This window comes from Campylobacter taeniopygiae, from assembly GCF_005406225.1.
Taxonomy (GTDB): domain Bacteria; phylum Campylobacterota; class Campylobacteria; order Campylobacterales; family Campylobacteraceae; genus Campylobacter_D; species Campylobacter_D taeniopygiae.
This window is the reverse complement of sequence record NZ_NXLY01000012.1, coordinates 1-51,521: the sequence shown is the minus strand read 5'-3', so window position 1 is coordinate 51,521 and position 51,521 is coordinate 1. Positions and strand designations below refer to the sequence as shown.

Sequence of the window (51,521 nt, the reverse complement as noted above, 5' to 3'; positions counted from 1 at the left end):
GCTTTAGCACAATCAAAACTAGGTTTAGCTTCACTTGGAGATTGGGCATTAGCACCAATACCTAACATTAAACACAATCCTAAAATTATTAAAAACTTTCGCATAAAACTCCTTTTAAATAGAAATTAGTTTTATTTGTAGGTTTTAAACCCCTCATAGCTTAAATTTGTTGTCTTAATTGGCATTTAGCTTCCTATTAATTTATCGAGTTTTTTATCTTTTGTAAAGGCTTGATAGAGTTTCTCATAGTATATTTTATATTTTTCTACCGCTTCATCAAATAAATCTGCATTTGCTTCATTAATCCGAACATCTACAAGAAAGTAATTCCATTGCATAATATCATAAGTCATAAAATCTATAATAATGCTTTTAGTAGTATTTTCAAAAAATTTATTAAATAGATTATAATCGGGTAAAAACTCTATATCCATATCGTAGGCTCCATTAGGGTTTTCAATGGGGACAATAAAATCTTCCATTCTTTTATTAAAGCCCCATTTTTCCCTATTAGCTTCACTATCTATCATTTTAAATGCTAAAGTAGCAATCGCTTCTAAATAAATTTGCTTTATACAATAATTAGAATATAGCTGAAAGTCTTCTTGTTTTCTTGTCTCAAATGGTGCAACAAAATAGCATTGAAATGCATTTCTATAGCCCATAACAGAGTAATTAAATTCTTTTAGGCTTTCTCTTACATTTTGCCCTTCTTTTGTATCTTTTGGGATATTCTTTAATATTGAAAAATAGAGTTTAGAATATAGTCTATCAAGTTTTTGCAACTCCCCGCTTTTATCATTGCATATCATCTTTTCAACATTGCTTTTTGCTTTAGCACAATCAAAACTAGGTTTAGCTTCACTTAGAGATTGGGCATTAGCACTAATGCCTAAAACCAAACACAATCCTAAAACTATTAAAAACTTTTGCATGGATACTCCTTTAAATGTTATTAAAGATATTTAAATACTGCAATTAATTTGCATATTATATAAAACAATAAGAAAAATAATAAATTTAAACCAAGTAAATAATACTTCTCTTTTTTCACTAAAGGAATTTTATGCTTTTTTAAAATAAAAATTTTAAATATTAAAAGATAAATAAGAGAGCAGATATTAAAAATTAAGGTTGCAAAAAATATAAAATCAAGTTCAGCTTTTAAATGAATATTATCATAAGATATTGCAATTGAAAAAATGATTCCGGTGCTAACACAGCAAATAATTCCATAAAAAAACCAATAGATAATACTTTTTTCTTTGGATAAAATTTGCCTGATCTTAGGAAAAAATAAAGCAATGATAAAAGGTGCTAAGCCTTTTAAAATTTCTTGAGGAAATGAGACACAAACGATGAATGCAGTCCATAGGCAACTAAAAATATAATCTCCTAGAGTTGTCATAATTGAACCTTAATTTTAAATTTATATATTTTATAAAAAATACATAAACTAAAATGATTTTAAAAGATGAAAAGCTTAATTTTTTATGATAAATCTAAATGAATGTTTTTGAAGTTTAATGGTGCGCTCAAGAGGATTCGAACCTCTGGCCTTTTGAACCGCAATCAAATGCTCTATCCAGCTGAGCTATGAGCGCATTTTTAAAGACGCTATTATATAATATTTTTCTTAAAAATAGGTTATTTGTTTGATTTTTTAGTAATTTTATCATCAAATTCCAATTCTTTTTTTCTTTTTTTATAATAAACAATAAGTCCAAGAACTAAAATCAAGCATATAAGTGTAAAAATATACCAAGTAGCATTTTTATTGCCGTTTAAAAATAACCCATTCGTATTCATTCCAAAAAAACCTACGATTAAATTTAGAGGTAAAAATATCGCAGAAAGGACGCTTAAAAAATATAAACTTTGATTAATCCTTTCATTTTTGATCGCATTTATAAATAAATGTAATTCGTTAAGTCTTGTTAGAATTTCTTTGCTATTTTTCAAAGCTATATTAGCGCCAAAAATCAATGGTCTTAAGGCTTTTTTGTGCGGACTTGATTCAGCAAGTAAATTTAAAGCTTCATTAAATAGAGAAAGGTTTTTTAAATTTTTATTTATTTTTTGCTTTAAAATGAAACTTTTTTTAAAAAAATTTTTAATCAAATTGCCCTTTAAAAGGATATTTTCTTTATGCTCTATAATATTTTCAAAATGCGTATTCATCGCTTTATATTCATCCAAGTTAGCACGGATAATGTTTAGAAAATCATTAAGGTTGAAAATTTTAAATTCTGTATTTTCTAACTTGAAAATATATTCTTCCTCAAATCCAAAAACATGAATCTTTTCTTTATCTGTTTTGGAGTTTAATGAGGATAAAATTAAAATTTTTTGCCCTAGAAAATCCATATATAAAGTGTTGGAATTTTTACTTAAAAATTTAGCTAAATTATCATCATACTGCATTGTTTAACCTTTTAGAATAAAAATCTTTTCTAAATTTATTAAATTCGTTTTTTTGAATCGCCTCTCTCATTTGTTTTACCAAATCAAGATAATAATGCAAATTATGCAAACTCGCTAAGCGAAAAAAAGTTAGCTCCTTAGCTTTAAAAAGATGATTTAAATAAGCACGTGAGAAGGTGCGGCAAGTGTAGCATTGACAAGTTTTATCTATAGGATCGTGATCGTTGATAAATTCTGCTTTTTTGATATTAAATTTGCCAAAGCTAGTGAAAAAAGTTCCATTTCTAGCATTTCTTGTTGGCATAACACAATCAAACATATCCACCCCACGTGCAACATTTTCTACTAGATCTTCAGGGGTGCCAACGCCCATTAAATATCTAGGACGATTTTCATCTAAAAAAGGATTTAAATTCTCTACAGTTTCATACATGAGAGCATTTTCCTCTCCGACGCTAAGCCCTCCTATAGCTAGTCCATCAAATTCCATTTCATTTAAAGCTAAGGCGCAACGTTTTCTTTCTTCATAATCAGTTCCGCCTTGGATGATTCCAAAAATATTTTGATCTAAACCTATGTTTTGTTTTTGCATTTTTTTATGATATTCTATGGCTTCTTTTGCCCATAAAATAGTCCTATCAACAGAAATTTTAACCCTTTCTTTGGTTGCAGGTAGGGCAACTAGATCATCTAAGATCATCATAATATCTGATTTAAAAGTATATTGGATATCCAAAACACTTTTAGGGGTAAAAAGATGCTTGCTTCCATCAATATGACTTTTAAATTCTATACCTTCATTAAAATGTTTTGAATTTTTACTTAAAGAAAAAGCTTGAAAACCACCACTATCGGTTAAAAAACTTCTATCAAATTGGGTAAAACCATGCAAGCCTTTAAAATTTCTAATCACCTCCAAACCAGGACGCAAATACATATGATAAGTATTAGCAAGAATGATTTTTGCATCGAGTTCTTTTTTAAGATCGTTAGCATCAAGGCTTTTAACCGCACCCACTGTTCCAACAGGCATAAAAATAGGAGTTTCAAAGGTGCTATGTGCTGTAGTGATTTCACATACTCTAGCCGCGCCATCTTTATACTTTAATTTAAATTCCATTTGATATAATTCCTTTTTTTGGAGATAAACACAATGAATCATATTTTAATTATAATTGATGGAATTTTAGCAAAGCATTTCTTAGAAAGGCTTTGTTTTGAAAAAGGTTTAGGGTATTTTTTCACTATCGTTTGCCAAGAAGAACTTAATATAAAGAGTGATTCTTTAGAATTATATCGTTTTGATCCTACCAGTACAGCACGTCTTGAAACGATCATGGGTAAAAACTTTAAACAAGCTTTTATTTACATGCAAGATGAATTTGAGGCGAAAAAAACTTATGAGGCTTTGCGTTTATTAGATATAAATTTAGAAATTGAAATTATGGATTTTTGGGGATTAAGCATCAGCGATTCTCATGTAAATTTAATCGATGCGAGAATGACTTTGAGTCGTAGATTAATGAATTTTTTTCCAGATATCGCTCTTACTGCCCAATACGTAGGACTCGGAGAAGGGGAGATTATGGAGGTGAAAATTCCTTCAGGATCTATTTTTGCCTACAGACATATTAGATCTATTCAACAAAAAAGATGGCGTATAGTATTGATTTATAGAAATTCAAAAATTTATTTTGTGAAACCTAGCTTTGTTTTAGAACCTAATGATAGCATTTTAATCGTAGGAGATCCTGTTGTTCTTCAAACTATTTTTCACAATATCAGAGATAAAGCAGGGCAGTTTCCTATTCCTTTTGGAAGTAATATTTTTACCCTTATTGATATGAAAAATATGAGTGAAAAAACTCAAGAGAATTTGATCAATACAACCTTATATCTTGAAGAAAAAAGCAATGCAAAGAAAAGTTTTATAAGAGTGATAAATCCTAAAATGAGTCCTATATTTCATAAATTAAAAGAATTATTTTATGAAAAAGAAGGGGTGTTTTTTGATTATTTTAATACAGATTTTACCCATTTAGATGCTTTTTTGCAAAATAACGATATAGGGATGCTCATTACAGATTATAAACATTTTCAAAAAGAGAAAAAGAAATTTTTTGATTTAAAAATTCCTATACTAAAAATAGGAGAGTGTGAATTTAAAAACTTAAAAGAATCGGTGATTTTAAGTGCTAATGAAAGCGAACTTGAAAATAATGCCAATGTGATCACTGATTTTAGCAAACAGCTTGATTTTAATCTAACGCTTTATTATTACAATCCTAATTCTCAAAATATCAGCGATATGAAAGAGTATTTTAGCAGTTTATCTAAACTTTATGATAAAAATATTCAAATCATTCACAAAAGAGACGATAATCCGCTTTTAAATTTACAATACCGCAATGATTTATTGCAATTTGTAAGTTTTGAAAAAGAGCTTTTGGGCGGAAATTTTAGTAAAAGTTTAAGTACAAATTTAAACAGACATTATGCTAAAATGAAGCAAAATTATCAGCTTTTTATACCGGTTGAATAAAGCAATTTTAAGCAATAATTAGTCCTAATTTGATAAAATAGATTTAAGATTAAAACAAAAGTGAAAAAATGCAAATAAAAGTCAATTTAAAAGAAAATGCGTATCAAGTTTATATCGATGAATTAGAGAATTTAGAATTTGACACTAAGGTTTTTATACTTTCAAATCCTAAAATTTCAGGACTTCATCTAAAAAAATTACTCGATAAAATTAAAGCTAAAGAGATTTTTATCGCTACGATAAAGGATGGAGAAGAATATAAAAACTTAAACACCATAGAAGAAATTTTAAATCAAATGTTTAATTCCAAGCTTGATAGAAAAAGTATCCTAATAAGCTTTGGCGGCGGAGTGATCAGCGATATGGGAGGATTTGCAGCAAGTATTTATAAAAGAGGCATTGATTTTATCAATATCCCTACGACGCTTTTAGCCTGTGTTGATGCTGCTGTTGGCGGAAAAACTGGAATCAATAACTCTTTTGGAAAAAATCTTATAGGAACTTTTTATCAGCCAAAAGCTGTGTATTGTGAGAGTGAATTTTTAAGAACTTTAGGCGAAAGAGAACTTGCTGCTGGCATGGCAGAATTTATAAAAATGGCAGTGATATTTGATGAAAATTTACTAGCTTTCATAGAAAGTATAGATGAAAAAGCTTTTTTAAGCGCAAAATGTGAAAATGAAATTTTTTCCAAAATTATCGCTAAAAGTATAGAGCTTAAGGCTAAAGTTGTAGAACAAGATGAAAAAGAAAGCCATCTTAGAATGCTTTTAAATTATGGTCATACCTTTGCTCATGTTATAGAAAATTTAACCAATTATAGCGTATATTTGCACGGTGAAGCTGTGGCTATAGGTATGAATATGGCAAATCGTTTAGCCTTAAATTTAAAGCTTTTAAGCGAAAAAGAATGTGATAGAATCGAAAGAATTTTAAGAAAATTTAAACTACCAACGCATTATAAAATCGATAATGTCGATGCTTTTTATGAAGCTTTCTTCATGGATAAGAAAAATTTTAATCAAAAATTAAATTTCATTCTTGCCAATTCTTTAGGCAAAGGCTTGATTAAAAGCGATATTGATCTAAAAGATATCATTAAAACCTTAAAAGAATTCTCATGAAAAAAATCATTTTTCTAGCTTTATTTTTTACCATAGCCTTTGCAGAAACCAATAGCACGATCGCTAAAGGCATCCAAGAAAAAATCAACACTTTAAATACTATCATTAATGCAAGTATTTGGAATGTAAGATATGAAAATTTTATGAAATATCAAAATATCAATGATGAAATTCTCATTCTAAATTTAGATCTTAAAAAAACCACAGACATACTCGCACAAGAAGAATTAAAACGTAAAATCAGCAATTTAAAAGAACAGCTTAATTTGTTAAAAGAATACAAAGATTTAAATTTTGCTCAAATTCTCAGCGCTCCAAATCATGTTGAAATTTTGCCAAAACTTACCAATCCTTTAGCCATAATCGGGGCTTTTTCTCATATTAAAAAAATAAAAGGAGAAAAAGAGGAATATTTGTCTAAATTTAACGAGTTTAAAAATTTAGTCGATAAGATCAAGGAGAAAAATTCAGAGCTTAAAGAATTGGTTGATTTTGATCCAAGTCCTAAAAATATACAAGCTTTAAAAGAATCCGATCAAAAATTAGAAGAATTTGATCAAATTTTAAATTTCATCAGTGCTTCTTATTCGGTGTATGAAAAAAAGATTGATGAGGAAATTTCAAGGGTTAGTTCTGAAATTAAAATCCAAACCTTAAGAGCGATTAACATTATCATTTCTATCGTTTTTGTTATTGCTATTTCATTTTTGCTTAAATATATCGCTAAAAAATACATCAAAGATAGCGAAAGATACTATACAGCAACTAAAATCATCAATTTTATTAATATCAATATCATCTTACTTATCTTGCTTTTTGCCTACATAGAAAATATAAGCTATCTTGTAACCATACTAGGATTTGCTTCTGCGGGTTTGGCAATTGCCATGAAAGATATGTTTATGTCTATGCTTGGATGGTGTGTGATCGTTTTTGGGGGTAGTTTTAGAGTAGGTGATCGTATTAAAGTTTTTCAAAATGACACAACTTATGTAGGTGATATCATAGATATTTCTTTTTTAAGAATCACTCTTTATGAAGAGCTTACCCTAGAAACTTATATGAAAAATCGCCGCAGTGGCCGTATTATCTTTATACCAAATAATTATGTTTTTACAAATTTATTGGCTAATTATACCCATCATGGTATGAAAACCATCCTTGATGGAATCGATATTAATATAAGTTTTGATAGCAACATCGAAAAAGCACAAGAAATAGTAGAAAAAATCGTGACTCATCATTCAAAAAAATACACAGAGCTTGCAAGAAAAAACATGCATCGCTTAAAAGATGAATACAGCATTAAAAATTCTAAAGTAGAACCTAGATTTTTTGTATTTTTTGAGCATTGGGGGATGAGAATTTCTGCTTGGTATATGACAAGCTCTTATGCAGCTTTAGTGCTTAGAAGCACAATCAGTAAAGAAATTATTAAAGAGTTTAAAAAACACAGCGATATTAAAATCGCTTATCCAGCACAAAATTTGTATGTGGATAAAATGGATTTAAACCACAAATTTAAAGATTTTCCCATAAAGGAATAAAGATTGAAAGAAAAAGTTTTTTTTAAAACCTTTGGATGTAGAACAAATATTTATGATACAGAGCTTTTAAAACGTTATGTAAAAGATTTTGAAATTACGAATGATGAAAAAGAAGCACAAATTGTAGTTGTCAATTCTTGCACGGTTACAAATGGAGCCGATAGCGGGATAAAATCGTATATCAATACCATGAAAAAACAAGGGATTAAAGTCATACTTACAGGTTGTGGGGCTGTGAGCAAAGGAAAAGAGCTTTTAGAACAAAAGCAAATTTTTGGAGTGCTAGGAGCGTCCAATAAAGATAAAATCAATGAATTTTTAAACGCAAAAACAAGTTTTTATGAGCTTGGAAATTTAAATTTTATTGATAAAGATATCGTTTGCGAGTATGAAAACCACACTAAAGCCTTTGTTAAAATTCAAGAAGGATGCGATTTTGCCTGTTCGTATTGTATCATTCCTAGTGTAAGGGGTAAATCAAGAAGTGTAGAAGAAAAAGATCTTTTAAGACAAGTGGAAATTCTTGCACAAAATGGTTATTCTGAAATCGTTTTAACAGGAACTAACATAGGATCTTATGGTATAAAAAATGGCACAACACTAGGAAAACTTTTGCAAAAAATGGGAAAAATTTCAGGGATAAAGCGTATAAGGCTTGGCAGTTTAGAACCAGCACAAATTGATGAAAGCTTTTTAGAAATTTTAGATGAAGCTTGGATTGAGAAGCATTTGCATATCGCTTTGCAACACACAAGTGAAAAAATGTTACGCATCATGAGAAGACGTTCACATACTGATAATGATCTAAAACTTTTTAATCATATAGCAAGTAAAGGTTTTGCGCTAGGGACTGATTTTATAGTGGGTCATCCTGGAGAAAATGAATCTATATGGAAAGAAGCTTTAGATCATTTTAAGAATTTTCCACTCACTCACATACATGCTTTTATTTTTAGTCCTAGAAACAATACTCACTCAGCTACCATGAAAGAAGATCTTGTTAGTGGTGATGTGGCTAAAGAAAGATTAAATCTTTTAAAAGACATCGTAGAAAAAAATAACTATGAATTTAGAAAGAAAAATAAAGTTCCACTTGAAATTTTAGTTGAAACTCAAAAAGATGGTGTTTTTGAAGGTTATGATCAATTTTTTAATAAAATAAAAATAAAAAGCGATCAAGATATAGCTAAAGAATGGTTGCTAATAAACCGATATGAAGTGCAAGAAAAATATAATTTTTCAAATTTGCAAGGCTGAAAAATGAAAAATAAAAAAATCATACTCATATCTTTTGTGATTTTGTGTGTTCTTTTTGGAATTTTATACATCAAAAACGAACCAAAATACATCGATGAAAGTCTTTATCAAAGTCTTTTGGAACAAAATTTAATCCAAAAAGCCATTATAGATAGTGAAGAAGTTTTGTTAAAAACTAAAGAAGGAAATTATGCCGTTATTAAAGATGGAATCGATTTAAAAACCCTTTTAGCTAAAGTTCCAGTAGAGATAAAAAAAGACAATACTTTATGGCTTATAAGTGTTTTTGTTCTTTTAATCATTTTATTTTTTTTAATTCTTTCTTTTTTAAGAAAAAAAGAAATGGCAAAATACCCAATTTCTACTAATAAAGAATCTAGTGCAAATCAAAATCCCCAACTAGAAAGTTCCAATATCAAGCCTGTGATTTCAAACATAACCTTTAAAGATGTTGCAGGTGTTGATGAGGTTAAAATGGAATTAAGCGAATTAGTAGATTTTTTGCAAAATTCTAAGAAATACAAAGAATTTGGCGTAAAAATGCCTAAAGGCGTTTTGATGGTTGGGCCTCCAGGGGTAGGAAAAACTCTCATAGCTAAAGCCGTTGCCGGAGAGGCGGGAGTTCCCTTTTTTTATCAAAGTGGCTCTAGTTTTGTAGAAATTTATGTTGGAATGGGTGCCAAAAGAGTTAGAGAGCTTTTTTCTAAGGCTAAGATGATGGCACCAAGCATTATTTTTATCGATGAAATTGATGCAGTAGGCAAAGCAAGAGGTGAGATGTCCAACGTTGAAAGAGATAGCACCTTAAATCAGCTTTTAACTCAAATGGATGGCTTTGAGGACAATAACGGCGTTATTGTTATAGCCGCTACCAATAAAATAGAACTCATGGATCCAGCTTTATTGCGTTCAGGGCGTTTTGATAGAAGAATTTTTTTATCTTTGCCCGATTTTAGGGATAGACTTAGAATTTTAAAAATTTACATGAAAGATAAAAATAACAATGTTGATTTAAGCAAAATCGCTAAAGCAAGCGTTGGTTTTAGTGGGGCAGGGCTTGAAACTTTAGTCAATGAAGCAGCGATCAATGCTTTAAGAAGAAATAGCACTTTAGTTGAAGAAAATGACTTTTATGAAGTGTTAAATAAAGTGCTTGTAGGCAAAAAGAAAATTTTAACTTTCAATGATGAAGAAAAGAAAATTCAAGCCACTTATCAAGCGGCTAAGGCATTAAGTGCGTATTATTTTGATATAGGGTTTGAAAAATTCACGCTTATTGAAGATCGCTTTAAAGAATATGAAAAAAATATCAGATCCAAATCCGAACTTATCAATCGCATTAAAGTTTATTTAGCCGGTTCTAGAGCTATGAATTTAATCTACAATGAAAGCTACACAAACTCACAAAATGACTTTTTAAAGATCAAAGAATTGCTAGAATATATGGTTAATTTTGATATGATAGAAGAGCCTAATTTGGAAGAATATAAAAAAGAAGTGGATGAATTCTTAAGCTCTATGAAAGAAAAAATTTTAAAACTATCAGAACTCCTACTCGATCAAGAAAAAATCGAATACAAAGATATCAAACTTTTTATGCAAATTTAATCTTCAAAATTAACAACACATTGAAATTTCTATATTTTCAATGTGTCTTTACATTAGTTAATAAAATATATTGTATAATACTAACTCATAAAACTTTAGTTATATAGACTAAATTAAATTAAGTAAATTTTTTTATATATATACTTGACAAAATAACACTCAAAGTTGTATAATACCTTTAGCAATTAAAAAAAGAGAGTGCTAATTTAAAGAAAGGAAGTCATGAGAAATCACGATAAAAAAGGTTTGATTTTAGATTCTATTATCGAAACCTATTTATTAGATAATGTTCCTATAGGTTCTAGTGAGCTTAATTTAAATTTATGCATTCCAGCATCGACTATACGTGTTTATTTGAAAAGATTGAGCGATGAAGGATTGATCACTCAACTTCATATAAGCAGCGGTAGAATTCCAACCGTTTTAACGATGCAAAATTATTGGCAAAATTTTTGGAAAGAAAAACAAAGTGAAATTAATATTACTAACGAGGTTTTTTTAAAAGAATTAAGCAAAGAATTTGAAATTTACTGCTTGGTTTATGGAGGTAGAAATTTAATCTTAAAAGAAATTTTTAATCTCAATACCAAATTTATAGTTTTGGATTTTGGAGAAGAAGAGCTTGTGATAAAATACACCAAAGAAGCTTGGGAATTTTTAAAAACCTTGATAGGTTTTGATCTTTTCAGTATAGAAAATATAGCTTTAAAAGTTTCTTTCATGGAGCTTGTAGAAAAGATCACTTGTTTAAGACAGAATTTGATTTATTATAGAAGTAACGAAGAAAGGGCTTACCAAATTTATCAAAACGATGAATTTGTTAAGCTCTTAGATTGCGGTGTGCATCATTATTTTAAAGACAGCTTAGAATTTGAACCTTTATTTAAAGAAGGTTTTATGGGGCTTAAAGTAGATGGGCAATTTTTGGGCGAAGATGTAAATATTATCTTAGCGGGTAGTGTTTATACGGACTATAAAAAAATACTAAAACAAATAAAGGAGGCAGCGTGAGCGAACAAAAGCAAGAAATCGAAAACGAAAATTCACAAGAATGCGAAAATTTGCAAGAAGAAAATACATGCAATGAAGAAAATGAACAAGATAAATTGCAAAAAGAATTCGATGAATTAAAAGATAAATATATGCGTGCAAACGCTGAATTTGAAAATATTAAAAAAAGAATGGAAAAAGAAAAAATCACCGCAATGCTTTATGCTAATGAAGGCTTTGCGAAAGATTTGCTTGATGTTTTAGACGCTTTAGAGGCGGCTTTAAACGTTGAAGCAAAAGATGAAATCAGTTTAAAAATCAAAGAAGGAGTGCAAAATACTTTAGATTTGTTTGTTAAAAAACTTGAAAAAAATGGTATTAAAACCATAGAGGAAGTAAAAGACTTTGATCCAAATTTACACGAAGCGATGTTTCATGTAGATAGCGCGGATCATGAAAGCGGAGGTATTGTGCAGGTTTTACAAAAAGGATATAAAATTAACGATCGCGTGATACGTCCAACAAAAGTAAGTGTAGCAAAATAAATTATAATTGAAAGGATAAAAAATGAGTAAAGTTATAGGTATAGATTTAGGAACAACCAATTCTTGTGTTTCTGTTTATGAACGCGGAGAAAATAAAGTAATCCCAAACAAAGAAGGTAAAAACACAACTCCTTCGGTGGTTGCTTTTACAGATAAGGGGGAAATTTTAGTTGGAGATAGTGCAAAGCGTCAAGCTGTGACCAATCCTGAAAAAACTATATATTCTATAAAAAGAATTATGGGTTTGATGATCAATGAAGAAGCGGCCAAAGAAGCTAAAAGCAGACTTCCTTACCACATCACTGAAAGAAATGGAGCTTGTGCGATCGAGATCGCAGGAAAAATTTATACTCCACAAGAAATTTCAGCGAAAGTTTTGATGAAATTAAAAGAAGATGCGGAAGCTTTCTTAGGCGAAACTGTAGTGGATGCAGTTATCACTGTTCCTGCTTATTTTAATGACGCGCAAAGAAAGGCAACTAAAGAAGCTGGAACTATCGCAGGGCTTAACGTTTTAAGGATTATCAATGAGCCAACAGCTGCAGCTTTAGCGTATGGACTTGATAAAAAAGATAGTGAAAAAATCGTTGTTTATGATCTAGGTGGTGGTACATTTGACGTTACTGTGCTTGAAACAGGCGATAATGTAGTGGAAGTTTTATCAACCGGTGGTAATGCTTTCTTGGGTGGAGATGATTTTGATAACAAATTAATCGATTTTCTTGCAAGTGAATTTAAAAATGAAACAGGAATCGATCTTAAAAATGATGTAATGGCTTTACAACGTTTAAAAGAAGCGGCTGAAAACGCTAAAAAAGAACTCAGCTCAGCTAATGAAACCAATATCAACTTGCCATTTATCACAGCGGATGCAAGTGGCCCAAAACACTTAACAAAAACCATCACTAGAGCTAAATTTGAAAGCATGATTGAAAGTTTAGTAGCTGAAACCATCACTAAAATCAATGAAGTGGTTGATGATGCGGGGCTTAAAAAAGATGAAATTAAAGAAATCGTTATGGTAGGGGGATCTACTCGTGTTCCTTTAGTGCAAGAAGAAGTTAAAAAAGCTTTTGGAAAAGATCTTAACAAATCTGTAAATCCTGATGAAGTTGTAGCTATCGGTGCAGCGATCCAAGGTGCGGTTATAAAAGGTGATGTTAAAGACGTACTTTTGCTTGATGTAACTCCACTTTCTTTAGGTATTGAAACTTTAGGCGGTGTGATGACTAAGATCATAGAAAAAGGCACAACCATCCCAACCAAAAAAGAACAAGTTTTCTCAACTGCAGAAGACAATCAAAGTGCCGTAACCATCAATGTTTTACAAGGTGAAAGAGAATTCAGCCGTGATAATAAATCTTTAGGAAATTTCAACCTTGAAGGAATTCCACCAGCACCACGCGGTATGCCACAAATTGAGGTGACTTTTGATATTGATGCAAATGGTATTTTAACCGTTTCTGCTAAAGATAAAGCAACAGGCAAAGCACAAGAAATCAAAATCACAGGTTCAAGCGGCTTGAGTGAAGAAGAAATCGATAAAATGGTAAAAGACGCAGAACTTCACAAAGAAGAAGACAAAAAACGCAAAGAAGCTGTAGATGCAAGAAATGCAGCTGATAGCTTAGCACATCAAGTTGAAAAATCTTTAAGCGAACTTGGAGAAAAAGTTCCAGAAGATGAAAAAGCAAATATTCAAAAAGCTTTAGATGAGTTAAGAGAGACTTTGAAAAATGAAAATTCAAGTAAAGAAGAAATTGAAAGTAAAATGAAAGCTTTAAGCGAAGTTTCTCACAAATTAGCTGAAAATATGTATAAAAAAGACGACGCACAAGCTAACGATAAAAAGAAAAAAGACGACGATGTTATCGACGCTGAAGTAGAATAATTCCTCCTTTTATCTTCATGCCAAGCTATTTTTAGCTTGGCCTTTAAAATTCAAATATTTTTTAAATGACTTTTAGCAAAATTTTTCTATAATTCTTTTTATTTTTAAGGAAAAATTTTATGGATACGGCTCGTTTTCAACCAATCATAAATTTTATATGGGGAGTAGCAGACGATCTGCTTCGTGATGTTTATGTTAAATAAATTTGATCTTTGCGATGGCAAAGAAAGACTCAAAGCTAAAAGAGCACAAGGCAAGAAATACGAAATATTTCTCAATGAAAATGAAGAAAGCTATAAGAATTTCAAAGTTCCTTTTAAAGAGGTTTTAAAGTATTACTACCTTTACCCTAAAAATGCCATTGCCCCTTTTAAACTTCCTTTTTATAAACCTAACTTAAGCGATTTTGATGCCCCGCATATTGCTTGGCTGGGGCATTCTTCGCTTTTTGTGAGTTTTAAAAAATATAAAATCTTAATCGATCCGATTTTCAACACTCACGCTTCGCCTTTTTCTTTTATCAACCGTGCTTTTAAAAATGCTCCTGTTTATAGTGCGGATGATTTTGGCGAAATTTTTGCAGTGATCATCACGCATTCTCATTTTGATCATTTGGACGCAAAAAGCGTAAAAGCTTTAAAGCATAGAGCGAAATTTTTCATCACGCCTTTAAAAGTGGGAAATTATCTTAAAAGTTATGGAGTGAGTGAAAAAAAGATCATAGAGCTTGATTGGTGGGATGGGATAGAATTTGATGATTTAAATATCATTGCAACACCTTCACAGCATAGCTCTAGCCGTGGAGATGGTAAAAATAAAACCCTTTGGGCGTCTTTTGTGATGGAATTTAAAAGCGTGGGTAAAAAAATGTTTTTTAGCGGCGATGGTGGATATTTTACGCATTTTAAAAAAATCGGAGAATATTTTAAAGAATTTGATCTTGTTTGCCTTGAAAGCGGTCAATTTAACAAAGCTTGGCCTTTTTCGCATTCTTTTCCGGATCAAATTTTGCAAGAAGCAAAAGATCTCAATGCAAAGGCTTTGATGCCTATACATTGGGGAAGATTTTTAGCGGGAACTCACGCTTGGAATGAGGTTGTAGAATTTTTGTATAAAAATCTCGATATCGCCTTCATAACGCCTAAAATGGGCGAGGGCTATAAAATAGGCGATGAATTTAAGCAGGATTTTTGGTGGAGATAAAGGAGAAATGATGAAAATAACTCAATGGAATACGACAAATTTTCTTTCAAAGGAAGTTAAAATCAATGTTTTAATCGATGATGAAAGAAGTAAAGAAATACAAATTTTACTCGCTAAAGATAGCATTATGAAAGAACATAAAGCTCCATTTGCAATACACGTTCAAGTTTTAAGCGGCAAAATTTGGTTTGAAGTTCAGGGGCAAAAGTTGGAATTAAATACCTTAGATATGATCAGTTTAGAGGCTAATATCCCTCATTCTTTAGGCGGATTGGAAGATTCTATAATAAGACTTAGTTTGAGTAAATCAGATAATATCCAAAGGATAAATGCTATTCTTAAAAAACCTAAAGTGCAAATTTAACAAAATAAATTTTTATTAAATTTGCAATGAATTTAATCAATTGTAATTTTTTATAAATTTAGCGATTCTTTCTAGGCCTTTTTTGATCAAATCTTCACTCGTAGCATAAGAAATTCTAAAATATCCATCCATACCAAAACCAACCCCTGGAACGACGGCTACTTTTTCTTCTTCGAGTAATTTTTTGCAAAATTTCATAGAATCTTTTTCGATTTTTTGGATATTGATAAAAAGATAAAAAGCACCTTCAGGCTTATAAAAACTGATATTTGGAATTTTTTCTAAGATCTCTAAGGCTACGTTGCGACGTTTTTCAAAGGCTTGACGCATGGTTTCTATATCTTGATCGCATTCTCCAGTAAGTGCAGGAATGGCGGCGTATTGTATAACCGAGCAAATATTTGAAGTACTTTGCCCTTGCAATCTTTTAACAGCAGAAATTAATTCTTTATTTTTGCTAGCCATGTAACCAAATCTCCAGCCAGGCATAGCACCGCATTTACTAAGCCCATTAATCGTTACAGTGCGTTTTAAGGTGTCTTCATTTAAACTTGCAAATGCTGTAATTTCGGTATTATCATAAGAAAGTTTTTCATAAATTTCATCGCTTAAAACCACGATATTTGTATTTTTTAGAATTTCAGCGATCTCTAAAAGTTCTTTTTTTCTATAAATTGAACCTATGGGATTTGATGGAGAATTTAGCATTAAAACTTTTGTTTTTGGAGTGATGGCTTTTTGAAGTTGTTCAGCGGTGATTTTAAAGCCATTTTTTTCCAAACCCTCGATAAATACGGGTTTTCCTTCTGCAAATTTAACCATCTCCGGATAACTAACCCAATAAGGCGTAGGAATAATAACTTCATCATCTTTTTCAACTAAACATTCTATGCATTGAAAAAGGGAATGTTTAGCACCGACATTAACAACAACTTCACTTGTTTCATAGTCTAAAGCATTGTCTTTTTTTAATTTAGTTTGAACAGCTTTTAAAACTTCTTTAATGCCAGGAACTGCCGTATATTTTCCACAACCTTTTTCAATAGCAGCAATAGCAGCATTCTTTATAGCTTTTGGGGTATCAAAATCAGGCTCTCCGGCTGAAAAACTGATGATATCTTCGCCTTTAGCTTTTAGTTCGTTTGCAAGAGAAGCTATGGCTAGAGTGATTGACTCTTCTAAAACTTGTGATCTTTTAGTTAGCATATATTTTTCCTTTTTTGTTTTTTATTTTATTCTATCTAAAAAATGTATGGTTTAAGACAAGAAGATAAAAAAAATAAACAAAAAAAATAAAAAGCGTGAAAAATGGTAATACTTAGAAAAGAAAATTAAAATTTAATCTTCTTTTCCATCGATGCTTTTTAAATAGCCATTATCATTTAAAAATAAGTAAAGTTCTCCTAGGATATGCTTTTTTTGCTTTTCATTGACTAATTTTGAATTACTAATTCTTTCGTTGAGTATATCCATAATTTCATGGATGTCATAATCAAGATCTTCAAGTGTATCGAGTATGGATTGAGCTTCTATAATCCCTTCGATTTCATAGCCTTTTTCATTAATGCTAATAATTGCTTCAGTAGGATGGGTAAAAAGATTGTGTTTCATTCCAAGCACTTCTTGATAAGCTCCTACAAGAAAAAAGCCCAAGAAATAATTTTCCTTTTCTACATCAATATCATGTAAAAATAAAGGTTTGTCTTTAGAGTATGAAATTTCACCATCGCTATCGCAAGTGATATCCCATATACTCGCACTTCTTGTTGGCTCTTTATCCAAATGATCAAGAGGCATGATAGGAAAATTTTGTTCTAATCCCCAAAAATCAGGCAAACTTTGAAAAAGTGAAAAATTCACCAAATATCTTTCTTGTACTTCATCTTGTATGGCAAGCAAATCAGCAGGATTTTGCTTATCTCCTAAAAGCAAAATAGCTTTTTTAATGATTAGATGTGTTAAAATTTCAGCATTGGATCTATCTTGCAAATCCACATATCCTAAGTCAAAAAGCGTTAAAATACTTTCTAAATGATCAATACTATCGTGCAAATATTCCAAAGCATTTGAAGGCTTAATGCTTTTGAAAAGATCATATAATTCATCAATAAGCTTTGGATTTTTTTCTTTGAGTAAAAGTTTATCTTCAGAATACTCTTGAGAGAAAAGTTCTAAAACAGGAGCGATTAAAACAGCGTGATTTGCTGCGATAAAACGACCACTTTCTATAAAGATATCAGGTTCTAAATCGCTTTTTTGTTCTGCGATATTTTTAAGGATAAATACAACATCATTTGCATATTCTCTAAGTGTATAGTTTCTGCTATTTTCATTTTTAAATTGAGAATACTCAACAGCCAAACCACCGCCAAGATTGATTGACTTTAAGTTTTTTGCCCCCATTTTTCTAAGCTCAGTATAGATATTTCCAACTTCATTTAAGGCTTTTTTTAAAGGATGAATTTCAGTAATTTGAGAACCTAAGTGAAAATGTATCATGGTAAATTGATCTAGCAATTTATTTTTCTTAAGTAAATTAACAGCTTCTATAAGTTCAGTTGAAGTGAGTCCAAATTTAGAATTTATACCTCCGCTTTTCGCCCAAATTCCAACACCAGCAGAATGCAAACGCACTCTTAAGCCTATATTTGGCTTAGGCTTAAAGCGTTCTTTAGCTATATCAATGATCGCTTCAAGTTCGTTAAGTCCTTCTATGGTTAAAGTGATATTATGCCCCATTTCTGCTGCGATAAAACCTATATTGATAAGTTCTCTATCTTTAAAGCCATTTACGGTTATTGGAGCATCTTCATTGTTAAAGGCCATAGCTAAAAGAAGTTCAGCTTTGCTACCAGCTTCGAGTCCGTAATTGTACTTTTTTCCAAGTCTGACAAGATTTTTAACAAAACCAGGGTATTGATTGACTTTTAAAGGATAAACCGCGTTAAATTTACCCTTGTAATTAAATTCCTTACGAGCTTTATTGAAACTTCCATAAATACTTTCGATTTGTTTTTGGATTAAATGTGGAAATCTTAAAAGCAAAGGTCCTTTATAACCATCATTTCTTAAATCTTTTACGATATCAATAATAGCGGGCTTTTTTTCATGATTGATACAAACTTTACCATTTTTGATAATAAAATTTTCATTCCCCCAAATATTAATCCCATAATCCATCATAAAAACTGCTCCAAATCTGAAATTTTAATGGTTTTTTCATCTTTATTTTCTAAATTTTTATAAAATAAGCTTTCATTTTTAAATTCATTTTCACCCATGCAAAGAAAAATTTTAACTCCAGCTTTATCGGCATTTTCTAAGTGTTTTGCGAGTTTTTTTGCATCATAGCTTAAAAGAACTTTGTAGTTTTTTCTAAGTTTAGTTGCGATTTTAAAAATTTTTGAAATATAAATTTCATCCAAAGAACAAAGATAAATTCCTTCTCTTTGTAATTTTTCTTCCTTTTGTTCTAAAATAGCCATAATTCTTTCTATACCCATGGCAAAACCTATGCCAAAACCGCTTTTTCCCCCTAAATATTCTATAAGTCTATCGTATCTTCCTCCGCCAGCAATGGCTGATTGTGCGCCGATTTCATCGCTTATAAATTCAAAAGCTGTTTTAGAATAATAATCCAAGCCTCTAACAAGCTTAGAATCTAAAGTGAAATCAATTTCATTTTCTTTTAAAATGCTTTGCAAATGATTAAAATCATCTAAACAGCATTGACATAAATTCTTTTCTAAAAGTGGAGCTTGATGAAGCAAATTTTGACATTGTTCATTTTTGCAATCTAAAACGCGTATAGGATTTAAGTTTTTGCGTCTTTTGCAATCTTCACAAAATCCTTCTTGATTATCAAGATAATCAATGAGTTTTTCTCGGTAAGGTGGAAGGCATTTTGAGCAGCCCAAAGAATTAATAATGAGCTTAAATTTAATATCAAGGCGTGAAAAAATTTCAGCTAACATTAAAATAATGCTCGCATCTTCATAAACACTGCTTATGCCAAAACTTTCTACACCAAATTGATGAAATTCTCTTAAGCGTCCTTTTTGAGGCCTTTCATATCGAAACATAGAACCATGATAAAACCAACGTTTAATGCTTATGTTTTTATCAAATTTCTTCTCGATATACGCACGAACTGCTCCAGCAGTTCCTTCAGGACGCATGCAAACTTCATTACCTCCCTTGTCTATAAATTCATACATTTCTTTGCCCACTATATCAGAGCTTTCACCCACACTTCTTTTAAAAAGGATGCTTTGCTCTAAATGTGGCGTATTGATAAATTCAAAACCGTAATTATTGGCAACATCTTCGCAAACTTCAATAATTTTTTTATAGTATTTAGCACTTTGATCGGTTAGATCTTTCATTCCTTTAAGAGCATTAATCATTGCAAAAATTCCTTTATTTTGGTGTGTAATTCTTCTATACTTTTGTTTGCATCAAGCTTTAAAATTTCTATTTGAATTTTATTTTTTAAGAAGAATAAAATATTTTCTAGCTTATTTTGGACATTTAAAAAGTATTCTATCCCACGTTGTTCTATAGCATCTTGTTTTTTTTCTCCTAAGCGTTGCTTGATTAGTTTTTCATCCGCTTTTAAAAATATGATTTTTTGTGGAAAAAAATGATCAAGCGCAAAAGAATTAAGAGAAAAAAGCAATTCATTATCAAAATCAACCGCATAAGCCATACCCGATATAAAACTTCTATCACTGATGATAAGTTTATCTTTATTTGGATGGATAACTTCTTCGTAATGCTCTGCGCGATCAGCTAAAAAAAGTAAAACTTCAGCTCTTTTTTTAAGATTTAAATTTTGATAAAGCAAGATATCTCTTAAAGATTTTCCCAAATCAGTTCCACCTGGTTCTAAGGTAAAAATAGCTTCTTTATAAATTTCTTTTAAGAGTGAAATTTGCGTACTTTTGCCAACGCAATCAATCCCTTCAAATGCTACATACAAGTTTTATCCTTTAAAAATGGCAAAATTTCCTTTGGAACTAAAGAGCTTACATCGCCTCCATGCGTGACTATAGAACGCACTATAGAGCTTGAAATAAAAGCATGTTTTAAGCTTGGCATTAAATAAATCGTTTCTATCTCATCCCAAAGAGCATGATTTGCGTATCCAATTTGTAACTCATATTCAAAATCACTCACAGCCCTAAGTCCGCGTATGATGGTATTGATCTTAAATTCTTTAGCTAAATCTACAAGCAAATTATCAAAGGTGATGATCTCTACATTTGAAATATCTTTTATTGCAAGTTCTGCTAATTTTTTACGCTTTTCTAAACTATAATAAGGTTTTTTATGATCGCTCTTTGCAATAGCTATAATGATTTTATCAAAGATTTTAAGAGCGCGTCTTACTACATCTAAATGTCCATTTGTAATAGGATCAAAAGTTCCAGGATATAAACAGGTCATTACAACTCCAAAAATTCAAAATATAATGAATTTAGCCTTAAAAAATAGTAAAAATTCTTAGCTTATTTCCATCTTTGATATAGCTTGTGAGAAATTTCTAATAAATCAAGCCATTTGCCGATGATAAAATTTTCCATCTCTTTTAAGTTTTTAGCCTTTGAATAGCTTGCAATAACAGGCGGAGCTATAATAACACCCATTTGACTTAATTTTGCCATGTGTTCTAGATTGATGGTAGAAAAAGGCATCTCTCTAACGCCTAAAATGAGTTTTTTTCTTTCTTTAAGTGCTACAGCAGCACAGCGAGTTAAGAGAGTGTCTGCTAAACCTGCATGAATTTTTGCCAAAGTGGAAATAGAGCAGGGCGCAATGATCGTTTTTTCTATCCCAAAAGAACCACTAGCGACACCAGCACTTAGATCGCTATCTGATAAAAAATAGGTATTTTTAAATTTTTCATCGCATATTTTTTTTAAATCTTTTTTACTTTCAGCATGAAAGCTTAATTTTGCTCCTTCGCTAATAATACAATAAAGTTCGCATTTTTTTTCTAAATTTTCTAGCAAACTCAAGCCCAATGAAACACTGCTTGATCCTGAAATTCCTAATAAAATTTTCATTGGATAATCATCCTATTTTTTCCTATGACTATACCTTGCATCACTTTACCTTCTTTATTTTTTGCACGAATTCTTTCTCCCATGTTGGCACTTTGTAAGGCTGTAAGTTCTATGGAAACATCTATATTTCCATCTCTTAGTATTCCTATTATAGGATCATTTCTACGGATTAATGCGAGGGTTTTAAACATATTTTCTTTTAAAATAGTATTTTTATTGATATTGTTTTTAGCGATGAGATTATTTGTATCTTCAACATCTAAAGCATTAGGCGGTACTTTATCAAAATCAAGCAAAACACTTCTATAATCAAGCGGACTTAATTTTTGTCCCCTTTTTATAGCTCTTTCGCTTTTTAAAACTTGTAAATTTCCTTGGACAAAATAGCGAAAAAATAAATTTTTTTGCAAATTTTGCGGAGTATTAAATTCTGCTCTTAAAAAGCCTTGAGATTGTTCAAAACGTCCATTAGCTATTCTTAAAAATTGATATTGATTAAAATCTTTAGGCAAAGAAGTGCTTCTTAAGTCAATTTGAGTGATGATGATTTTTGGAAAATTATTGGTGATTTCTTTAGCAAGGGCGAGTTTGATTTCTTCCAAATTCGCTCCTTTGCTTAGACTAATAAAAACTATAAGTATAAAAAATAGATTTTTCATCATATATTTTTATTAAAAAGCAGGTAAAACAGATCCATTATATTTGTTTAAAATAAACTGTTTTACTTTATCGCTTTGCAAAGCTTTAATCAAAGCTTTTATTTTGGGATCGTTTTCATGTCCAGCTTTAACAACTAAAATATTTGCATAAGGGCTGTTTTTATCTTCCATAAATATACTATCCTTAATAGGATTTAAATTAGCTGATAAAGCGTAATTAGAATTAATAACAGCAAAATCTACATCCCCTAAAGATCTTGGCAATTGTGCTGCTTTAAGTTCAATAAATTTTATTTTTTTTGGATTTTCTATAATGTCAAGTGGAGTTTTTAAGCCATTGTTTTTAAATTTTAAAGAGCATTTTTGCGCAATGATATCTAAGGCTCTGCTTTCATTTGTAGGATCATTAGGTATAGCGATACTTGATCCTTCTTTGATATTGTCTAAACTTTTATATTTTTTAGAATAAACAGCCATAGGTTCAATATGGATGCTAGCTACCTTGACAAGATTAGTGCCTTTATTTTTGTTAAATTCTTCTAAATAAGGCGTGTGTTGAAAAAAATTCGCATCAACTTCACCACTATCTACAGCTAAATTAGGCAAAATATAGTCTGTGAATTCTTTAATGACGAGTTTATAACCTTCTTTTTCAAGATCGGGCTTGATTTGTTCTAATATTTCAGCTTGAGGTACTGGTGTAGCAGCAACGCTGATAGTTTCTAGGGCATTGAGATTTAAAAACAAACCTAGCAAACTTGATATCAATAAAATTCTAATTTTCATTATTTTTTTCCTTTTTAGATAAATTAGATAAATAATTCATTTTTATATCTAATTTTTATTCATACTTTGCTTAAAAGTTATGAAATAATTTTTTCTTTTTTATAAATGTAAAAATAAACAATACAATTAAGAAAAAGCAGATTATAAATTGAAAAATGCAGTTTTCTTCATTGTTTAGACTTGATACTATGCTTATGGTAAATAAAACAATCAAAGAAAAAATAATATTTAAGCTTTTGTCATTTTTTGACCAAGAATAAAAAAGATTGCCTAAAATTTGTATGATTTGAACTAAGATTAGCAAAATAATAACAGTTTGTATCATGATTTCTTTATTAAATCGTTCATATCCATAGCGAATAGCAATATCACCAAGTCCGCCACCTCCAACCGTTCCGGCTAAAGCTGAAAAGCCTATGGTAAAGATTAGAATTAGGGTTAAGCCATTGATGATATTAGGCAAAGATTCTACAAAAATAACTTTAAAGATGATTTGTATATTGCTTGCCCCATAACTTTTAGCAGCTTCAATGATCCCTTTATCAACTTCTTTAAAAGCACTTTCTAAAGTTTTAGCCAAATAAGGAGCCACGCCAATAGCCAAAGGCACAATTGCCGCATCAGTTCCTATGCTCGTTCCAACAATGATTCTAGAAAGAGGCAATAAAATAACAATAAGGATCAAGAAAGGAAAGGCTCTTAAAATATTAATAATAAAATCTAAAATAGCATAAGCAAATTTATTTTGTTTGATGCCATTTTTATCCCAAATCGCAAGCAATATCGCAGGGATAATAGCCAAAATAAAGCCAAAAAATACAGACATTAAACTCATATAGATGGTTTCATTTAGTGCGGGTTTTAAGATAAGATCATAATTTTGAGGAAAAGTAAGAATAGAATCTGTCGCAACTTCTTTTATATCTTTCCAAGAAATTTCAGAAATAAATTGCGATATTCTGCCAAAAAAAGCATTCAAGAAATTTTCTTCATTCATGATGCAAACTCCCACAATACACCGTTTTTTTCTATATAGTTAAGCACTTTATCTTTATCTTTATGATCAATATTGATCACTAAATTTCCTAAGGCTTTGCCGTTTAATTTTTCTATTTTTCCCCAAACTATATTAAAATCTATATTCAAAGTTCTAGCCATATGAGTAATGATTGTATTTTCAACCACTTCTTTAGGAAAGTATAATTTTATATTTAACCCATGTGAAGGTAAAAAGTCGCTTTCGCCTAAAAATTCTTTCATTTTTTGATTGGGTTTTAAGAAAAGCTCATCAATAGCGCCACTTCCTATAATCTTACCTTGTTCTAGTAAAAGCGCCTTTTGTGCTATATCTTTTACCACATCCATTTCATGAGTTACTAAAACTACGGTAATTCCAAATTCAGCATTGATTTTATTGATAAGCTCTAAGATATTTTTAGTGGTATTAGGATCTAAAGCCGAAGTTGCTTCATCGCTGAGTAGAATTTTTGGATTTAAGGTTAAAGCTCTAGCAATGGCTACTCTTTGTTTTTGTCCTCCGCTTAATTCTTTTGGATAAGCGTTAAATTTATGCTTAAGGCCTACAATTTCAAGCAAAGAATGCACTTTTTCATTGATTTCTTTTTCGCTCATGTATTCTTTGTTGAAAATTTTAGAATGAATTTTACATTGAGAAAAATGTGTTCTAAGTGGCATAGCGATATTTTCAAATATATTTTTTCTTTCCATGAGAGCAAAATTTTGAAATATCATTCCTATATCTTTTCTTAGCATTCTAAGTTTTTTAGGATCTTTTTGCTTTAAATCTTTAATCTCTTCACCTAAGACTTTTAAATTTCCTTTTTGATAATCTTCAAGTCCGTTGATGCATCTTAAAAGAGTTGATTTTCCAGCTCCACTATGTCCAACGATGGCATAAATTTCACCTTTGTTGATTTCTAGGGAAACATCATTGATGACAAGTTCTTTTCCGTAATATTTTTTTAAATTTTTTATCTTTATCAAATTTTAACCTCTTAAATTAGCAAGTTCGGCGGATATTTTTTCAAGTTGTATTTGCAAATTTGATAAAGAATTTTTATTTTGCTCTACGACTTCTTTAGGGGCGTTGGCTACAAATTTTTCATTACTAAGCATTGAATTTATCTTAGCGCTTTCTTTTTCAAGTTTGGCTTTTTGGTTTTCAAGTCTTGATATAATCCCGCTAAGATCGACATTATCAAGTGTGATAAAAATTTCTAAATTATCGCTGACATCGCAAATTGCTTTTTCTAATTTCTGATTTGTAAATTCTATATTTTCACATTTTGCTAAAGTTTTTATAAATACAATAGATGAGTTTAATTCTTTTTCAAAAATAGGATTGTTAAGCTTGATATAAGCTTTTTCTATTTTGGAATTTCCTAAATCAATAAGGCTTTTAGCTCTTCGTATGCTTACAATGCTTTCGATCAATAAAGAAAAGGTGTTTTCTATATCATTTTCATTTTGTAAAACGATTTTAGGATATTGCGCGATCATGATGGAGGGGCTAGTTTCTAAGCTTGTATTGCTAAGCTCGTGATATAAGAATTCGCTAATAAAAGGCATAAAAGGATTTAAGAGTTTTAACGCTTCTTTAAAAATACTTCCAAGCTCTTTTACGCTTGATTTTTCAGCTTTGCTAAGTTCTATTCCCCAATCGCAAAAATCATCCCAGAAAAATTTATAAATTGTATTTGCAGCATCATTGAAGCGATAATTGTCCAAATTTTCTCTAACATTTTTAACGCAATTTTGAAATTTTGAAAAAATGTATTTTGCAAGTTTTGATTCTAAACTAATGTGTTCTAAATCCTCAAATTTGCTTTCATTTAAAAGTAAATAATTTGCCGCATTTACGATTTTGTTAGTAAAGTTTCTAACTTGCAAAAGTTTATCGTTACTAAGTTTGATATCCCTTCCTTGTATGGCAAGTAAAGCTAAGGTAAAACGCAAAATATCCGCGCTATATTCTTTAATGCTTTCATTAGGATCGATCACATTTCCAAGGCTTTTACTCATTTTTCTACCTTGTTCATCTTTAACAAGAGCATGCAAATAAATATCTTTAAAAGGTAAAGCGTTTAAAGCATTTGTGCTTTGAAACATCATTCTTGCTACCCAGAAAAACAAAATATCAAAGCCAGTTATCAATAAAGAATTAGGATAAAATTCTTTCAAATCTTCTTCAAACCAAATTTGATCTTTGCCCCAGTTTCCATTACCCCATCCTAAAGTACTCATAGCCCAAAGTCCAGAAGAAAACCAAGTGTCTAAAACATCTTCATCTTGTTTGAAATTTTTACTTTGGCATTTTGGGCAAATTTCAGGAGTATCTTCACTCGCCCATTCATGCGTGCATTCACAATAATACACGGGAATTTGATGTCCCCACCAAAGTTGTCTTGAAATGCACCAATCTTTTAAATCTTTCATCCAAGCGTTAAAGCTATTGATCCAATGATTTGGATAAAATTTACTTTCACCTAAAGCAACTTTTTCTATACTTTCTTTGGCGATTTCTTTTTTAACAAACCATTGTTTTGAAATATAAGGTTCAACGACATTGTTACAGCGATAACAATATCCTACTTGATTATTGTATTCTTCTATTTTTTCTATAAAGCCTAGTTCTTCAAGTTTAGCAACGATTTTCTCTCTTGCGTCTAAACGCTCTAAACCTTGAAATTCTAAACAATGTTCATTTAAAATACCTTTTTCATCAAAAACAGTTATAAAATCTAATTGATGTCTTAAACCAACTTCATAGTCGTTTATATCGTGTGCGGGAGTAACCTTAACCACTCCTGTTCCAAATTCTTTCTCAACTTGGGTATCTGCTATAATCTTGATAGCTTTTTGAGTGAGTGGTAAAACCACTTCTTTTCCTATAAGTTTATTGTAGCGTTCATCTTCTGGATGGATCATAACCGCTGTATCGCCAAAAAAGGTTTCTGGACGAGTGGTAGCTACGACTAAGTATTGATCGCTATCTTTTAAAAAATATTTAATATGATAGAGTTTTCCTTTGTTTTCTTTGTATTCGACTTCAATATCGCTTAAAGCTCCATCGTGAGTACACCAATTGATCATATAATTTCCACGAACGATAAGCTTTTTATTGTAAAGCTCAACAAAGGCTTTTTTAACGGCATTAACTAAACCTTCATCCATGGTAAAGCGTAAGCGACTCCAAGCTGGAGTTATGCCTAAAGTTCTCATTTGATCTAAAATTTTACCACCACTTTGTTCTTTCCACTGCCAAACTTCTTCTATAAATTTTTCTCTACCTAATTCTTCTTTTTTAAGTCCTTGTGCAAGAAGTTGCTTTTCAACTACGTTTTGAGTTGCAATACCCGCATGATCAAGTCCTGGCTGATAAAGAACTTTATAACCATCCATTCTTTTATAACGAGTCATTATATCTTGCAAAGTGAAAGTTAAAGCATGTCCGATATGAAGTACCCCAGTTACATTTGGAGGAGGCATCATGATGCAAAAATTTTTATTTTTTTCTTGTATGGATTTATTTCCGTCTATTTCAAAATATCCACGTTCTTCGCAAATTTTATAGTATTTTTCTTCGACTTCTTTATTATATACCATTATAAATATAACCTTTATTTTATAAAAAATTATTTAGATGAAATTTCTACCATTTCACAGAATGGGAAGAAATATTGTGCGAAATTAGCACCCGTTTTTAAACTTTTGATGTGCTTAGAAAATTCGCTACCTTTTCCTTCTTTTTTGATTTGGATACTGATTTTTTTGATTTTTTCCTCACGTGCGATGTGACTATCAATTTCTTGAGGATTATCCATATAAGGTTTGATTCTATCTACACTTATGTATTTATAAGCTTTTCTCATATCCGAAAATATAATATCTTTATTATAAACAGTTAGTTTCATTTCGCCTTTTGGAAGCATTTTTACAAAAATAGCTAGATTGTAATCTTTAGCATTAGTTTGTATAGGCTCTAATATCTCTTTTAACAAGTTAATTCTATAATCACTTAAAAATTTTCCATCTAAAATATATACTTGCATACCTTCGGTGCTTAATTGAGGTTCTAAGCGACTATCTTTTCCGATGGTTAAATATTCTTCAGCGACGCTAAGCTTGTGTTTTTTAGCATTTTTACCTGTTTTATTTTTTAAAGCTTTTTCTTGTTCTAGAAGTTTTCTTTGTCTTTCTATTTCTTTATTTAAAGCTTCTATTTTTGCTTTTTTCTCTTCTTCTGTGATCTCTTTTTTACTTTCAACTTTTTTTTCTGTTTTTTCTGCTAGTTTGCTTGATTCTGTTTTATTTGCCACACTTGTATTTTGTTCTTTGATTTCGCTTGATTTTTTTTCAACTTCTTTGCTTATGTTTTGCTCTTGTTGATTGTTTAAAGCAGTACTATTGTCTATTTTGCTTTCTACTTTACTTTCTTGTTTTTGATTATAGCTTGGATAAGATGGGGTGTTATAAGCATTGTTTGAATAATTATTATTTATTTGATTAGAATATGAATTTTGCTCATATGTATTTGATTGTGTATTAGTTTCATAATTGTTTGTTGGGGTGTAAGAATAATTTGGTTTTGAGTATTCAAAAAGGTAATAATACGTTCCTCCAAGTATTAAAATTACGGCGATTAGTATTCCAGCAATGACAGAAAAAACTTTAAAATTCATTTTTAATTTCCTTTTTTTATTTTAAAAATATTGTTTTATTTTACTACAATCAAATATAAAGAATATTTAAATTTTGTATTTTTAAGTAATTTTTTTTATAATTTTAACTTTTTTCAAGGAGTATAATGCCACTTTCTAGATTAAATGAGGAACAGTATCAAGCTGCAACCGCTGATTTTGGACACAATTTAATAATCGCAAGTGCGGGTACAGGAAAGACTTCTACTATCGTTGCAAGAATATCCTATCTTTTAAGCAAGGGCGTTGATCCGCAAAAAATAATGCTTTTAACTTTTACCAATAAAGCTAGTAAGGAAATGATCAGTCGTTTAAATATTTTTTTTGATAAAAGCATTACAAATAAAATTCTTGCAGGAACTTTTCATAGCACGGCTTATACTTTATTAAAAAATGCAAATAAAGATATTATTTTAAAACAAGCTAGTGAATTAAAAACTTTGCTTAGAAGCGTTTATGAAAAAAGAACTTTTAGACATTTAAGCGATATAAAACCTTATCAAGCAAGTTATTTATATGATGTGTATTCTTTGTTTCAAAATAAAGCACATGATCAAGATTTTTTTACTTGGTTTTGTAAAAATTATGAAGAACAAAGTATATATGCTGAAATTTATGAAGATATTTTTAAAGAATATGAAAATGAAAAAAAACGTTTTAATTATGTTGATTTTAACGACTTACTTTTAAATTTAAAAGAACTTTTAAAAGAAAAACAATATGAATTTGATGAAATTTTAGTGGATGAATATCAAGACACAAATACTTTGCAAAGCTCCTTAATTGAATCTTTTAAAAGTAAAAGTTTATTTTGTGTGGGTGATTATGATCAAAGTATTTATGCTTTTAATGGAGCAGATATTAATATTATCGGGAGTTTTAAAGAGCGTTTTAAGGATGCAAAAATATTTTCTTTAAATAAAAACTATCGTTCTTCAAGAAGCATTTTAGCTTTGGCAAACAAAGTGATTTTAAACAACGAAAGACTTTATCCTAAAGAATTGGTTGTTACAAGAAAAGATGAATTTAAAGCACCAACTTTATTGACTTTTGAAGAATTGTTTGATCAATATAAAAATATCGCTAAAATGATATTTACAAGTGGAGTAAATTTAGAAGAAATTGCAGTTATTTTTAGAAATAATTCAAGCGCTGATGGGATTGAGGTGGCTTTAAGAGAGCAAGGGATTGCTAGTACTAGAAAAGGTAGTGGAAGTTTTTTTGAAAGTTTAGAGGTTAAAGCTTTTAATGCTATTTTAGCCTTGGCGATTAATCCAAAAGATATCATGGCTTTTATCCATCTTATCCAATACACAAAAGGAGTTGGCGGGGTATTAGCAAAAGAAATTTTTGATGCACTTTTGAAATTAGGACATGGAAATTTAATCAAAGGTTTTTTAGAACCTGATAAAAACGTGAATTTGCAAAATCATCAAAAAAGAAATTATCAACTCGGTCTTTTTGGAGATTTGGATGAATTATTAGATGAAAAACGTTTTAATTTACAGAGTGAATTTAATACTCATCCTATTTTAAAAATTTCAAAAATCAATGATCTGTGTGCTAAAAATTTAGAAAAAATTTATTTTTTTTTAAAAGAAGCTATGGAGATTAAACACTCTTTAGCTTTGGTAAAATTAATTTGTCAAAATTCTTTTTATAGAGAAATTTGCGAAGAACTCGCTATTAAAAGAGCAACAAATAAAGCAGGGCAGGTTGATTTAACAAGAAAAGCTGAAAATTTAGAAAAAATAGAAGGCAAATTAAACGTCTTAAGAGAGCTTGCTAAAAACTATAGTGATATTTATAAATATTACAATTTTTTAACCTTAGGTGCTAGTGAAATGGGCAGCGAAAAAGGGGTTAGCTTATTGAGTGTTCATGCAAGCAAAGGTTTAGAATTTGATCTTGTTTTTGTGGTGGATCTTGCACAAGGTCGTTTTCCTAATCAAAAACTTATGGGGACGGGTGGAAGCTTAGAAGAAGAAAGAAGACTTTTTTATGTTGCAGTCACTAGAGCAAGAAATATACTTTATCTTAGTTATGCAAAATATGATAAAAATAAAAAAACCTCTTTTGCTCCTTCATGTTTCTTAATAGAAGCTGGACTTTGCAAAGCGGAGAAACTTTGATTTTAAAAAAATATTAGTATTCATAAGATATAATTACTCTTAAAACATAATTTCAATGTTTTAAACTATAAATAAAGGAGAATATTATGAGTTCAGTTAATTTTAAAGGAAGTCCAGTAAAGCTTAAAGGAAATGCTTTAGAAGTTGGAGATCAAGCACCAAAATTAAGCTTAAAAGCAAAAGATTTAAGTTTAGTTGAAATCGGTGCAGCTGGAAAAACTCAAATTATTTTAAGTGTACCAAGCCTTGATACTCCAGTATGTGCTACAGAGGCTAGAGATTTTAATAAAAAAGTAGCAAGTTATAACGGAGCAGAAGTTATTATAGTGAGCATGGATTTACCTTTTGCTATGGGAAGATTTTGCAGTACAGAAGGTATAGAAAATTTAACCGTAGCTAGTGATTTTGTTTCTAAAGAATTTGGTGAAAAATATGGAGTTTTAATCGAAGATACCGCATTAGAAGGTCTTTTAGCTCGTGCTGTATTTGTGATTAAAGATGGAAAAATCGCTTATAAAGAATTAGTCAATGAAATCACAGAAATGCCTGATATATCTAAACTTGATTCTTTTTTCAATAGCTGCGGTTGCGGTGGTTGTGGTTGTCATTAATCTAAATATTTTGGTCACAAGCTTTTGTGACCATTTATAAACAACTAATCTTTTAAAATATATTTTTTTCTTTTTTGGTACAGATGTAACCTTTAGGGTATTTTTTTATTGTTTTATATTATTTCTTTTTTGTAAAAATTTCTTTTAAAAATGCTATAAAATAGATATTTAAAATTATTATCTTTACTTGAAAAAATAAAACAAAATTTACATTTAACTGCTATAATTAGCCGACTTTTTATTTTTTTAAAAGGAGAATAGTATATGAATAGAAGGGATTTTATTAAAAATACCGCTATTGCAAGTGCTGCTAGTGTAGCAGGATTGAGCGTGCCAACTTCTATGCTTGCTAAGCAAGAAGAGAATTGGAAATGGGATAAAGCCGTTTGTAGATTTTGCGGAACAGGCTGTGGAATTATGATAGCTAGAAAAGATGGCAAAATAGTCGCTACAAAGGGAGATCCAGAAGCCCCAGTTAATCGTGGTCTTAACTGTATCAAAGGATATTTTAATGCTAAAATTATGTACGGAGAAGATCGCCTTGTTATGCCTTTAATGCGTGTCAATGATAAAGGTGAATTTGATAAAAAAGGTAAATTTCAACAAGTTTCTTGGAAAAGAGCCTTTGATGAAATGGAAAAACAATTTAAAAAAGCTTATAATGAATTAGGCGTAAGTGGCGTAGGTATTTTTGGTAGTGGTCAATATACTATTCAGGAAGGTTATGCAGCTTTAAAACTTGCAAAAGCTGGTTTTAGAACAAATAATATCGATCCAAATGCAAGACATTGTATGGCTTCAGCGGTTGTAGGTTTTATGCAAACTTTTGGCGTGGATGAGCCATCAGGTTGTTATGATGATATAGAGCTTACAGATACTATCGTTACTTGGGGTGCTAATATGGCAGAAATGCATCCTATTTTGTGGTCTAGGGTAAGTGATAGAAAATTAAGCAATCTTGATAAAGTTAAGGTTGTTAATTTAAGTACCTATTCAAATAGAACTTCAAATATTGCTGATATAGAAATTATTTTTAAACCAAATACCGATTTAGCAATATGGAACTATATCGCAAGAGAAATCGTTTATAATCATCCAGAAGCAATGGATAAAGAATTTATTAACAAGCATTGTGTTTTTGCAACAGGCTATGCTGATATCGGCTATGGTATGAGAAATAATCCAAATCACCCTAAATTTAAAGCCAGTGAAAAAGATACAGTTGAAAAAGAAAATGTAATCACTTTAGATGATGATGAGGCGACTTCCTTAGCATATCTTGGAGTAAAAAAGGGTGATAAATTCCATATGAAACATCAAGGTGTAGCGGATAAAAACTGGGAAATCTCTTTTGAAGAATTTAAAAAAGGTTTAGCTCCTTATACACTTGAATATACAGCAAAAGTTGCTAAAGGCGATGATGATGAATCTTTAGAAGACTTTAAGAAGAAACTTGAGCAATTAGCAAAATTATACATAGAAAAAAATCGCAAGATAGTAAGTTTTTGGACTATGGGCTTTAACCAACACACTCGTGGTTCTTGGGTTAATGAACAAGCTTATATGGTACATTTATTACTTGGAAAACAAGCAAAACCAGGTTCTGGAGCCTTTTCTTTAACTGGACAACCAAGTGCTTGTGGAACAGCAAGAGAAGTGGGAACTTTTTCACATCGTTTGCCTGCTGATATGGTTGTGGCAAATCCAAAACATAGAGAAATTTCAGAAAAAATATGGAAAGTTCCAGCTAAAACAATCAATCCAAAACCAGGCTCTCCTTTTGTTGGAATCATGAGAGATTTAGAGGATGGTAAAATTAAATTTATTTGGGTTCAAGTAAATAACCCGTGGCAAAATACTGCTAATGCAAATCACTGGATTAAAGCCGCTAGAGATATGGATAATTTCATCGTTGTGAGTGATTGTTATCCAGGAATTTCAGCAAAAGTAGCTGATCTTATTTTGCCAAGCGCTATGATTTATGAAAAATGGGGTGCTTATGGAAATGCTGAAAGAAGAACTCAGCATTGGAGACAACAAGTTTTACCAGTAGGTGCTGCTATGAGTGATACTTGGCAAATTTTTGAATTTGCAAAAAGATTTAAACTTAAAGAAGTTTGGAAAGAGCAAAAAGTTGATGATAAACTCACTTTACCAAGCGTCTTAGAAGAAGCAAAAGCTATGGGATATAACGAAGATAATACTTTATTTGATGTATTATTTGCCAATAAAGAAGCAAGAAGCTTTAAAACAAATGATCCAATCGCTAAAGGTTTTGATAATACCGATGCTAACGGAGATGAAAGAAAAATCGAAGGCAGCGATGGAAAAGAATTTAAAGGTTATGGCTTCTTTGTTCAAAAATATCTTTGGGAAGAGTATAGAAAATTTGGTTTAGGTCACGGACATGATTTGGCTGAATTTGATACTTACCATAAAGTAAGGGGTTTAAGATGGCCAGTTGTTAATGGCAAAGAAACTCAATGGAGATTTAATACTAAATTTGATTATTATGCTAAAAAAGCTTCTCCAAATTCTGATTTTGCTTTCTATGGTGGATTTGATAAAATGTTAGCAAATGGTGATCTAAAAGCTCCGATTGATGAAAAACCACATAGTATTAAAAATAAAGCAAAAATTTTCTTTAGACCATTTATGAAAGCTCCAGAAAGACCTGATAAAGAGTATCCATTCTGGTTAGCAACGGGTAGGGTTTTAGAGCATTGGCATAGTGGAACGATGACTATGCGTGTTCCAGAGCTTTATAGAGCTGTTCCTGAAGCACTTTGTTATATGAGTGAAAAAGATGGAGAAAAATTAGGTTTAAAACAAGATGATTTGGTTTGGATAGAGTCACGTCGTGGTAAAGTAAAAGCAAGAGTTGATATGAGAGGAAGAAATAAACCACCGGTAGGTCTTGTATATGTTCCTTGGTTTGATGAAAATGTGTACATCAATAAAGTTACTTTAGATGCTACTTGCCCACTTTCAAAACAAACTGATTATAAAAAATGTGCGGTAAAAATTTACAAGGCTTAATCTAAGGGTTGATAAAAATGAAGGGACGAAGAGAGTTTTTTAGCTTTATTTTTAAGGGTGCTTGTCTTTGCACAGCGGGAGGATTTTTAGCTAATATAAAATTAAAGGCTAGAGATGATTTTTATTTACTTCCACCTGGAGCTGAAAATAAAGAAAGATTTTTAAGTAAATGTATCCGTTGTGGGCTTTGTGTTAAAGCCTGTCCTTGGGATACTTTAAAACTTGCTGATTTATTAGATGAACCAAAGACTGGCACACCTTTTTTTAAAGCTAGAGAAATTCCTTGTCATCTTTGCGAGGACATTCCTTGTATAAAGGAATGCCCAACAGATGCCTTAGATAAAAAACATTTAGAGCAAGGGATAGAGTCTTTAAAAATGGGTGTTGCGGTTGTGGATTCTTCAGCTTGTATTGCTTTTTGGGGTTTGCAATGTGACGCTTGTCAAAGGGCTTGTCCTTTGATCGATAAGGCTTTAAAATTAGAGTATAAAAGAAACGAAAGGACAGCAAAACATGCCTTTTTAATCCCTGTTGTTGATAATGATGTTTGCGTGGGTTGTGGAATTTGTGAAAAGGTTTGTGTTACTCAAACGCCTTCTATCCGTGTATTACCGCGTGAATTTATCTTAGGAAAAGATTCAAGTCATTATGTAAAAGGCTGGGATAAAGATGATGAAAAACGTTTAAAAAATGCTAATTCTTCTAAACATTTTGACGCTAAAAAAGCACAAGATTATCTTAATGAAGGAGATAATTTATGAAATATTTGATTGCTAGACGCATAGTTCAAATAGGAATTTTATCTCTTTTTAGTTTTAAGGCAATGGAATTTATTTTAAAAGGGGATTTGAGCTCTTCTAAACTTTTTAGCACTATACCTTTAAGTGATCCTTTTGCCATTTTGCAAATTTTTTTAGCGAGTTTGAGTGTTGATTTGACTGCATTATTTGGCGCTATAATCATTGCAATTCTTTATGGAATTTTTTTAGGCAGGGCTTTTTGTTCTTGGGTGTGTCCTATAAATTTAATCACAGATTTTGCTGCTTTTATTCGTTCTAAATTTGGATTTAAGAATAGTAAATTTTTAATTTTAAATAAAAAATTTCGCTATTATGTTTTATTTTTGGTTTTAATTCTTTCTTTTGTATTGTCTTTGCCCATTTTTGAAAGTTTTTCTTATATAGGGATTGTACATAGAGGAATTATTTTTGGTACTACTTCTTGGATATTTATCGCTTTTGTAATTTTTTGCATAGATACTTTTTTAAGTCCTAGGGCGATTTGTTCTCATATTTGCCCTTTGGGTGCTTTTTATGCTTTAATCTCTCGTTTTGCTTTGCTAAAAATTCAGCATAAAAGTCAAAATTGTACGAAATGTTATCATTGTGTTGGAATTTGTCCAGAAAAACAAGTTTTATGGATGATTGGAAGAGAAGATGCGAAAGTAACTTCGGGAGAATGTATAAGATGCGGTAGGTGTATAGAAGTTTGTAATGATAATGCTTTAAATTTTAATATTTTTGATTTAAGGAAAAATTGATGAAAAAGAAAATTATTTTACTTTCAGCTGCGGCAACTCTTTTTTTGGTTGCATGCGGGGTTAATAATGGATTGAGTTCTGAACAAATTGGACTTAGAAAAGTAAGTTTGGAAAATGAAGATAAAGTTTCCTTAGTGGAAGCAAATTATACCAATTTGCAACCTGGAGAATCGACTCGTTTTGAAAGATCTTATGAAAATGCTCCACCTCTTATCCCACATGCGATTGCAGATATGCTTCCTATTACAAAGGATAATAATACCTGCTTAAGCTGTCATGATAAATCTATCGCTAAAGATGTGGGTGCAACTCCACTTCCAGCAAGCCATTATTATGATTTTAGACACAATAAAAGCACTAAAGATAACATCAGTGATGCGCGTTTTAATTGTACTCAATGTCATGTACCACAAAGCGATGCTAAACCTTTAGTGGGCAATAGTTTTAAACCTGAATTTAAAAATGAAAAATTGAAAAGTCATTCAAATTTGATTGATGTGATTAATGAGGGTGTAAAATAAAACAATAAAATGAAAAAATTTCTTTTTATTTTGTGTCTTTTTTGTGTTTCGTCTTATGCTTATGAGTTGAAAATAAATTCAAATATAACAGCTTTAAAACTTGATAAGCAAAACTTATATATAGGCACTGATAAAGGTGAAATTTTACTATATAATATCAAAGATAAAAGTTTGAAAGAGCTTTTATCTTTTCCAAAAATTAAAAATTATTATGGCGATGAATTTGCCAAAATTTATAATATTGATATTTTAAAAAACAGACTTTTAATACTCAGCGAGGGTGATTTTGGCTCTAAAAATTTAAGTTTTTATAAAGAGAGTTTGCAAACAAAGAAACTTGAAGAAAGTAGTATAATAAAAGCATTTTTTATCGATGAAGATACTTACCTTTTAATCTCTATTGGTTCTGAAATAGAATTGATTGATAAAAATTTAAATCATATAAAAAATTTTAATTTTTCTTATTCTAGTCTTAATGATGTGATGTTAAGCGAAGACAAAAATAAACTAGTTGCAGGTTTTGAGAGTGGAGAAGTCAAGCTTTTTGATTTGAAAAATTGGAAAATACTGAAAAACTATGATAAAATACATAAGGATAATATTTATCAAGTAGATTTTAAAAATAATGTTATTTTAAGTTGTGGAACGGATAGGCGTGTAGGGATTATAAAAAACGAAGAGCAAAGATTTTTACAAAAAGATTTTTTAATTTATGCTTGTGCTTTAAGTCCTAATGGAGAATTAGCAGTTTATAGCGATAATGAAGCTGGAATTAGCGAAGTTTTTAACACGGATGATTTTAAAACTATTAAAACTTTTAATAATAAAAATTTGATGAGTGAATTTATTATTTTTTTAAATAATAAAGATTTTATCATTTCAGGTTTTGGGGATACCATAATATTTAGGAGTATTGATGAATAATCTTTCTAGTGTTTTAATTACGGCAAAAGAAGAATTTGTAGATGATTTAAAAAAAGCTATTTCTGAAATTCCTTTTTGTTCAGTAGAGCTTTGTGAAAATGAAAAAATTATAGTTGTGATTGAAAGTGAAAAATTAGAAGATGAATTAAATTCTTATAAAATGCTAGAACAATTGCCAAATATAATCAGCATTAATATGGTTTTTTCTTATCAGGATTTGGATGAGGATATGCAAAAAGCTATAGATAGTGGCGCGATAGAAACAATAGAAAAAAATGAAAAAGCTGAAAATATAAAATATTACGGTAGCATTTTTAATAAAATTTAAAAAAGGTGAAAAATGATATTTTTAATCCCTTTGTTGATCATCGTAGGTGTTATTTTTGGAATAGATTATTTATATTTTAGTGATGAAAATAGTAAAATCGAAACACAAAAGGAAATCAAACAAGAAATGAATTCTAGTTTGAAAGATGAAAGAAGTAAGTATATAGAAGAGCTTTTTGATTCTAAAACAAAACAATAAAATGGATTATTTGTTATTTATCTTTACTTTTGCGAGTGTTTCTTTACTCCCAGGTTTATGCATGAACCTTGCTTTTTCTCTAGGCCTTTCTTTGGGTTATAAAAATGTTTTATGGATGATGATTGGGGAATTATTCGGCTTGGCTATTATTGTTATTTGCTGTGCTTTTGGTGCAAATTTTATTTCTCAACATGCCAATTTATTTAAAATTTTTAAAATATTTGGAGCCTTGTATCTTTTTTATGTGGCTTTTAATTTGATTAAATCTCATGCTAAAATTCATGAAACTAAAATCACCAAAAAGGCTAAATTTTCTCTAGTTTTTCAAGGTTTTATTACTTCGATTACAAATCCAAAAACTTGGATTTTTATTTTATCGATATTGCCTTCATTTTTAAGATTTCATACTAGTGTGCTGTTTTTAACTAGCATGATTTTATTGATTGAATTTTGTTCATTAAATTTATATGCTTTAGGTGGAAGTTTTTTTAAAATTTTTATGAATAAACATTTAAATAAATTAAATAAAATAAGTGCTTTTTGCATTATTATTTTAGCAATTGGCATTATGTTTGATTAAAGGCTAGGTTAAATTGCTTTTTGCTAAAATAAATAAAAAACTACTAGGAAAAATTGATGAAAAATACAATTACTGAAGCGTCTATTTATGAAGCACAAGGACTTAAGGAAGAAGCTTTAGAAATTTATAAAAATATTTTAAAAAAGGATCCTAGTAATCAAAATGCTATTGATGCTGTTCGCAGGCTTAGTGGATTTAGATCCAAACATAAAGATTTAAATGCTCAAATGCTTGATTTTTTTATTAATATGAAAAGCGATACTGAAATCAATGAATTTAAAAGATGGTTGGTAAAAATATGAATTTAGAAGATTTAGCAAAAAAAACAATCAGTGAAGTTAGTTCCATCATGGAAGAGCAAAGAAGACAAAGTGAAATTTTAAAGCAGCAAGAAGAAGACATCGTAAAAACTAATGAAAAAAATGAAGAACCTGTTGTAGAAGAGATTCCTCAAGATTTGCAAGATGAAATTATTACGATAAAAGAGCAAGAAATTGAAATTCCAATGCAAAGCAAGGAGAGTGAAAATTTATCGTATGCTTTAGAGGAAAACTATCATTTTGTTTCTCAAGAACCTCAAAGCTTTAATGAAGAGATATTTTTTAGCAATCTCAGAGAGCGAATTTTAGTTCTTTTTGAGGGCTTAAATAGTGTTAAAAAAGAGGATCTAGAATCAAGACTTAATCTCACAACTAATTTTTTAGAGTTTTTACTTGCAAATATCGAAGATCGACTTAAAAAATAACTCCGATTTAGCTTTTATTGCAAATTTCTTAAAACCTTACACCCAAAGAGCTTATTTAGTAGGTGGTAGCGTCAGAGATATGCTTTTGGGTTTAGAACTTTTTGATTATGATATTGAAATTTACGACATCGATGCAAAACAATTTGATGCTATTATGCAAAAATTAGGTGCAAAGGGCTTTGGCAAAAGTTTTTTTGTGTATAAATTTCGCAATTTTGATTTAGCACTCGCTAGAACAGAAAATAAAATATCCTATGGACATACAGGCTTTGAAGTAAAAATTTGCAATGATGAAAAACTAGGTGCAAAAAGACGAGATTTTACTATAAATGCTTTGATGATCAATATTTTTAGCGGAGATTTTTTAGATTTTTATAATGGCTTGCAAGATTTAAAAGATGGCATTTTAAGACACATTGATGAGCAAAGTTTTCAAGAAGATAGTTTGAGAATTTTAAGAGCCATTGTTTTTGCTTCAAGATTTGATTTTGCAATAGCCAATGAAACTTTAAATTTAATGCGAAATATGGATATTAAAGATCTTAGTAAAGATAGAATCAACACTGAGCTTTATAAGTTCTTTAAAAGTTTAAAACTTGAAGTTGGATATAAATACTTACAAGAACTTCATTTGGAAAAAGAAATTTTTAACTTTGAAAGTGATTTTAAAAGCTTAGAATTTCAAAATTTGCTTAAAGAAGCTAGAAAGATCATTAAAGATGAGGCTTTATTTTTATATCTGTATCTTAATTTTTTTAAGTTAGATAAAGAAGTGTTTTTTAAAAAAACTAAACTAAAAAAAGAATATTTTAAAAAAGCAAATCAAGCTTTTTATTTGAATGATGTAAATGATTTTGAATTAGCAAAGATCGCTTTTGATATGCCTTTAAAAGAATGGCTAGGTCTTTGGGATGAAAAAAGGGTAGAGCAGGCCAAAAAACTTAAACTTCATAAAAATAAATTTGAGAGTAAAATTGTCACGCAAGATCTTATAAATATTGGATTTTTTGGAAAAGCATTGGGTGAAAAACTTCAAGAATTAAAAGAAAATGAACTTAAAGAATATATCAAACTAAATAAAAATACTTAAAATAAAATGTTTTTTTAGAAATTTTCAAAATAATGATAAAAATTCATAGTAAAAACTTTATTATTTTATAGTTATTTTAATTATTTTTTTTGTGGCTTAAGTTTTTGAAATTTAAGAAAATATGTTTAAAATAAAACAAAAATTGAAAATATAGTTTTGGCTAATTTAACCAAAACTATTATATTTAATCCTCAATTCGAAATTTAAATGCGATAAGATTCCATAATCCAAGATCTTTTTTCAAGCTTTCGCAACCCTCAAACATATTTTCCATCTTTTTGACCTTGCATACATCCCAATTACTGATATCTGCATTAAATTCTTCGCAACCTTTAAACATTGTACGCATATCCGTTACATTACTCACATCCCATTTACTGATATCTGCATTAAATTCTTCACAACCAGCAAACATCCCATTCATATCCGTTACATTACTCACATCCCATTTACTGATATCTGCATTAAATTCTTCACAACCAGCAAACATCCAATTCATTTTTGCAACATTACTCACATCCCATTTACTGATATCTGCATTAAATTCTTTACAACCATCAAACATCCAATTCATATCTGTAACCTTACTCACATCCCATTTACTGATATCTGCATTAAATTCTTTACAACCATCAAACATCCCACTCATATCTGTAACCTTACTCACATCCCATTTACTGATATCTGCATTAAATTCTTTACAATTTTTAAACATATCTTCCATATTTCTTACATTACTCACATCCCAAGTTTCTATACCTTTAAAATTTTTACAACTTTGAAACATCCCACTCATATCCGTTACCTTACTCACATCCCAACTACTAAGATCCACATTAAGTTCTAGTTCCTCATAGATAAAATTACCAGCAAACATCCCACTCATATCCGTTACCTTGCTCACATCCCAAGTTTCTATACCGCTAAAATCATAAATAGGTTTATTATCGAAAAGATTATATATTCCTCGAAAAATACGACTCATGTCAGTTATCAAGCTAGTGTCAATTTCTCCAAGATTGATGTTAAGATCTAGGATTAAATGTTCCAAGGAAACTTTATTTTTTGGTTGATATTTCCCATCTTTATTTATTTCAATAAACCATTTTGGGTATTGTTTGTCTTTAAGTATTTTTGTTCCTAGAAATATACAATAGAGATCTACTTTTTTAAAATCTATTTTATCACCCCAAGAATCTAAAGGTTGATTAAAACTTTTTGCGCGTTCAAACATTTCATACATATTTGTAACCTTGCTCACATCCCAAGAATCCAAAGATTGATTAAAATTGTGTGCTTCTTTAAACATCCAACTCATATTTGTAACCTTACTCACATCCCAAGAATCTAAAGGTTGATTAAAACTTTTTGCGCGTTCAAACATAAACTTCATATTTGTAACCTTACTCACATCCCAATTACTGATATCATGGTTAAAATATATAGCTCCTGAAAAACAACCTTCCATATCTGTAACCTTACTCACATCCCAAGTTTCTATACCACTAAAATCTTTACGTTTATTCCCTCTAAACAAATCTTTAAAACTTTTAATTTTACTCGTATCAAGATCGCCTAAATAAACATTTATATCTTTGATGAGTTTTTTTAATTCGGGTTTTGATTTTGGTGTGTATTTGCAATTTTCATTTAAAAATTTCGATTTATCTTCTGCTTTACTAAGATTAAGAAGTATATGGTAGCGGTTATACTCATCGTTATTTTTTGCATTTTTTTTATTACCGAATTTTTTTCCTAGATCATCAATAACTTGTTGTGGTATTATTGCGCCTTGATCAAAAAGATTTAAAACCTTCTCTCTTTTAGCCCTTAATTCTGTTATTGATGCCTTTCTTAATTCTTCTATTGCATCTAAAAGTTGCATATCTAGATCTTGTATCATTTTTTTCCTTTGTTTGTAAATTTTAAATATTTTATCAAAAAAATAAAAAAATTAGATTGATTTTAAGATGAAAGAGTATTTATTATGAAAGTAAGAAATAAAGAGAATAATAAATTTCTCTTTATTAATAAGTTTTTTTAAATCAAACTTTTCGCTAATTCTTTAGCTCCTTTTAGATCTACTTTTCCAGAACCAAGCAGAGGAATTTTTTCTACTTTAAAATAGCGACTTGGTTTAAAGATGGCAGGCATGTTAGAATTTTTAATCGCTTCACAAATTCCTTCAAAAAATTCATCATCACATTCAATAAGTAAAGCGATTTGCTCTCCTTTTTTTTCATCTTCTAAAGCTACGGCACAGAATTTAACCACATCAGTATTTATAAATTTAGCTATTTCTTCTTCTAAAGTTCCAAGAGAAATCATTTCACCACCGATTTTTGCAAAACGAGAATAGCGATCAACAATATACAAGAAGCCCTCTTCGTCAAGATGCCCTTTATCGCCTGTATTGTACCACCTAATGCCATCAATTTCCTTAATCACTTCATCGGTTTTTTCTTTATTGTTAAGATAACCCACCATAACTTGATGACCACCTATGAGTATGAGTCCGTCTTCATTTGTTTTAAGGTTTTCATAAGTATTTGGATCAACGATTCTAATCGCTGTTCCTGGTAAAGGCATGCCCACACTTCCTTCTTTGTTTGCACGATGTATGATCCAATAATTCGTATCAAAACGATTTGGAAGATTTACACTTGCTACAGGCGTGGTTTCAGTAGCTCCATATCCTTCGAAAATAGTTTTTTTAAATTTCATTTCAAAAGCACTTCTAACTTCATTTTTGAGTTTTTCAGCTCCTGATACTACAATTCTTAAACTTTCAAACATTAAAGCATCTAATTTTTTATTTCTTGCATAAATTCCTAAAAATGTAGATGTTCCACACATGATGGTTACATTGTTTTTAGCTATGGCTTTAGCTACACCTAGAGCATCGGTTGGATCTGCAAAAGTGACACTTTTAATCCCTTCAAGTAAAGGTAAAAATGTCGTAACGGTTAAGCCAAAAGCGTGAAAAGGTGGTAGGGATGAAAGTATAACATCGCTATTTCTTGTGCATAAAACATCAGAAATTTGAGCAATATTGCTTAAAATATTTCTATTATTAAGCATGATGCCTTTTGGTGCGCCTTCGCTACCACTACTAAAAAGTATAGCCGCTATGGCGAGATTGTTTTTAGAAGGAGTGAATATAGCTTTTAAAATACAAGATGGTAAAATACTTACCATTAGCATTGTTCTTAAGATTTTAGCTTTTTGTTTTTTGAAATTATCCACAATATCTTCCATAAAAATCAGATGAATATTTTCATCAAAATTTAATTTTAAGCCTTTATTTTCTAATTTTTCCAAGAATTTTCTTGAGGTATAAATTTGTGAAATTTGTGCGTTTTCTACGGCAGCTTTTAAAGCCTTTTCTCCAGCTGTAAAATTAAGATTGACAACAACTTTTTGAGCAATTAACACTGAAAGATTGACTAAAGAACTTGCAAAGGATGCGGGAAGTAAAACACCCACGCATTCTTCTTTAGGTGCGTAGCTTCCTCTTTGAGTTTGGATATTTAATTTTTGAGTATTTTCTTTTATGAAAGCACTTAAAATCAAACTAAGACTAAGCATTTTTCTATAAGTGATCGCACCGGCTATAGTATCTATAATAGCTATATCGTTAAGATTTCTTTTTGCATTATCAATCCATAATCTAGCGATAGTATGCATAGCTTCACATTGAGATTTCCAAGCCATAAAAGAAAGCTCAAAAACCTTAGCCTTGACTTCATCTTTTTTTGAATGCAAAGACATTGCTTTACCAAAGGCTATAGCTACATTTCTTTTGCTTAAAGTTTTATTTCTAGCAGAAAATTCTTCATCACTCCTAGAAAAAGAGCTTCCCCAAAGTCCTCTTATATAAAAAGGTAAGATAATTCCATCATTTTCCTCTAAATTAGAACAAACGTGTTCAAATCCGGCTCTAAATTCGTTTAATTGCCCATGTCTTGATAATACACCTTCAGGAAATAAGCAAACAAGATTGCCATTTTTAATATATTCTGCGATCAGTTCTAAACTAGCTTTACTTCCTCCGCTTGAAACAGGGATTACACCAAATTTATCCAAAAAGAATTTAATATACCATTTAGAATAAATGCTTCTTTCCATTACAAAATAAACTTTTCTTGGTATAGCCATTTGCACAATGGCCCAATCTATAAAAGAGATATGATTGCCTAAAAGTAGGGCGCCTCCTTTTTCAGGGATATTTTCAAATCCTTCCACAAGCAAACGATATCTTCCTAAAAATGCAATATTTAAAAGAATTCTTATGAGAGAAAATGGGAGTTTATATATAACATAAAGTGCGCCTAAAAGTGAAACAAACATAATAAAATAAAAAAGATAAATCACATCAAGCTTTAAATTTGCAAATAAAGTAGCCAAAACAAGAAAGGCTAACATGGTTATATTTTGTATAAAATTATTTCCAGCTAAAATTTTTCCAAGCTCATTTTCTTTGGCGTGAAATTGTATAAGTGAATTTAAAGGTATGATAAACATTGCCCCACAAAAACCAAATAAAAAGAATAAAAAACTATAAGTGATCAAGCTTGTAAAATAGGGGATACATAAAGTGATAGCAAAAACACCTATTGCACCTAAAGGAATGAGTCCTAATTCTATATAATTTTTAGAAAATTTTCCAGCCATTAAAGAACCTAAAATCACGCCTATGCCAGAAAATCCTAAAGAAATTTGTACAAAAAAGGTATTATCGATTAAAAGTTCATTTTTGCTAAAAACAGGAAAAGTAACAAGATAAAGTTGAGAAATAGCCCAAAATATAGAAATTCCAACAATGCACAACCAAATGATCTTATTTTTAAAAATAAGCTTTAAATTTTTAATCAATAATTGGGCACTAAGATATTCTTTTTTATTGAATTTCAATTCTTTATCTTCGGTTTTTAATTCCGGTAAGCGACAAGCTAGGTAAAATTCCACCAATGAAAAAAATATAAGTACAAATCCTAAAGGAGCTACTTGTTTTAAAACATCCGAAGGATCATTGCTACTTGTAGGCTGATAGAGATTTTCAAAACTCAATGAAAATACAGCCATTCCAGCTAAAATAGCAACTATACTAACAGCATTAACCGCACCATTTCCCATAGCAAGAAAATCTTTTCCTACTAGTTCTTTTATAAAGCCGTATTTGCTAGGAGAATAAAGCGCTGCTTGAATTCCTAAAATAAACGTAAAAACAAAGGCAGTCCAAAAAGCTCCATTATAATAACAAGCACAAATAATAATGGTTAAAATCACACTAAAGCCAGCTGAAATTTTCATAATCCAGTTTTTAGGATATTTATCCGCTAAAAATCCCGAAGGGGAAAGCATTAATATAAAAGGGAGTAGTATAAGTGCATTAACAATGGCTGTTAATAAAAGTTGGGTATCTTCTTCATAAATTTTATAAATAGTATTTTGAATAATAATTTTATGCCCCAAATCAACAAAAGCATTGATAAAAGCTACAAGCAAAAAGGGTAGAATACCATTGATTTTCAAAAAAGATTTTTTTTGCATTTTTAATCCTTGATTGTTTTTACAAAAAATATTTTAACATATTTTTCAATACCATAATAAATTTATTATTTTTTAAAATGCACAATAGATTTATTAAAAAGAATTGTTTATAGAAAATTAAATATAATTAAAATAATATTATTTTATTTTTTTCAATAATTATTTTTTATAAAAGAAGGTTTAATGCAGGATTTAGATGTATTTTGTTAAATTAATATTTTACTTGTATTTTAGGAGTAAATTTGCAAATTCCTATTTATTCTAAATTAAAATCAAAACTAGAAAGCAAAGGTTTAGATAGTATAATAAGTGGTCAAATTGCTTGGTTTGTTTGTAGTATAATTTTTACTTATATCTTATTTTTATTGATTTTAATTGCAAATGTTAGAGCAATATCTTTTGAGGGCTTTAAATTTCTTACTTTTGAGAGTTTTTTAAAATCTCTTGCTTTTGTTTTCACAAATCACTTTTTTTATTTATTTTTATGTGGATTATTTTTATAATAAATTTTTTAATATAAAAAATTTAATTCCAATAACACTAAATTTGATAATAAGCTATTGTTATTTTATTTTTGAAATTAATATTTATTTTATTTTGATTTTATGCATAGCCCTTTGTGTTGTATTTTATTTTTTACAAAAAAGATTATTATATACTTTTTTATTTTATTTTGTTTATATTGCATTGACTTATACTTTGTTTCATCTTGGTGGAGGATTTTATAAATGAAGTATTTTGTAACAATTTATATCGATCCAATGAATTTTACATCCCTCATGCATTCATCTCATACTCATCTAGATGAAAAGGATAAACAATGAAAGGTGTGATATTTAAACAAAAGGAACTAGACTTTTGGAAAAAATTTGATGAAAAACATGCAAAAGATGCTTTAAATTTTACAAAATACGATTCAGATAAAGAAGCTTGGCTAAAAGAGATGCACAAAACCATCACTTCCTACAAACAAGCTTCTAGTAATGGTATAGTATGGACTAAAGAAGAAAAAGAACTTTTTGAAAGTCTTTCTTTAAACGAACAAAGAAAAATGATAGTCAAAAAATCAGAATTAAAATCTGTTTTATTCCCTTATGTTAATGTAGATTATAAAGCTTATGAGTATTCTACAAGAAGTCAAGAAAGTGGAAAAGAAAGCTTTGAAAAAGCAAAAGCATTATTAAATAAAAATAAGGATAAAGTTTTTAGTAGGCTTGATAAAACAACAAGTGAAAATATACTGCATTTTTTTAGAATTGCTTATAAAAGTGGAAATTTAGAAGCAGGGGTGAATTTAGCTAAACTTTTATTTAAAAAAGCAAAATCAAGTGATTATGAGGGAGTATTTGATGATATTAGAGAAAGTGTAAAAATCACTAAAGATTTATTAAATCACAATATCCCAGAAAATGCTTATCATTATTATGCACTTTATAAATGGAGTGATGATACAAGTCGTTTTTATCATAAAGAACTTACAAGTTCTATTTTAGGTTTAATCAGGGAAGAAGCAAAGGATTGCTATAACTATGCACTAGAATGTGTGGTGTGGGAAGCTATCGATGAAGAAGCACAAAGAAATGATAGAGATCTTTTAGGGGCTGAGCTTTACTTAGCGGCTGCTATTAAATATCAAAGTCCTATTGCCTTTTTTAAAGCAGCACAATTTTATGCTCCTTCAGGCTTAACTAGAGAAGTATTAGATTATGCTTTGATCCCTTATAATGCCTCTTTAAGGTGCGCCATTGCTTTAGGAAGCAAAGAAGCTTTAGAAACTCTAATTTCTAATTATAAAAATGGCTTAAGAATGATGAGAAAAAATCCTTTACAAGCACAACTTTTAACCACTCATCAAGAACAAAGAAAACTTATCAATGGACTTGATCCTTATTTTGATGAGAGGTTTAAACCTGAATATATTATTGATTATGGTTCTCTGATTTCTTTGGGCTATGGTGGAACCATAGTTTATCCAGGTATTTCAAGATTGGTATCACAAGGAAGAATTAAAGATCCAAGAGATAGTGATGCCACTAAAGAGAGTATTAAAGAATATTATTTAACAGTATGGGAGATGTTGGTTTCTTTATTAGGACTTTTAAAATTCGTACCAATAGAAGAAGATGTTTTTTATTATATAGGTACCCAAATCTACTCCAAACTTATTTATGGTTATCCTTCCGCAAGGCCTTATGTCTTTCCCAAAGAAATACTGGATTTACCAATAGATTTTAGTAAAGGATTAGAAGGCTATGGTATAGATCCTAATAAAAATAATAATGAAAACACAGAGGATTAAAAATGCAAAGTATTAATTTAGATAGAAGAAAAGCTTTAAAGAATTTAAATCAAATAGCACTTTTAGGCTTTGGTGGATATATACTTCTAAAACAAAATTTTATGGATTTGTCTTTAACAAATGAAGTTTGTTTTAATGATATAAAGTTAAGCTCTTTAGAGGATTTAAAAAGCTATATTAAGCTAGATATTAATTTAAATCAAATTTGCAAAGAAGCTTTTATTTATAAAGACTATGAACTTTTAAAAGAATATTTTTTAAATCCTAGCCTTTATTATAATAAAAATAAAAAATTATCCTTTAAAGAATTAAAACTTGAAAATAAAAGTTTATTTATCAAAGCTCCTAAAAGTTTTATAAAAGCCTTAGAAAACCTTATAAAATATGATAATAATTCACACAGTATAACAAGTTTTATATACCAAAAAGATTTTATATCTCATAAATTAGATGTGTAATTTTATATCGAAAGGTCCTCAAATGAAAAAAATATTTTTAACTACCTTACTTATTTTTAGTTTAAGTGCTTGCAAAGGAGAGGATATGAACGATAAAGATATTAAAATGGTTTATGCACCTAATGGAGTTGGTATAAGACTCAATACAAAAACCAATGAATTTTTATTCGATAAAAGAGAAAAACCCACTGGTAAATACACCCAAGAATATACTAAAGCACTCTTAGAAGCAGTCAATATAGTTGATAACTCCGCTTATAAAAAATCTTACAAACCTAATTATTTAGATCCTGAATTTCACACAGGAAAGAGATCTACTTTGCTTGAATTTAAAGATTGGCAAAAGATTTATTTAAAAGATCCCATCAAAGGAGCTTGAAGCAAAAAGTTTTTTTGCATCTATTTCAAGATTGCAAATCAAAACTCCTAAAAAAAGCATTGGTTTCATCATCTAGAGCTTTAATGTTCATTTTATTCCTTTATAAACTCCATAGTCCAATCTGGATTAGTCCCTGCGCCACAAGGTTCAAAAATAGATAAACTTATATTACAAGATTCTATTGCATTCAAAGGATTTTTTGCTCTAAAACCTTTTTGTGTTCTTTGCAAAAGTACTTTGCACATTTTTTCTGCATTATTTTTATCTTTGATTTTTAAATATAAAATTGCTTGATTTGGAGAAAGTATTTTTAAATGCAATAATTTATCATATTTATGTATTTTGCAAGTAGAATATTTATACAAAGATTCATATTCAGTTAAGCAAATTTCATTGTTACACTTTAAAAAGCGAAAAATTTGTTGCCTACTTTTTGATAAATCTATATTTTGCGAATCTATATTTTCAGAAAAACCATATACACCACTCCATTCTCGCGTGCTTTGGTTTGCAAAAAGTATTTACATTAAGCATAATATCAATATGACTATTTTATTATTCATATATTCTCCTTAAATAATATATATGTCTATAATTTGAATTTTCAAAAGCAATAAGAAGCTTTGCACATTCTTTTTTATAATCATTTTCATTTAATTCTTTAATATCATAAAGCATTATTGTATTTCCTTTTTATAGACATCTTCCCACTCAAATATCGTTTGGTTGCCACACATTGTGCTACAAAAAAAGTCAGGCGAATCAAATGCTTTCTCATCCCTTGTAAATATAATACCTTGTTGATTTTTCCTAATATAAATTTTACAATTTGCAAAGTCTTTATCATCATTTAAAGCTATAGCTTCTTGTGGAGATTTTATCTGTAATTTCAAAGTTATCTCGCATTCGTGCATATCATTAAATTCACTTTTATGGAGGATAGCTTTATACCTAGCTTCGCAAATATTAAACTTATCACACTTTTGTATTATAAAGCTCCCCATATAAAGATTTTCTTGTAATGTATAAGTTCCAAGCCATTTGTTTAAATGTGTTGCATGAGTGGAGTTAGCCTTATTGTTGGTTTCTGCATTAGCACTAATGCCTAAAATTAAATATAATCCTAAAACCGTTAAAAACTTTTGCATAAAACTCCTTTTTGTAATTATTCTTTTTAATAAGTGCATTTTAATTCTCTTTTATCGCCTTTTAAAAGATAAATGCGTCTTTTTGGATAAGTAGTATTCTCTTCTTTATAAAAATCATCAAATCTGCGATTATAAAGGGCAATATAATTTTTTCCTTTAAATTCCATAACATCATAGTTTAAACGGGTTAGTATAGGAAACTCGGGATTAAATTCTGGTTGTTCTGGTATTCCTGAAATTTTATTGCTTGGCATGGCATATGTTTGAAATGCGAAGCAAGGCACTTCATTTTCTAAACAAACTTCTTCTTCAGTCTTTTCTCCATGAAAATGCAAATCATCCCCATAGATTTTATCACTTGCTTTTGCATCTAGCTTACCATTTTTATATATTGCAAGTGCACCAAAATAGTTTCCTATTGAAAGAACTACATCATCTAATACCCCATCATTGTTAATATCAATTTTTCTTTTATAAATGTAAGGATAGCCTTTTAAGTCTAGGATATCTGCTTCTGCTTCTTTTTTAATCTCTCTCTTTTTTGTGCAATAACTATAAAAAACGCCATATTTAATATTTGATCCAAAAGCACAAAGGCCTATACTAAAGGGAGGATTAATAGAAGGAGGAAGTTCTTGCCATTTGCTCTCATCAAATTCATCATGCTGTCTTGCATATTCGCATAATTCTTTGTTATTAGAATCTAGCACTTTACCTAGAAGTTTAAGCAAGTCAGTAATGCGGTTTTCATAAGAATGTTGTATAAAATCAGAGCGTTCTTCATAGGCATCTTCTTCATTATGAGAATATTGTATAAAATCAGCTCTATCAATTTTATTTAATTTTTTAATAAATGCCCTTTGTGAATCTAAAAGATCTTTTAGTCTTTGCTCCTTATCGGGAAACTTAGAGACTTTTAACTCTTTTGTTAATTGTGTATAGACTTCAGCCATATAGCGATCTAAATTTTGTAAATTCCCGCTTTTATCATTGCATATCATCTTTTCAACATTGCTTTTTGCTTTAGCACAATCAAAACTAGGTTTAGCTTCACTTGGAGATTGGGCATTAGCACCAATACCTAACATTAAACACAATCCTAAAATTATTAAAAACTTTTGCATGGATATTCCTTTAAATAGAAATTAGTTTTATTTGTAGGTTTTAAACCCCTCATAGCTTAAATTTGTTGTCTTAATTGGCATTTAGCTTCCTTAAATCTATATTCTGAATAAATTTATCAAGTGG

The 51,521-nt window shown here is 29.9% G+C and carries 49 protein-coding genes and 1 tRNA gene; 27 read left to right on the top strand and 23 right to left on the bottom strand.

All coding sequences use genetic code 11. From position 1 onward, the window contains the following. Positions 1-185: 185 nt before the first annotated feature. The 5 genes from CQA75_RS06855 to tgt form a co-directional block, all read right to left on the bottom strand. Positions 186-935 (bottom strand): lysozyme inhibitor LprI family protein, encoded by a 750-nt coding sequence (locus tag CQA75_RS06855; RefSeq protein WP_137624281.1) that lies wholly within the window; start codon positions 933-935, stop codon positions 186-188. Between the two features lie 20 nt (positions 936-955). Further along, positions 956-1,408, bottom strand: coding sequence for a hypothetical protein (locus CQA75_RS06850; RefSeq protein WP_137624280.1), 453 nt, complete (start codon positions 1,406-1,408; stop codon positions 956-958). 119 nt (positions 1,409-1,527) lie between these two features. Further along, positions 1,528-1,604, bottom strand: a tRNA-Arg gene (locus CQA75_RS06845). 43 nt (positions 1,605-1,647) lie between these two features. Beyond that, complete coding sequence (locus CQA75_RS06840) at positions 1,648-2,424, bottom strand: CorA family divalent cation transporter (protein WP_137624279.1); 777 nt, start codon at positions 2,422-2,424, stop codon at positions 1,648-1,650. Next, on the bottom strand, positions 2,414-3,544 hold the full coding sequence (gene tgt, locus CQA75_RS06835; RefSeq protein ID WP_137624278.1) for a tRNA guanosine(34) transglycosylase Tgt: 1,131 nt from the start codon (positions 3,542-3,544) through the stop codon (positions 2,414-2,416). Before tgt ends, CQA75_RS06840 begins: the two co-directional genes overlap by 11 nt. Positions 3,545-3,577: 33 nt before the next feature. Here tgt and CQA75_RS06830 point away from each other — a divergent pair, with 33 nt between their 5' ends. The 10 genes from CQA75_RS06830 (at position 3,578) to CQA75_RS06780 (ending at position 15,495) form a co-directional block, all read left to right on the top strand. Beyond that, entirely contained in the window at positions 3,578-4,966 is a 1,389-nt protein-coding gene (locus CQA75_RS06830) for a COG3400 family protein (protein ID WP_137624277.1), read from the top strand. Positions 4,967-5,034: 68 nt separating this feature from the next. Then, complete coding sequence (aroB, locus tag CQA75_RS06825; protein ID WP_137624276.1) at positions 5,035-6,090, top strand: 3-dehydroquinate synthase; 1,056 nt, start codon at positions 5,035-5,037, stop codon at positions 6,088-6,090. Then, positions 6,087-7,637 carry a mechanosensitive ion channel domain-containing protein gene (locus CQA75_RS06820; RefSeq protein WP_137624275.1) on the top strand — a complete coding sequence of 517 codons (1,551 nt, stop codon included), beginning with the start codon at positions 6,087-6,089 and terminating at the stop codon, positions 7,635-7,637. Before aroB ends, CQA75_RS06820 begins: the two co-directional genes overlap by 4 nt. A gap of 3 nt (positions 7,638-7,640) precedes the next feature. Further along, positions 7,641-8,894, top strand: a complete 1,254-nt coding sequence (mtaB, locus tag CQA75_RS06815; protein WP_137624274.1) for a tRNA (N(6)-L-threonylcarbamoyladenosine(37)-C(2))-methylthiotransferase MtaB — start codon at positions 7,641-7,643, stop codon at positions 8,892-8,894. A gap of 3 nt (positions 8,895-8,897) precedes the next feature. Then, positions 8,898-10,502, top strand: coding sequence for an AAA family ATPase (locus CQA75_RS06810; protein WP_137624273.1), 1,605 nt, complete (start codon positions 8,898-8,900; stop codon positions 10,500-10,502). A gap of 222 nt (positions 10,503-10,724) precedes the next feature. Next, a complete protein-coding gene (locus CQA75_RS06805; protein WP_137624272.1) occupies positions 10,725-11,513 on the top strand; it encodes an HrcA family transcriptional regulator in 789 nt (262 codons plus the stop codon). After that, positions 11,510-12,037: a nucleotide exchange factor GrpE gene (gene grpE / locus CQA75_RS06800; protein WP_137624271.1), complete on the top strand. Its 528-nt coding sequence runs from the start codon at positions 11,510-11,512 to the stop codon at positions 12,035-12,037. The genes CQA75_RS06805 and grpE overlap by 4 nt, the downstream gene beginning before the upstream one ends. A gap of 22 nt (positions 12,038-12,059) precedes the next feature. Then, positions 12,060-13,928 carry a molecular chaperone DnaK gene (gene dnaK, locus CQA75_RS06795; protein ID WP_137624270.1) on the top strand — a complete coding sequence of 623 codons (1,869 nt, stop codon included), beginning with the start codon at positions 12,060-12,062 and terminating at the stop codon, positions 13,926-13,928. Positions 13,929-14,114: 186 nt separating this feature from the next. After that, positions 14,115-15,131, top strand: a complete 1,017-nt coding sequence (locus tag CQA75_RS06785) for an MBL fold metallo-hydrolase (RefSeq protein ID WP_137624269.1) — start codon at positions 14,115-14,117, stop codon at positions 15,129-15,131. 10 nt (positions 15,132-15,141) lie between these two features. Further along, the gene (locus CQA75_RS06780) at positions 15,142-15,495 is read left to right on the top strand and encodes a cupin domain-containing protein (protein ID WP_137624268.1); all 354 of its coding nucleotides are present in this window, start codon (positions 15,142-15,144) and stop codon (positions 15,493-15,495) included. Positions 15,496-15,531: 36 nt separating this feature from the next. On the opposite strand, the gene CQA75_RS06775 is transcribed toward CQA75_RS06780, so the two are convergent. The 12 genes from CQA75_RS06775 to CQA75_RS06720 form a co-directional block, all read right to left on the bottom strand. Beyond that, the gene (locus CQA75_RS06775) at positions 15,532-16,701 is read right to left on the bottom strand and encodes a pyridoxal phosphate-dependent aminotransferase (RefSeq protein ID WP_137624267.1); all 1,170 of its coding nucleotides are present in this window, start codon (positions 16,699-16,701) and stop codon (positions 15,532-15,534) included. 132 nt (positions 16,702-16,833) lie between these two features. Next, positions 16,834-18,678, bottom strand: coding sequence for a biosynthetic arginine decarboxylase (gene speA / locus CQA75_RS06770; RefSeq protein WP_137624266.1), 1,845 nt, complete (start codon positions 18,676-18,678; stop codon positions 16,834-16,836). After that, a complete protein-coding gene (hisS, locus tag CQA75_RS06765) occupies positions 18,675-19,901 on the bottom strand; it encodes a histidine--tRNA ligase (RefSeq protein ID WP_137624265.1) in 1,227 nt (408 codons plus the stop codon). Before hisS ends, speA begins: the two co-directional genes overlap by 4 nt. After that, positions 19,898-20,476, bottom strand: coding sequence for a dTMP kinase (tmk, locus tag CQA75_RS06760; protein ID WP_137624264.1), 579 nt, complete (start codon positions 20,474-20,476; stop codon positions 19,898-19,900). The genes hisS and tmk overlap by 4 nt, the downstream gene beginning before the upstream one ends. After that, positions 20,467-20,943, bottom strand: coding sequence for a pantetheine-phosphate adenylyltransferase (gene coaD, locus CQA75_RS06755; protein ID WP_137624263.1), 477 nt, complete (start codon positions 20,941-20,943; stop codon positions 20,467-20,469). The genes tmk and coaD overlap by 10 nt, the downstream gene beginning before the upstream one ends. 62 nt (positions 20,944-21,005) lie before the next feature. After that, positions 21,006-21,563 carry a UbiX family flavin prenyltransferase gene (locus CQA75_RS06750; protein ID WP_137624262.1) on the bottom strand — a complete coding sequence of 186 codons (558 nt, stop codon included), beginning with the start codon at positions 21,561-21,563 and terminating at the stop codon, positions 21,006-21,008. Beyond that, on the bottom strand, positions 21,560-22,222 hold the full coding sequence (gene flgA / locus CQA75_RS06745; RefSeq protein WP_137624261.1) for a flagellar basal body P-ring formation chaperone FlgA: 663 nt from the start codon (positions 22,220-22,222) through the stop codon (positions 21,560-21,562). The genes CQA75_RS06750 and flgA overlap by 4 nt, the downstream gene beginning before the upstream one ends. 12 nt (positions 22,223-22,234) lie before the next feature. Beyond that, positions 22,235-23,008 (bottom strand): MetQ/NlpA family ABC transporter substrate-binding protein, encoded by a 774-nt coding sequence (locus tag CQA75_RS06740; RefSeq protein WP_137624260.1) that lies wholly within the window; start codon positions 23,006-23,008, stop codon positions 22,235-22,237. A gap of 70 nt (positions 23,009-23,078) precedes the next feature. Next, positions 23,079-24,005, bottom strand: a complete 927-nt coding sequence (locus tag CQA75_RS06735) for a methionine ABC transporter permease (protein WP_137624259.1) — start codon at positions 24,003-24,005, stop codon at positions 23,079-23,081. Beyond that, a complete protein-coding gene (locus CQA75_RS06730) occupies positions 24,002-25,012 on the bottom strand; it encodes a methionine ABC transporter ATP-binding protein (protein WP_137624258.1) in 1,011 nt (336 codons plus the stop codon). The genes CQA75_RS06735 and CQA75_RS06730 overlap by 4 nt, the downstream gene beginning before the upstream one ends. A 3-nt stretch (positions 25,013-25,015) precedes the next feature. Beyond that, a complete protein-coding gene (locus CQA75_RS06725) occupies positions 25,016-27,634 on the bottom strand; it encodes a valine--tRNA ligase (protein ID WP_137624257.1) in 2,619 nt (872 codons plus the stop codon). Between the two features lie 29 nt (positions 27,635-27,663). After that, complete coding sequence (locus CQA75_RS06720; RefSeq protein WP_137624256.1) at positions 27,664-28,710, bottom strand: hypothetical protein; 1,047 nt, start codon at positions 28,708-28,710, stop codon at positions 27,664-27,666. A gap of 125 nt (positions 28,711-28,835) precedes the next feature. Here CQA75_RS06720 and CQA75_RS06715 point away from each other — a divergent pair, with 125 nt between their 5' ends. The 13 genes from CQA75_RS06715 (at position 28,836) to CQA75_RS06655 (ending at position 40,436) form a co-directional block, all read left to right on the top strand. Further along, entirely contained in the window at positions 28,836-30,860 is a 2,025-nt protein-coding gene (locus CQA75_RS06715) for an ATP-dependent helicase (RefSeq protein WP_137624255.1), read from the top strand. A gap of 86 nt (positions 30,861-30,946) precedes the next feature. After that, positions 30,947-31,471, top strand: coding sequence for a thiol peroxidase (gene tpx / locus CQA75_RS06710; protein ID WP_137624254.1), 525 nt, complete (start codon positions 30,947-30,949; stop codon positions 31,469-31,471). A gap of 264 nt (positions 31,472-31,735) precedes the next feature. Next, complete coding sequence (gene napA / locus CQA75_RS06705; RefSeq protein WP_137624253.1) at positions 31,736-34,510, top strand: periplasmic nitrate reductase subunit alpha; 2,775 nt, start codon at positions 31,736-31,738, stop codon at positions 34,508-34,510. 17 nt (positions 34,511-34,527) lie between these two features. Then, a complete protein-coding gene (gene napG, locus CQA75_RS06700) occupies positions 34,528-35,271 on the top strand; it encodes a ferredoxin-type protein NapG (RefSeq protein ID WP_137624252.1) in 744 nt (247 codons plus the stop codon). After that, positions 35,268-36,050 (top strand): quinol dehydrogenase ferredoxin subunit NapH, encoded by a 783-nt coding sequence (gene napH / locus CQA75_RS06695; RefSeq protein WP_137624251.1) that lies wholly within the window; start codon positions 35,268-35,270, stop codon positions 36,048-36,050. Before napG ends, napH begins: the two co-directional genes overlap by 4 nt. Then, a complete protein-coding gene (locus CQA75_RS06690; protein ID WP_137624250.1) occupies positions 36,047-36,571 on the top strand; it encodes a nitrate reductase cytochrome c-type subunit in 525 nt (174 codons plus the stop codon). Before napH ends, CQA75_RS06690 begins: the two co-directional genes overlap by 4 nt. A 9-nt stretch (positions 36,572-36,580) precedes the next feature. Further along, on the top strand, positions 36,581-37,495 hold the full coding sequence (locus CQA75_RS06685; protein WP_137624249.1) for a WD40 repeat domain-containing protein: 915 nt from the start codon (positions 36,581-36,583) through the stop codon (positions 37,493-37,495). Next, positions 37,488-37,823, top strand: a complete 336-nt coding sequence (locus tag CQA75_RS06680) for a chaperone NapD (protein ID WP_137624248.1) — start codon at positions 37,488-37,490, stop codon at positions 37,821-37,823. The genes CQA75_RS06685 and CQA75_RS06680 overlap by 8 nt, the downstream gene beginning before the upstream one ends. A gap of 12 nt (positions 37,824-37,835) precedes the next feature. Further along, positions 37,836-38,021 carry a hypothetical protein gene (locus CQA75_RS06675; protein ID WP_137624247.1) on the top strand — a complete coding sequence of 62 codons (186 nt, stop codon included), beginning with the start codon at positions 37,836-37,838 and terminating at the stop codon, positions 38,019-38,021. 1 nt (position 38,022) lies between these two features. After that, positions 38,023-38,601, top strand: coding sequence for a LysE family translocator (locus CQA75_RS06670; protein ID WP_137624246.1), 579 nt, complete (start codon positions 38,023-38,025; stop codon positions 38,599-38,601). 53 nt (positions 38,602-38,654) lie between these two features. Continuing rightward, positions 38,655-38,903 (top strand): tetratricopeptide repeat protein, encoded by a 249-nt coding sequence (locus CQA75_RS06665; protein WP_137624245.1) that lies wholly within the window; start codon positions 38,655-38,657, stop codon positions 38,901-38,903. Further along, positions 38,900-39,346, top strand: coding sequence for an effector protein CiaD (gene ciaD, locus CQA75_RS06660; protein WP_137624244.1), 447 nt, complete (start codon positions 38,900-38,902; stop codon positions 39,344-39,346). The genes CQA75_RS06665 and ciaD overlap by 4 nt, the downstream gene beginning before the upstream one ends. Further along, entirely contained in the window at positions 39,315-40,436 is a 1,122-nt protein-coding gene (locus tag CQA75_RS06655; protein ID WP_137624243.1) for a tRNA nucleotidyltransferase/poly(A) polymerase family protein, read from the top strand. The genes ciaD and CQA75_RS06655 overlap by 32 nt, the downstream gene beginning before the upstream one ends. 184 nt (positions 40,437-40,620) lie before the next feature. On the opposite strand, the gene CQA75_RS06650 is transcribed toward CQA75_RS06655, so the two are convergent. Together CQA75_RS06650 and CQA75_RS06645 are read right to left on the bottom strand one after the other, a co-directional pair. Then, complete coding sequence (locus CQA75_RS06650; RefSeq protein ID WP_137624242.1) at positions 40,621-42,339, bottom strand: BspA family leucine-rich repeat surface protein; 1,719 nt, start codon at positions 42,337-42,339, stop codon at positions 40,621-40,623. A 137-nt stretch (positions 42,340-42,476) separates the two neighbouring features. Then, a complete protein-coding gene (locus CQA75_RS06645; protein ID WP_137624241.1) occupies positions 42,477-45,989 on the bottom strand; it encodes an acyl-[ACP]--phospholipid O-acyltransferase in 3,513 nt (1,170 codons plus the stop codon). Between the two features lie 242 nt (positions 45,990-46,231). On the opposite strand from CQA75_RS06645, the gene CQA75_RS06640 reads away from it, so the two are divergent. The 4 genes from CQA75_RS06640 to CQA75_RS06625 all read left to right on the top strand — a co-directional run bounded on the left by CQA75_RS06640 (position 46,232) and on the right by CQA75_RS06625 (position 49,125). Further along, positions 46,232-46,492, top strand: a complete 261-nt coding sequence (locus CQA75_RS06640; RefSeq protein ID WP_137624240.1) for a hypothetical protein — start codon at positions 46,232-46,234, stop codon at positions 46,490-46,492. Between the two features lie 317 nt (positions 46,493-46,809). Next, positions 46,810-48,288 (top strand): hypothetical protein, encoded by a 1,479-nt coding sequence (locus tag CQA75_RS06635; RefSeq protein WP_137624239.1) that lies wholly within the window; start codon positions 46,810-46,812, stop codon positions 48,286-48,288. A gap of 2 nt (positions 48,289-48,290) precedes the next feature. Further along, positions 48,291-48,746, top strand: a complete 456-nt coding sequence (locus tag CQA75_RS06630; RefSeq protein WP_137624238.1) for a hypothetical protein — start codon at positions 48,291-48,293, stop codon at positions 48,744-48,746. Positions 48,747-48,768: 22 nt separating this feature from the next. Further along, entirely contained in the window at positions 48,769-49,125 is a 357-nt protein-coding gene (locus CQA75_RS06625; RefSeq protein WP_342772961.1) for a hypothetical protein, read from the top strand. Positions 49,126-49,217: 92 nt separating this feature from the next. On the opposite strand, the gene CQA75_RS09415 is transcribed toward CQA75_RS06625, so the two are convergent. From CQA75_RS09415 to CQA75_RS06610, 4 genes are all read right to left on the bottom strand, one after another. Further along, positions 49,218-49,445: a hypothetical protein gene (locus CQA75_RS09415; RefSeq protein WP_246023778.1), complete on the bottom strand. Its 228-nt coding sequence runs from the start codon at positions 49,443-49,445 to the stop codon at positions 49,218-49,220. A gap of 235 nt (positions 49,446-49,680) precedes the next feature. Further along, positions 49,681-49,803: a hypothetical protein gene (locus CQA75_RS09485; protein WP_281276531.1), complete on the bottom strand. Its 123-nt coding sequence runs from the start codon at positions 49,801-49,803 to the stop codon at positions 49,681-49,683. After that, positions 49,803-50,273: a hypothetical protein gene (locus CQA75_RS06615; RefSeq protein ID WP_246023776.1), complete on the bottom strand. Its 471-nt coding sequence runs from the start codon at positions 50,271-50,273 to the stop codon at positions 49,803-49,805. The genes CQA75_RS09485 and CQA75_RS06615 overlap by 1 nt, the downstream gene beginning before the upstream one ends. Positions 50,274-50,299: 26 nt before the next feature. Then, positions 50,300-51,397 carry a lysozyme inhibitor LprI family protein gene (locus CQA75_RS06610; RefSeq protein WP_137624237.1) on the bottom strand — a complete coding sequence of 366 codons (1,098 nt, stop codon included), beginning with the start codon at positions 51,395-51,397 and terminating at the stop codon, positions 50,300-50,302. Between the last annotated feature and the right edge of the window lie 124 nt (positions 51,398-51,521).

Bases quoted from the DNA above. Each gene is read 5' to 3' on its own strand.
- CQA75_RS06855 (WP_137624281.1), bottom strand. From the start codon at position 935: ATGCAAAAGTTTTTAATAGTTTTAGGATTGTGTTTGGTTTTAGGCATT.
- CQA75_RS06645 (WP_137624241.1), bottom strand. From the start codon at position 45,989: ATGCAAAAAAAATCTTTTTTGAAAATCAATGGTATTCTACCCTTTTTG.
- aroB (WP_137624276.1), top strand. From the start codon at position 5,035: ATGCAAATAAAAGTCAATTTAAAAGAAAATGCGTATCAAGTTTATATC.
- CQA75_RS06780 (WP_137624268.1), top strand. From the start codon at position 15,142: ATGAAAATAACTCAATGGAATACGACAAATTTTCTTTCAAAGGAAGTT.
- CQA75_RS06675 (WP_137624247.1), top strand. From the start codon at position 37,836: ATGATATTTTTAATCCCTTTGTTGATCATCGTAGGTGTTATTTTTGGA.
- CQA75_RS06715 (WP_137624255.1), top strand. From the start codon at position 28,836: ATGCCACTTTCTAGATTAAATGAGGAACAGTATCAAGCTGCAACCGCT.
- CQA75_RS06850 (WP_137624280.1), bottom strand. From the start codon at position 1,408: ATGACAACTCTAGGAGATTATATTTTTAGTTGCCTATGGACTGCATTC.
- flgA (WP_137624261.1), bottom strand. From the start codon at position 22,222: ATGAAAAATCTATTTTTTATACTTATAGTTTTTATTAGTCTAAGCAAA.
- CQA75_RS06720 (WP_137624256.1), bottom strand. From the start codon at position 28,710: ATGAATTTTAAAGTTTTTTCTGTCATTGCTGGAATACTAATCGCCGTA.
- CQA75_RS09485 (WP_281276531.1), bottom strand. From the start codon at position 49,803: ATGCTTTATGATATTAAAGAATTAAATGAAAATGATTATAAAAAAGAA.
- CQA75_RS06635 (WP_137624239.1), top strand. From the start codon at position 46,810: ATGAAAGGTGTGATATTTAAACAAAAGGAACTAGACTTTTGGAAAAAA.
- CQA75_RS06785 (WP_137624269.1), top strand. From the start codon at position 14,115: ATGTTTATGTTAAATAAATTTGATCTTTGCGATGGCAAAGAAAGACTC.
- CQA75_RS06680 (WP_137624248.1), top strand. From the start codon at position 37,488: ATGAATAATCTTTCTAGTGTTTTAATTACGGCAAAAGAAGAATTTGTA.
- CQA75_RS06650 (WP_137624242.1), bottom strand. From the start codon at position 42,339: ATGATACAAGATCTAGATATGCAACTTTTAGATGCAATAGAAGAATTA.
- dnaK (WP_137624270.1), top strand. From the start codon at position 12,060: ATGAGTAAAGTTATAGGTATAGATTTAGGAACAACCAATTCTTGTGTT.
- napH (WP_137624251.1), top strand. From the start codon at position 35,268: ATGAAATATTTGATTGCTAGACGCATAGTTCAAATAGGAATTTTATCT.
- CQA75_RS06630 (WP_137624238.1), top strand. From the start codon at position 48,291: ATGCAAAGTATTAATTTAGATAGAAGAAAAGCTTTAAAGAATTTAAAT.
- CQA75_RS06810 (WP_137624273.1), top strand. From the start codon at position 8,898: ATGAAAAATAAAAAAATCATACTCATATCTTTTGTGATTTTGTGTGTT.
- CQA75_RS06840 (WP_137624279.1), bottom strand. From the start codon at position 2,424: ATGCAGTATGATGATAATTTAGCTAAATTTTTAAGTAAAAATTCCAAC.
- CQA75_RS06615 (WP_246023776.1), bottom strand. From the start codon at position 50,273: ATGCAAAAGTTTTTAACGGTTTTAGGATTATATTTAATTTTAGGCATT.
- CQA75_RS06830 (WP_137624277.1), top strand. From the start codon at position 3,578: ATGAATCATATTTTAATTATAATTGATGGAATTTTAGCAAAGCATTTC.
- napA (WP_137624253.1), top strand. From the start codon at position 31,736: ATGAATAGAAGGGATTTTATTAAAAATACCGCTATTGCAAGTGCTGCT.
- CQA75_RS06610 (WP_137624237.1), bottom strand. From the start codon at position 51,397: ATGCAAAAGTTTTTAATAATTTTAGGATTGTGTTTAATGTTAGGTATT.
- tpx (WP_137624254.1), top strand. From the start codon at position 30,947: ATGAGTTCAGTTAATTTTAAAGGAAGTCCAGTAAAGCTTAAAGGAAAT.
- CQA75_RS06670 (WP_137624246.1), top strand. From the start codon at position 38,023: ATGGATTATTTGTTATTTATCTTTACTTTTGCGAGTGTTTCTTTACTC.
- napG (WP_137624252.1), top strand. From the start codon at position 34,528: ATGAAGGGACGAAGAGAGTTTTTTAGCTTTATTTTTAAGGGTGCTTGT.
- CQA75_RS06735 (WP_137624259.1), bottom strand. From the start codon at position 24,005: ATGAATGAAGAAAATTTCTTGAATGCTTTTTTTGGCAGAATATCGCAA.
- CQA75_RS06625 (WP_342772961.1), top strand. From the start codon at position 48,769: ATGAAAAAAATATTTTTAACTACCTTACTTATTTTTAGTTTAAGTGCT.
- CQA75_RS06740 (WP_137624260.1), bottom strand. From the start codon at position 23,008: ATGAAAATTAGAATTTTATTGATATCAAGTTTGCTAGGTTTGTTTTTA.
- coaD (WP_137624263.1), bottom strand. From the start codon at position 20,943: ATGACCTGTTTATATCCTGGAACTTTTGATCCTATTACAAATGGACAT.
- ciaD (WP_137624244.1), top strand. From the start codon at position 38,900: ATGAATTTAGAAGATTTAGCAAAAAAAACAATCAGTGAAGTTAGTTCC.
- CQA75_RS06750 (WP_137624262.1), bottom strand. From the start codon at position 21,563: ATGAAAATTTTATTAGGAATTTCAGGATCAAGCAGTGTTTCATTGGGC.
- speA (WP_137624266.1), bottom strand. From the start codon at position 18,678: ATGATGGATTATGGGATTAATATTTGGGGGAATGAAAATTTTATTATC.
- tgt (WP_137624278.1), bottom strand. From the start codon at position 3,544: ATGGAATTTAAATTAAAGTATAAAGATGGCGCGGCTAGAGTATGTGAA.
- CQA75_RS06775 (WP_137624267.1), bottom strand. From the start codon at position 16,701: ATGCTAACTAAAAGATCACAAGTTTTAGAAGAGTCAATCACTCTAGCC.
- CQA75_RS06725 (WP_137624257.1), bottom strand. From the start codon at position 27,634: ATGGTATATAATAAAGAAGTCGAAGAAAAATACTATAAAATTTGCGAA.
- hisS (WP_137624265.1), bottom strand. From the start codon at position 19,901: ATGATTAATGCTCTTAAAGGAATGAAAGATCTAACCGATCAAAGTGCT.
- CQA75_RS06820 (WP_137624275.1), top strand. From the start codon at position 6,087: ATGAAAAAAATCATTTTTCTAGCTTTATTTTTTACCATAGCCTTTGCA.
- CQA75_RS06805 (WP_137624272.1), top strand. From the start codon at position 10,725: ATGAGAAATCACGATAAAAAAGGTTTGATTTTAGATTCTATTATCGAA.
- CQA75_RS06685 (WP_137624249.1), top strand. From the start codon at position 36,581: ATGAAAAAATTTCTTTTTATTTTGTGTCTTTTTTGTGTTTCGTCTTAT.